At 66.8% G+C, this 49,749-nt stretch carries 54 protein-coding genes; 24 read left to right on the forward strand and 30 right to left on the reverse strand.

Features of this window, described 5'->3' with window-relative positions:
• The 7 genes from A5624_RS21155 to A5624_RS21185 form a co-directional block, all read right to left on the reverse strand.
• Positions 1-285, reverse strand: a 285-nt coding sequence (locus tag A5624_RS21155; protein ID WP_156749112.1) for an MlaD family protein, incomplete at its 3' end; no start/stop codon positions are given.
• On the reverse strand, positions 275-1,330 hold the full coding sequence (locus A5624_RS21160; protein ID WP_066870552.1) for a virulence factor Mce family protein: 1,056 nt from the start codon (positions 1,328-1,330) through the stop codon (positions 275-277). The genes A5624_RS21160 and A5624_RS21155, both read right to left, overlap by 11 nt.
• Entirely contained in the window at positions 1,330-2,532 is a 1,203-nt protein-coding gene (locus A5624_RS21165) for an MCE family protein (RefSeq protein WP_066870555.1), read from the reverse strand. Before A5624_RS21165 ends, A5624_RS21160 begins: the two co-directional genes overlap by 1 nt.
• Positions 2,533-2,551: 19 nt before the next feature.
• On the reverse strand, positions 2,552-3,394 hold the full coding sequence (locus A5624_RS21170; RefSeq protein ID WP_066870558.1) for an ABC transporter permease: 843 nt from the start codon (positions 3,392-3,394) through the stop codon (positions 2,552-2,554).
• A gap of 19 nt (positions 3,395-3,413) precedes the next feature.
• The gene (locus tag A5624_RS21175) at positions 3,414-4,178 is read right to left on the reverse strand and encodes an ABC transporter permease (RefSeq protein WP_014379050.1); all 765 of its coding nucleotides are present in this window, start codon (positions 4,176-4,178) and stop codon (positions 3,414-3,416) included.
• A gap of 234 nt (positions 4,179-4,412) precedes the next feature.
• Positions 4,413-5,327 carry a 3-oxoacyl-ACP reductase gene (locus A5624_RS21180; RefSeq protein ID WP_066870561.1) on the reverse strand — a complete coding sequence of 305 codons (915 nt, stop codon included), beginning with the start codon at positions 5,325-5,327 and terminating at the stop codon, positions 4,413-4,415.
• A 44-nt stretch (positions 5,328-5,371) separates the two neighbouring features.
• Positions 5,372-5,563 (reverse strand): ferredoxin, encoded by a 192-nt coding sequence (locus A5624_RS21185; protein ID WP_007772497.1) that lies wholly within the window; start codon positions 5,561-5,563, stop codon positions 5,372-5,374.
• Positions 5,564-5,776: 213 nt separating this feature from the next.
• Here A5624_RS21185 and A5624_RS21190 point away from each other — a divergent pair, with 213 nt between their 5' ends.
• The 5 genes from A5624_RS21190 (at position 5,777) to A5624_RS21205 (ending at position 10,684) form a co-directional block, all read left to right on the forward strand.
• A complete protein-coding gene (locus A5624_RS21190) occupies positions 5,777-6,958 on the forward strand; it encodes an acyl-CoA dehydrogenase (RefSeq protein WP_066870564.1) in 1,182 nt (393 codons plus the stop codon).
• Between the two features lie 28 nt (positions 6,959-6,986).
• Positions 6,987-8,084 (forward strand): acyl-CoA dehydrogenase family protein, encoded by a 1,098-nt coding sequence (locus tag A5624_RS21195; protein ID WP_066870567.1) that lies wholly within the window; start codon positions 6,987-6,989, stop codon positions 8,082-8,084.
• 5 nt (positions 8,085-8,089) lie between these two features.
• Entirely contained in the window at positions 8,090-9,601 is a 1,512-nt protein-coding gene (gene fadD17, locus A5624_RS21200; protein WP_066870570.1) for a long-chain-fatty-acid--CoA ligase FadD17, read from the forward strand.
• Between the two features lie 58 nt (positions 9,602-9,659).
• Positions 9,660-9,881 carry a hypothetical protein gene (locus tag A5624_RS27675; RefSeq protein ID WP_082990626.1) on the forward strand — a complete coding sequence of 74 codons (222 nt, stop codon included), beginning with the start codon at positions 9,660-9,662 and terminating at the stop codon, positions 9,879-9,881.
• 89 nt (positions 9,882-9,970) lie between these two features.
• Positions 9,971-10,684, forward strand: a complete 714-nt coding sequence (locus A5624_RS21205; protein WP_066870573.1) for a hypothetical protein — start codon at positions 9,971-9,973, stop codon at positions 10,682-10,684.
• On the opposite strand, the gene A5624_RS21210 is transcribed toward A5624_RS21205, so the two are convergent.
• The 4 genes from A5624_RS21210 to A5624_RS21225 all read right to left on the reverse strand — a co-directional run bounded on the left by A5624_RS21210 (position 10,670) and on the right by A5624_RS21225 (position 15,558).
• The gene (locus A5624_RS21210) at positions 10,670-12,220 is read right to left on the reverse strand and encodes an acetolactate synthase large subunit (RefSeq protein WP_066870576.1); all 1,551 of its coding nucleotides are present in this window, start codon (positions 12,218-12,220) and stop codon (positions 10,670-10,672) included. The genes A5624_RS21205 and A5624_RS21210 overlap by 15 nt on opposite strands.
• A complete protein-coding gene (locus A5624_RS21215; RefSeq protein WP_066870579.1) occupies positions 12,217-13,044 on the reverse strand; it encodes an amidohydrolase family protein in 828 nt (275 codons plus the stop codon). Before A5624_RS21215 ends, A5624_RS21210 begins: the two co-directional genes overlap by 4 nt.
• Positions 13,045-13,141: 97 nt before the next feature.
• A complete protein-coding gene (locus tag A5624_RS21220) occupies positions 13,142-13,909 on the reverse strand; it encodes a fructosamine kinase family protein (protein WP_066870582.1) in 768 nt (255 codons plus the stop codon).
• The gene (locus A5624_RS21225) at positions 13,906-15,558 is read right to left on the reverse strand and encodes an acyl-CoA synthetase (RefSeq protein ID WP_066870585.1); all 1,653 of its coding nucleotides are present in this window, start codon (positions 15,556-15,558) and stop codon (positions 13,906-13,908) included. Before A5624_RS21225 ends, A5624_RS21220 begins: the two co-directional genes overlap by 4 nt.
• 34 nt (positions 15,559-15,592) lie before the next feature.
• Here A5624_RS21225 and A5624_RS21230 point away from each other — a divergent pair, with 34 nt between their 5' ends.
• Positions 15,593-16,456, forward strand: a complete 864-nt coding sequence (locus A5624_RS21230) for a crotonase/enoyl-CoA hydratase family protein (protein ID WP_369827508.1) — start codon at positions 15,593-15,595, stop codon at positions 16,454-16,456.
• 132 nt (positions 16,457-16,588) lie between these two features.
• On the opposite strand, the gene A5624_RS21235 is transcribed toward A5624_RS21230, so the two are convergent.
• Positions 16,589-17,812: a cytochrome P450 gene (locus A5624_RS21235; protein ID WP_066870591.1), complete on the reverse strand. Its 1,224-nt coding sequence runs from the start codon at positions 17,810-17,812 to the stop codon at positions 16,589-16,591.
• A 44-nt stretch (positions 17,813-17,856) separates the two neighbouring features.
• Here A5624_RS21235 and A5624_RS21240 point away from each other — a divergent pair, with 44 nt between their 5' ends.
• A complete protein-coding gene (locus tag A5624_RS21240; protein ID WP_066870593.1) occupies positions 17,857-18,579 on the forward strand; it encodes an acetoacetate decarboxylase family protein in 723 nt (240 codons plus the stop codon).
• A gap of 113 nt (positions 18,580-18,692) precedes the next feature.
• Here the strand turns inward: A5624_RS21240 and A5624_RS21245 are convergent, their stop codons facing one another.
• The gene (locus A5624_RS21245) at positions 18,693-19,724 is read right to left on the reverse strand and encodes an LLM class F420-dependent oxidoreductase (protein ID WP_066870597.1); all 1,032 of its coding nucleotides are present in this window, start codon (positions 19,722-19,724) and stop codon (positions 18,693-18,695) included.
• A 77-nt stretch (positions 19,725-19,801) separates the two neighbouring features.
• On the opposite strand from A5624_RS21245, the gene A5624_RS21250 reads away from it, so the two are divergent.
• From A5624_RS21250 to A5624_RS21270, 5 genes are all read left to right on the forward strand, one after another.
• Positions 19,802-20,797, forward strand: a complete 996-nt coding sequence (locus A5624_RS21250; RefSeq protein WP_197497910.1) for a Zn-ribbon domain-containing OB-fold protein — start codon at positions 19,802-19,804, stop codon at positions 20,795-20,797.
• Positions 20,798-20,812: 15 nt separating this feature from the next.
• Complete coding sequence (locus tag A5624_RS21255) at positions 20,813-21,877, forward strand: thiolase domain-containing protein (protein WP_066870603.1); 1,065 nt, start codon at positions 20,813-20,815, stop codon at positions 21,875-21,877.
• Positions 21,877-23,073, forward strand: coding sequence for a thiolase domain-containing protein (locus A5624_RS21260; RefSeq protein WP_066870606.1), 1,197 nt, complete (start codon positions 21,877-21,879; stop codon positions 23,071-23,073). Before A5624_RS21255 ends, A5624_RS21260 begins: the two co-directional genes overlap by 1 nt.
• A gap of 96 nt (positions 23,074-23,169) precedes the next feature.
• On the forward strand, positions 23,170-23,577 hold the full coding sequence (locus tag A5624_RS21265; RefSeq protein WP_066870609.1) for a nuclear transport factor 2 family protein: 408 nt from the start codon (positions 23,170-23,172) through the stop codon (positions 23,575-23,577).
• 94 nt (positions 23,578-23,671) lie between these two features.
• Positions 23,672-24,460: an alpha/beta hydrolase gene (locus A5624_RS21270; protein WP_066870612.1), complete on the forward strand. Its 789-nt coding sequence runs from the start codon at positions 23,672-23,674 to the stop codon at positions 24,458-24,460.
• On the opposite strand, the gene A5624_RS21275 is transcribed toward A5624_RS21270, so the two are convergent.
• Positions 24,457-24,981, reverse strand: coding sequence for a gamma carbonic anhydrase family protein (locus A5624_RS21275; RefSeq protein WP_066870615.1), 525 nt, complete (start codon positions 24,979-24,981; stop codon positions 24,457-24,459). The two genes, A5624_RS21270 and A5624_RS21275, sit on opposite strands and share 4 nt — an antisense overlap.
• A 115-nt stretch (positions 24,982-25,096) precedes the next feature.
• On the opposite strand from A5624_RS21275, the gene A5624_RS21280 reads away from it, so the two are divergent.
• Complete coding sequence (locus A5624_RS21280; RefSeq protein ID WP_066870618.1) at positions 25,097-26,275, forward strand: Rieske 2Fe-2S domain-containing protein; 1,179 nt, start codon at positions 25,097-25,099, stop codon at positions 26,273-26,275.
• 5 nt (positions 26,276-26,280) lie between these two features.
• Positions 26,281-26,730 (forward strand): hypothetical protein, encoded by a 450-nt coding sequence (locus A5624_RS21285; RefSeq protein ID WP_066870621.1) that lies wholly within the window; start codon positions 26,281-26,283, stop codon positions 26,728-26,730.
• A 52-nt stretch (positions 26,731-26,782) separates the two neighbouring features.
• Here A5624_RS21285 and A5624_RS21290 read toward each other — a convergent pair whose 3' ends face one another.
• The 7 genes from A5624_RS21290 to A5624_RS21320 all read right to left on the reverse strand — a co-directional run bounded on the left by A5624_RS21290 (position 26,783) and on the right by A5624_RS21320 (position 33,167).
• Positions 26,783-27,931 (reverse strand): sulfotransferase, encoded by a 1,149-nt coding sequence (locus A5624_RS21290; protein WP_232002300.1) that lies wholly within the window; start codon positions 27,929-27,931, stop codon positions 26,783-26,785.
• A 46-nt stretch (positions 27,932-27,977) separates the two neighbouring features.
• On the reverse strand, positions 27,978-28,760 hold the full coding sequence (locus A5624_RS21295; protein WP_066870627.1) for an SDR family oxidoreductase: 783 nt from the start codon (positions 28,758-28,760) through the stop codon (positions 27,978-27,980).
• Entirely contained in the window at positions 28,757-29,884 is a 1,128-nt protein-coding gene (locus A5624_RS21300) for a hypothetical protein (RefSeq protein WP_066870629.1), read from the reverse strand. Before A5624_RS21300 ends, A5624_RS21295 begins: the two co-directional genes overlap by 4 nt.
• Before the next feature lie 88 nt (positions 29,885-29,972).
• Positions 29,973-30,284 carry a hypothetical protein gene (locus A5624_RS21305; RefSeq protein ID WP_066870632.1) on the reverse strand — a complete coding sequence of 104 codons (312 nt, stop codon included), beginning with the start codon at positions 30,282-30,284 and terminating at the stop codon, positions 29,973-29,975.
• 61 nt (positions 30,285-30,345) lie between these two features.
• Positions 30,346-31,401: a 4-hydroxy-2-oxovalerate aldolase gene (gene dmpG, locus A5624_RS21310; protein WP_066870635.1), complete on the reverse strand. Its 1,056-nt coding sequence runs from the start codon at positions 31,399-31,401 to the stop codon at positions 30,346-30,348.
• A complete protein-coding gene (locus A5624_RS21315) occupies positions 31,398-32,330 on the reverse strand; it encodes an acetaldehyde dehydrogenase (acetylating) (protein WP_066870638.1) in 933 nt (310 codons plus the stop codon). The genes dmpG and A5624_RS21315 overlap by 4 nt, the downstream gene beginning before the upstream one ends.
• Positions 32,331-32,381: 51 nt before the next feature.
• Positions 32,382-33,167 (reverse strand): 2-keto-4-pentenoate hydratase, encoded by a 786-nt coding sequence (locus tag A5624_RS21320; protein WP_066870641.1) that lies wholly within the window; start codon positions 33,165-33,167, stop codon positions 32,382-32,384.
• Positions 33,168-33,239: 72 nt separating this feature from the next.
• Between A5624_RS21320 and kstD the strand changes: the two genes are divergently transcribed.
• Together kstD and A5624_RS21330 are read left to right on the forward strand one after the other, a co-directional pair.
• Complete coding sequence (gene kstD, locus A5624_RS21325) at positions 33,240-34,922, forward strand: 3-oxosteroid 1-dehydrogenase (RefSeq protein ID WP_066870686.1); 1,683 nt, start codon at positions 33,240-33,242, stop codon at positions 34,920-34,922.
• Position 34,923: 1 nt separating this feature from the next.
• Positions 34,924-35,796, forward strand: coding sequence for a MaoC family dehydratase (locus A5624_RS21330; RefSeq protein WP_066870644.1), 873 nt, complete (start codon positions 34,924-34,926; stop codon positions 35,794-35,796).
• An 87-nt stretch (positions 35,797-35,883) separates the two neighbouring features.
• Here the strand turns inward: A5624_RS21330 and A5624_RS21335 are convergent, their stop codons facing one another.
• The 7 genes from A5624_RS21335 to A5624_RS21365 form a co-directional block, all read right to left on the reverse strand.
• Positions 35,884-36,723: a hypothetical protein gene (locus A5624_RS21335; RefSeq protein WP_066870645.1), complete on the reverse strand. Its 840-nt coding sequence runs from the start codon at positions 36,721-36,723 to the stop codon at positions 35,884-35,886.
• A 148-nt stretch (positions 36,724-36,871) separates the two neighbouring features.
• A complete protein-coding gene (locus A5624_RS21340) occupies positions 36,872-38,053 on the reverse strand; it encodes a lipid-transfer protein (RefSeq protein WP_066870648.1) in 1,182 nt (393 codons plus the stop codon).
• Positions 38,054-38,455, reverse strand: a complete 402-nt coding sequence (locus A5624_RS21345; RefSeq protein ID WP_066870650.1) for a MaoC family dehydratase — start codon at positions 38,453-38,455, stop codon at positions 38,054-38,056.
• Positions 38,452-39,414: a bifunctional MaoC family dehydratase N-terminal/OB-fold nucleic acid binding domain-containing protein gene (locus A5624_RS21350; RefSeq protein WP_066870653.1), complete on the reverse strand. Its 963-nt coding sequence runs from the start codon at positions 39,412-39,414 to the stop codon at positions 38,452-38,454. The genes A5624_RS21345 and A5624_RS21350 overlap by 4 nt, the downstream gene beginning before the upstream one ends.
• Positions 39,411-40,574: an acyl-CoA dehydrogenase FadE29 gene (gene fadE29, locus A5624_RS21355; RefSeq protein WP_066870656.1), complete on the reverse strand. Its 1,164-nt coding sequence runs from the start codon at positions 40,572-40,574 to the stop codon at positions 39,411-39,413. The genes A5624_RS21350 and fadE29 overlap by 4 nt, the downstream gene beginning before the upstream one ends.
• On the reverse strand, positions 40,565-41,578 hold the full coding sequence (locus A5624_RS21360) for an acyl-CoA dehydrogenase family protein (protein WP_066870659.1): 1,014 nt from the start codon (positions 41,576-41,578) through the stop codon (positions 40,565-40,567). The genes fadE29 and A5624_RS21360 overlap by 10 nt, the downstream gene beginning before the upstream one ends.
• Positions 41,578-42,828, reverse strand: coding sequence for a cytochrome P450 (locus tag A5624_RS21365; RefSeq protein ID WP_066870662.1), 1,251 nt, complete (start codon positions 42,826-42,828; stop codon positions 41,578-41,580). The genes A5624_RS21360 and A5624_RS21365 overlap by 1 nt, the downstream gene beginning before the upstream one ends.
• Positions 42,829-42,960: 132 nt before the next feature.
• Here A5624_RS21365 and A5624_RS21370 point away from each other — a divergent pair, with 132 nt between their 5' ends.
• From A5624_RS21370 to A5624_RS21385, 4 genes are read left to right on the forward strand one after another with little or no spacing between them, the layout of a single operon-like run.
• A complete protein-coding gene (locus A5624_RS21370; RefSeq protein ID WP_066870665.1) occupies positions 42,961-44,124 on the forward strand; it encodes a steroid 3-ketoacyl-CoA thiolase in 1,164 nt (387 codons plus the stop codon).
• Between the two features lie 21 nt (positions 44,125-44,145).
• A complete protein-coding gene (locus A5624_RS21375; protein ID WP_197498206.1) occupies positions 44,146-44,538 on the forward strand; it encodes a hypothetical protein in 393 nt (130 codons plus the stop codon).
• A gap of 8 nt (positions 44,539-44,546) precedes the next feature.
• The gene (locus A5624_RS21380; RefSeq protein ID WP_066870668.1) at positions 44,547-44,999 is read left to right on the forward strand and encodes a nitroreductase family deazaflavin-dependent oxidoreductase; all 453 of its coding nucleotides are present in this window, start codon (positions 44,547-44,549) and stop codon (positions 44,997-44,999) included.
• A gap of 40 nt (positions 45,000-45,039) precedes the next feature.
• Positions 45,040-45,492 carry a nitroreductase family deazaflavin-dependent oxidoreductase gene (locus A5624_RS21385; RefSeq protein ID WP_066870671.1) on the forward strand — a complete coding sequence of 151 codons (453 nt, stop codon included), beginning with the start codon at positions 45,040-45,042 and terminating at the stop codon, positions 45,490-45,492.
• On the opposite strand, the gene A5624_RS21390 is transcribed toward A5624_RS21385, so the two are convergent.
• Entirely contained in the window at positions 45,489-46,394 is a 906-nt protein-coding gene (locus A5624_RS21390; protein WP_066870674.1) for an SDR family oxidoreductase, read from the reverse strand. The two genes, A5624_RS21385 and A5624_RS21390, sit on opposite strands and share 4 nt — an antisense overlap.
• A gap of 15 nt (positions 46,395-46,409) precedes the next feature.
• Positions 46,410-47,204 (reverse strand): SDR family oxidoreductase, encoded by a 795-nt coding sequence (locus A5624_RS21395; protein WP_156749113.1) that lies wholly within the window; start codon positions 47,202-47,204, stop codon positions 46,410-46,412.
• 59 nt (positions 47,205-47,263) lie between these two features.
• Here A5624_RS21395 and echA20 point away from each other — a divergent pair, with 59 nt between their 5' ends.
• The 4 genes from echA20 to A5624_RS29170 form a co-directional block, all read left to right on the forward strand.
• Entirely contained in the window at positions 47,264-48,022 is a 759-nt protein-coding gene (echA20, locus tag A5624_RS21400) for a (7aS)-7a-methyl-1,5-dioxo-2,3,5,6,7,7a-hexahydro-1H-indene-carboxyl-CoA hydrolase (protein ID WP_066870677.1), read from the forward strand.
• Positions 48,019-48,903 (forward strand): cholesterol ring-cleaving hydrolase subunit IpdA, encoded by an 885-nt coding sequence (gene ipdA, locus A5624_RS21405; RefSeq protein WP_066870681.1) that lies wholly within the window; start codon positions 48,019-48,021, stop codon positions 48,901-48,903. Before echA20 ends, ipdA begins: the two co-directional genes overlap by 4 nt.
• Entirely contained in the window at positions 48,900-49,652 is a 753-nt protein-coding gene (ipdB, locus tag A5624_RS21410) for a cholesterol ring-cleaving hydrolase subunit IpdB (RefSeq protein WP_066870683.1), read from the forward strand. Before ipdA ends, ipdB begins: the two co-directional genes overlap by 4 nt.
• Before the next feature lie 2 nt (positions 49,653-49,654).
• The coding region (locus tag A5624_RS29170) for a nitronate monooxygenase (RefSeq protein WP_231998231.1) at positions 49,655-49,749 on the forward strand (95 nt) is incomplete at its 3' end.

Raw genomic sequence — 49,749 nt, forward strand, 5'->3', positions numbered from 1 at the left:
CTGGTCGCCGACGGCGACGTGGCGGTCGACGCTGAAGCTGATCTTGGCGCTGTCGCCGGCCAGACCCACCGAGGTCACCTTGCCGACCTTGAAACCCGAAACATAAACGGCGTTGCCGGGATTGATGCCGCCCGCGTCGGTGAAGTAAGCGTCATAGATCTTGCCCTGCGGCCAAAACGGCAATCCGGAGTAGCCGAACGCGATGAGCACCACGCAAACCACCAGCACCACACCGAAAATGCCGGTGCGCAGTGGATCGCGCTCATGCCTTGCGTTACTTGGCAAAAGCACACCTCCCCTTGCTGGGATCCACCTGGCCACCGAGCGGCAGCAGGATGTCGCTGCCGGCCGGGCCGTTGATCTTGATCGTCACCGAACAGAAGTAGATGTTGAAGAACGACCCGTAGGCGCCCAAGGCGGACAGCCGCAGGTAGTCCTCGCCGAGCTGTTCGACGTCGTTGTTCACCTCGGCCTTGCGGTTGTCTATCTCGGTGGCCAGCGGCCGGGTGTTCTCCAGGATGCCCTGCAGCGGCCGGCGCGAATTCTTCAGCAGGTCCGTCAAATCCGTCGTCGTGGAGGCCAGCGGCGGGATGGCGCCCGCGATGTCGTCCTTGTGCTGGGCCAGCCCGGTGATCAGCTGCTGCAACTGGTCGACGCTGGCCGAGAACTGCGCGCTGCGTTGATCGACGGTCGTCAGCACCGTGTTGAGGTTGTTGATCACGTCGCCGATGAGCTGGTCGCGCTGGCCCAGCGCCGAGGAGAACGCGCTGGTGTCGGCGAGCACGTTCGACAACGCCCCGCCCTGGCCCTGCAGCAGCTGGATGACAGCGCTGCTGATCGTGTTGACCTTGTCCGCGTCAAGCCCTTTGAGCACCGGCCGCAGACCGCCGAGCAGCGCGTCGAGGTCCAGTGCGGGCTGGGTGTGCTGGCTGTTGATCGTCGCGCCGGCCGGAAGTTTGCGCAGCTCACCGGGGCCCGACGTGATCTCCAAAAACCGGTCGCCGACCAGGTTTTCGTAGCGAATCACCGCGCGGGTCGACGAGTAGAGCGTGTAGCGCTTGTCGACGCCGAACTTGACGTCGATGGTGTTGTCGGGGTTGAGCTTGATGTCCGACACCGCCCCGACCGGTACGCCGGCGATGCGCACCTTCTGGCCCGACTTCAGCCGCGACACGTCGGTAAACGTTGCGTGATAAGTGCTTTCGGGACCGAACCGGAAGTCACCGAACACCACCACCAGACCTGCCGACACCAACAGCATGGCCACCGCGAAGATGCTGACCTTGATCATCATCTCGCGGTGCGACGGCATGCCCGAACTTTCCGGCATCAGAAGTCGTCCCGTTCCGCGAAGGCGCCGTGGAACAGGAACTGCAACGTCGAGGGCGCGTCGAACTGCAGTTCGGTGAACGGCTCGTACGGGATGTTGGCGTTGTCGGTCACCAGGAACGGCGCCCGGTACCACGACCCGCCGTGTTGCTTGTTCGGGATGTCGGGCAAGCCGCGGCAGTTCGGACCGCCGGAGGCGTTCACGACCGGCAGCGATTCCGGATACGTATAAGACGGCGCACCCAGCACGAAGCTCGACGACGTGAACAGGCCGGCTTTCTTCACACCAAGGATCGGTCCGAACTCCTTGAGGCCTCGGTCGATTCCGGCGAAAAGGCAGCCGAATTCCGGCGAGTACTCGGCGGCCACCTTGAGCGGCGCCCGCAGCCGGTTGATCGCGTCGATGAAGTCCTGTTCGGCCGGGGCCAGGGTGTCATACGCGTTGTTCGACAGGCCGATGGTGGCCAACAGCGTGTCGTTGAGGTTCTTCTGCTGGTCGACGACCGTCTTGTTGATCGTCGGCAGGTTGTCGACCACGGTCGTCAGGTCCGGCGCCGCGTCGGCGTAGGTGTTGGCCACGACCGCGGCCTTGCGGAAGTCCTCCTGCAGGGCAGGCAGCTTCGGGTTGGCCTGGCGCGTCAGGGTATTCAAGCCCGACAGGATGCCGCCCAGGTCGTCGCCGTGACCGCGCAGGCCTTCCGCGAACGCGCTGAGCGTCCCGTTGAGTTCGACGGGGTCGATCTTGTGCAGCAGGTCCATCAGCGACTGGAACAGCGTGTTGACTTCCAACTGCACCGAAGAGGCCGCGACGTGCGCATCCGGGCGCAACGACGTGGGCGAAGGCGACTGGGGCGGAATGAATTCCACCGCCTTGGCGCCGAAGATGGTGTTACCCGCGATGTGCACCGCCGCGTTGGACGGAATGAAATGCAGGTCGTCGCTGTTGATTCCCAGAGTGAGCCGCGCCTGGTCCCCGGAATAGTCGATGGTTTCGACCTTGCCGATCTGGATGCCCCGGTACTTGACCTTGGCGCCCTTCTCCATCACGAGCCCGGCCCGGGGCGCCGACACCGTGACGGTGTCGATGGACGCGAATGCCGCTGTATAGGAAAGGTAGGTCAGCACGGCGAAAGCCACCATCAGGCCGGCCAGCACTGCTGCTGCCAGCCGGACGGTTGTGCGTCGCGCGTCTGTGTTCGCCATGTCCTTTTAAGCGGTCCTCTTATCCGGAGAGGTTGAAGTTACCGGACGCTCCGTACACAGCGAGCGAGATGAACAATGTGATGACGACCACGACGATCAGCGACGTCCGCACGGCTTGGCCGACAGCGATGCCCACGCCGACCGGACCGCCGTGGGCGTTGTAGCCGTAATAGGTATGGACCAGCATGACCGCGATGGACATCACGATGGCCTGCAGGAAAGACCACAGCAGGTCCGACGGGATCAGGAACGTATTGAAGTAGTGGTCGTAGAGGCCCTTTGACTGCCCGTTGATGTAGACCGTGGTGAAGCGGGCCGCGAAGAACGCGGCCAGCACCGACAGCGAGTACAGCGGGATGATCGCGATGAGCCCGGCCATCAGGCGGGTTGATACCAGGTAGGACACCGAGTGCACCGCCATGCATTCGACGGCGTCGATCTCCTCGGAAACCCGCATGGCGCCCAGTTGCGCTGTGGCACCGGCACCGATGGTGGCGGCCAGCGCGATGCCGGCGATCACGGGCGCGACGACCCGGACGTTCAGGAATGCCGAGAGGAATCCCGTCAACGCCTCGATGCCGATGTTGCCCAGCGACGAATAGCCCTGCACGGCAATGACACCGCCGGAGGCCAGCGTCAAGAAGGCCGCCACACCGACCGTGCCGCCAATCATGACCAGGGCCCCGGCGCCCATCGTCATCTCGGCGATCAGCCGGACGGTCTCCTTGCGGTAGCGGGTCAGCGCGTTGGGGACATACCGCATGGTCTGCCCGTAGAACAACGCCTGCTCGCCGAAGTCGTCGACCGGCTCTTGCAGGCGGGTGAAGATGCGGCGGAACCGCAGCGTGGCGTCGTAACTCATCGCGTGCTCACCCGTTCCGTCACTTCGCCGAGATCCGCACGCCGATGGCGGTCATCACCACGTTGATCACGAACAGACAGATGAAGGCGTAGACCACCGTTTCGTTGACCGCGTTGCCGACGCCCTTGGGGCCACCCTTGACGGTCAGGCCGCGGTAGCAGCCCACCATGCCGGCCATCACGCCGAACAGCAGCGCCTTGACTTCGGCCAGCACCAGCTCGCGCAGCCCGGTCAGCACGGTCAATCCGTTGATGAAGGCCCCCGGGTTGACGCCCTGCAGGAAGACGGAGAACACGTAGCCGCCGGAGAGACCGATGGCGCACACCAGCCCGTTGAGCAGCAGGGCCACCACCGTGGAGGCCAACACGCGTGGCACGACCAGCCGCTGGATCGGGTCGATGCCCAGCACCCGCATCGCGTCGATCTCCTCGCGGATGGTGCGGGCCCCGAGGTCGGCACAGATCGCGGTGGCGCCGGCACCGGCCACGACGAGCACGGTCACCACCGGGCCCAGCTGGGTGATGGTGCCGAAGGCCGTCCCGGCGCCGGACAGGTCGGCGGCGCCGATCTCGCGCAGCAGGATGTTGAGGGTGAAGGCCACCAGGACGGTGAACGGGATGGACACCAACAGCGTGGGCACCAGCGACACGCGCGCGATCATCCACGTCTGATCGAGAAACTCACCGAATTGAAACGGCCGGCGGAATGCCGCCCGGCCGGTATCCATCATCATCTCGAAAAATCCGCCGACGGCGCGGGCGGGGACCGCGAGTTGTTCCCTCAACGCGGTCCCCCCCTCGGTTTGGTCTCGGCGAAGTCTATGTGTGGCCTTTGCATCGTCTACGGTCGCTCGTGGCTCGGTGTGAGCCGGATCATATTAACCCAGAACAAGTTCACCATGTCAATGAACAGCACTTCTTATCCGAACCGTTAATTCGGCTGGTCAGAAGCACTTGTCAGGTGTCAAACTGACACACGTTCTACCTGGCGATTCCCCCAATCGGCCAGCCGTCAGCGGCTATTGTTCCATCAGCGCGCTGGCGGAAAAATTGTGCTCAGGATCACGGCCAGCAAAGTAATCCTGCAGCGTCGAACTCAGCTGCGCGGGGTCCCACGCGGCACCGTCGGCGCTGAATTTCCGCTCCACGGTCGGCGCGGCGACCAATGTCACCTGTGGACCGTAGACGATGAAGACCTGTCCGTTCACCTCGGCGGCCGCCGGTGACGACAGGAACTTCACCAGATTGACGACGTGCTCGGGTGACAAGGGGTCGATGCCGCCCGCTTCCACCTCGGGTGCGTCGCCGAAGACGTCGGCCGTCATCGCGGTGCGGGCGCGGGGGCAGATGGCGTTGGCGCAGACACCGTAGCGGCCCAGAGCTCGTGCGGCCGTCAGAGTGAGCGAGATGATGCCGGCCTTGGCGGCGCCGTAGTTCGCCTGCCCGACCGGACCGACCAGTCCGGCCTCCGACGCGGTGTTGACGATCCGCCCGAAGATCTGGCCGCCCGCCCCCTTGGCCTTGGACCGCCAGTAGGTCGCCGCGTTGCGGGTCAGCAGGAAGTGACCGCGCAGGTGCACGGCGATGACGAGATCCCACTCCTCGTCGGACATGTTGAACAGCATCCGGTCGCGGGTGATGCCGGCGTTGTTCACCACGATGTCGAGGCCGCCCAGCGAGTCGGCCTGAGCAACCAGTTCGTCGGCGGTGGCGCGTTCGCTGATGTCGCCGGCCACAGCGACGGCCTTGGACCCGGCGGAGTTGATCTCGTCGATGACGTCGGAGGCGTCCAGCGCCGCCGCGATGTCGTTTACGACGACGGTCGCGCCCTGGCGGGCCAGGCCGAGCGCCTCGGCGCGGCCCAGGCCCGCGGCCGCACCGGTCACCACCGCGACCTTTCCGGAGAGATCGGTCGCGTTCGTGCTGCTAGTCAATTTATGAATACCTCTAGTTTCGGGTTACGCGCTCGGGGCTCGGATTAGTCGCCGCGCTGAAGTGCCGCGCGCGGGCATTCGGCGATCGCCTGCTCGGCCAGCTGCTCCTGATCGGCGGGAATCGGGTCGAGCTTCACCACGGCGTAATCCTCGTCGTCCAGGTCGAAGATATCCGGGGCAATTCCCAAGCACACTGCGTTACCTTCGCACCGGTCACGGTCCACGATCACCCGCACAGCACCCTCCTTGAACCTGGCCTTCACCGCAAGACTCGCCTCATCAGCATGTAGGTCCACCATAGGGCCCTGACACCGCTGGGGAAACGGTCGCTGGATTCCCAGACTAGAACGTGTTACAACCGGGAAGGCGAACGGGTAGCCGTTGGTCGAGCTGCGGCCTGTGACGAGGGTTGTCACTGAAGAACGTCGTAAATCTGAAGGACGGCTGAAATGCGCATCAGTTACACCCCGGAACAAGAGGACCTGCGTCGCGAGCTGCGGTCGTACTTCACCGCGCTGATGACCCCGGAGCGCCGCGAGGCGCTGACCTCGACGGGGGGCGGCGAGGTCGGGACGGGCACCGCGTATCGCGACACCGTCGCGCAGATGGGCAAGGACGGGTGGCTCACCCTGAACTGGCCCAAAGAGTACGGCGGCCAGGACCGCTCCCCGATGGACTCGCTGATCTTCACCGACGAGGCCGCCATCGCGGGCGTGCCGGTGCCGTTCCTGACCATCAACAGCGTCGCGCCGACCATCATGGCGTTCGGCACCGAGGAACAGAAGAAGTTCTTCCTGCCCAAGATCGCCGCCGGCGAACTGCACTTCTCCATCGGGTATTCCGAGCCGGGCGCGGGCACGGACCTGGCCAATCTGCGCACCACCGCGGTGCGCGACGGTGACGACTACGTGATCAACGGCCAGAAGATGTGGACCAGCCTGATCGCCTACGCGGACTGGGTGTGGCTGGCGGTCCGCACCAACCCGGACGCCAAGAAGCACCGCGGCATCTCGATGCTGACCGTGCCGACGACCGCCGAAGGTTTCTCCTGGACGCCGGTGCACACCATGGCCGGGGTGGACACCAGCGCCACCTATTACTCCGACGTGCGCGTGCCGGTGACCAACCTGATCGGCGAGGAGAACGGCGGTTGGAAACTGGTGACCAACCAGCTCAACCATGAGCGGGTGGCGCTGGTCTCGCCGCAACCGATCTTCCTGGCGCTGCGCGAGGTCCGCGAATGGGCGCAGAACACCAAGGACGCCGGCGGGGCGCGGTTGATCGATTCCGAGTGGGTGCAGATCAACCTCGCCCGGGTGCACGCCAAGGCCGAAGTTCTCAAGCTGATCAACTGGGAGTTGGCCTCGGCCACCAGTGAAGCCCTGTCGCCCGCCGATGCGTCGGCGGCGAAGGTGTATGGCACCGAGCTGGCCACCGAGGCGTACCGGTTGCTGATGGAGGTGCTGGGTACCGCGGCGACGGTGCGCCAGAATTCGCCCGGCGCATTGCTGCGCGGCCGGGTCGAGCGAATGCACCGGGCCTGCCTGATCCTGACGTTCGGCGGCGGCACCAACGAAGTGCAGCGCGACATCATCGGCATGGTCGCCCTCGGTCTGCCTAGAAACCGCTGAGCCGCTACGTAATAGAAGGACGGACGTCATGGATTTCACCACCACCGAAGCGGCGCACGACCTCGGCAACCTGGTCGACACCATCGTGGACTCGGTATGCACCCCCGAACACCAGCGCGAGCTCGACGGGCTCGATCAGCGCTTCGACCGCGACCTGTGGGCAAAGCTGATCGACGCCGGCATCCTGTCCAGCGCGTCGGCCACATCGCTGGGCGGTGACGGCTTCGGCGCGCTCGAGCAGATCGCGATCCTGGTGGCGCTGGGGCACCAGCTGGCCGCCGTGCCCTATCTGGAGTCGGTGGTGCTGGGCGCCGGAGCGCTGGCCCGGTTCGGTTCCGAAGAGCTGCAACAAAACTGGGGTGTGCCGGCAGTCAAAGGCGAGAAGACGCTCAGCGTTGCCCTCGACGGTGAGATGGGCGAGGGGCCGGTGCGGGCGGCCGGCGCCGGTGCGGGCTACCGGCTGACCGGGACGCGCACCCAGATCGGATTCGGCCCGGTGGCCGACGCGTTCCTGGTTCCCGCCGAAACCGATTCCGGCACAGCCGTTTTCCTGGTCGCCGCCGACGACCCGGGCGTCACGGTGACCGCGCTGGAAACCACCGGCCTGGGCAGCGTCGGGCATCTCGCCCTGGACGGAACCGAGGTGGACGAGAGCCGCAAGGTCGGGGGCGCCGAGGTCGTGACCTGGCTCGGCACGCTGGGCACCTTGGGGCGCAGCGCTTTCCAGCTCGGGGTGCTCGAGCGGGGCCTGCAGATGACGGCCGAATACGCCCGCGAGCGTGAGCAGTTCGATCGCCCGATCGGCAGCTTCCAGGCGGTGTCACAGCGGCTCGCCGACGGTTACATCGACGTGAAGGGGTTGCGGCTCACGCTCACCCAGGCGGCCTGGCGGGTCTCGGAAGACATCGCCGCCGAAATCGACGTCGCCAGTGCGGCGTTCTGGGCCGCCGAGGCCGGTCACCGGGTGGCGCACACCATCGTGCACGTGCACGGCGGCGTCGGCGTGGACACCGATCACCCGGCGCACCGCTACTTCCTGGCGGCCAAGGAGACCGAATTCGCCCTCGGCGGTGCCACCGGTCAGCTGCGGCGGATCGGCCGGGAGCTGGCGGAGACGCCCGCTTAGGCGCAATGGATCTCACCGACGACCTGACGGTCACCAAGCTGCTGGAGCCGCTGACCGAGATCGACGATCGGGGTGTGTACTTCGAGGACTCGTTCACCAGCTGGCGCGACCACCTGCAGCACGGTGCCGCGATCGCCGCGACGCTGCGGGCGCGGCTCGACCCCGCCCGGCCGCCGCATGTCGGCGTGTTGTTGGAGAACACCCCGTTCTTCTCGGCGATGCTGGTGGCGGCGGGCATATCGGGGATCGTGCCGGTGGGACTCAACCCGGTGCGCCGGGGCGAGGCCCTGCGGCGCGACATCGCCAGGGCCGACTGCCAATTGGTGCTGGCGGATTCGAAATCGTCTGAGACGCTGGGTGATATCGAGCACCTGAACGCCGACTCGCCCGAGTGGGCCGAGGAGGTCGCCGCGCACCGCGAGGCCCCGATCTCCTTCCAGGCCGCCTCGCCGGCGGACCTGTTCATGTTGATCTTCACCTCGGGCACCAGCGGCGAGCCCAAGGCGGTCAAGTGCAGCCACGGCAAGGTGGCGATCGCGGGCGTAACGATGTCACAGCGCTTCGGCCTGGGCCACGACGACGTCTGCTACGTGTCGATGCCGCTGTTTCATTCCAATGCGGTGTTGGTCGGCTGGGCGGTGGCGGCGGCCTGCGAGGGCTCGATGGCCTTACGGCGCAAGTTCTCTGCTTCGAATTTCATCGTCGATGTCCGTCGTTACGGCGCCACCTACGCCAACTACGTGGGCAAGCCCCTGTCGTATGTGCTCGCCACGCCGGAGCGACCCGACGATGCCGACAATCCGCTGCGGGCGGTCTACGGCAATGAGGGCGTACCCGAGGACATCGAGCGCTTCGGCCGCAGGTTCGGGTGCGTCGTGCAGGACGGGTTCGGTTCCACCGAGGGCGGCGTGGCCATCGCCCGCACCCCCGATACGCCGGCGGGTTCACTGGGGCCGCTTCCACAGGGCATCGACATCATCGATCCCGACACCGGGGCGTCCTGCCCGCCTGGCGTGGTCGGCGAATTGGTCAACACCGCGGGGCCGGGGCGTTTCGAGGGTTACTACAACGACGAGGCGGCCGAAGCCGAGCGGATGGCCGGCGGGGTGTATCACAGCGGTGATCTCGCCTACCGCGACGACGCCGGCTACGCGTATTTCGCTGGGCGGCTGGGCGATTGGATGCGGGTCGACGGCGAAAACCTGGGCGCCGCCCCGATCGAGCGGGTGCTGCTGCGCCACCCCGACGTCACCGAGGTCGCGGTGTACCCGGTCCCCGACCCGAGGGTCGGCGACCAGGTGATGGCGGCGTTGGTGATGGTGCCGGGCACCGAGTTCGAGGACGAGAAGTTCCGCGCGTTTCTGGCCGAGCAGCCGGACTTGGGACCCAAGCAATGGCCGTCGTACGTGCGGATCACTACCGAACTGCCGCGGACGGTGACCTTCAAGGTGTTGAAGCGCCAGTTGGCCGCTCAGGGTGTGGACTGCGACGACCCGGTGTGGCGGATCCACCGCTAGGGACCCGGGTCGTGCGTTGCCGCCGGATGTGCGGTCCACACAGTAAACTCAGCGCTTGATGAAAATCCGCGAAACGATCGCCTGCTCGATCCGGGTCGGGTCGCTGGGTGGCGCCGTGCTCGGGCTGGGCTCCGGTTTGGCCGCGGCGGATCCGCCTCCGGCGCCTCCCCTGCCTCCGCCACCGCCGCCGCTGGTGTGGTCGCCGCCGACGCCGGACCGCGAACCGTGGGAAGTCCCGCCCCCACCGGAGCAGGGGCCGCCGCTCCCGCCGGCGGGCTGATGGTTTTGCCGACAAGGAGACGCGATGGTTGATGCGCCGGTCCCCCACCTCGGCGTCGCTGTGACGCGCGCCGATAACGGAACCAGCGCATGACGGCACGCCCACTCGAGCTCGCGCTGGAAGCCAGCTTCGACCAGCTTGCCGCCGCGGTGCCGGCGAACGTCGGCGTCGCGATCGCCCGGCCGGACAGAACCTTTTCGCTGGGCAGCTGGTGGTCGGGCGTGGCATGGTCGACCATCAAGGTGCCGTTGGCGATAGCGGCGCTGCGCAACGATTGGCTGGGCGCGCGCGATTTGGTCGTCAAGGCGATCACCGAATCCGACAACCGCGCCTCCGAACAGTTGTGGTCGCAGTTGGGCGAGCCCGCGCAGGCGGCGCGACGGGTGCAGGTCGTGGTGGCCGAGGGCGGTGACACCGCGACGGTGGTCGAATCGCGTCGACTGCGCCGCGGGTTCACCGCATTCGGCCAAACGCAGTGGAGCCTGCAGCGCCAAGCGCGGTTTGCAGCGGAGCTCTCGACCATCCCCGACGCCGTCGAAGTGATCGACCTGATGCAGCGCCTGGTCACCGGCGACCAGTGGGGCCTGGCCGCCAAAGGCATTGCCGCCAAAGGTGGTTGGGGGCCCGGTGTGCACGGCGAGTACCTGGTCCGGCAATTCGGCATCGTCCCCACCCCGGCCGGCCACTGGGGCGTGGCGCTGGCAGCCGATGCGCACGACGGCGCGTTCGAGACGGGCGTCGACGTGGTCAACACGATGACGGACTGGCTGCTGAGCCGGTTGCCGACCCTAGCCCGTTATTGACGGCACCACGGCGTCGATCAGATGCGGCCCCGGTTCGGCGAAGGCGTCGCGCAGCGCATCGGCCAATTCCTCGGCCGTGGTGACGCGCCGTGCGGGTACTCCCATGCCCTCGCTGATCTTCACGAAATCCATTGTCGGGTCAGATAAGTCGAGCAGTGACAGCGCTTCAGGGCCGGGCGCCGACCCGGCGCCGACGCGTTGCAGCTCGATGCGCAGGATGTCGTAGGCGCTGTTGTTGTACAGCACGGTGGTGACGTCGAGGTTCTCCCGGGCCTGGGTCCACAATCCCGAAATCGTGTACATGGCCGAGCCATCGGATTCCAGACACAACACCGGGCGATTGGGGGCGGCCACCGCGGCGCCCACCGCGGCCGGTATGCCGTAGCCGATCGCCCCACCGGTCAGGGTCAGCCAGTCGTGCGCCGGCGCCCCGGCGGTCGCCTGGGCGAGCAGCACGCCCGAGGTGTTCGACTCGTCGACCACGATGGCATTTTCGGGCAGCAGCGCCCCGATCACATCGGCGGCCGACGCGGAGGTCAGCGGGCCCCTCGGCAGCGGAGGACGCGATGCGGCGGCCACCGGCGCCTCGGTGCCGGGTGCCACCTGGTCGGCCAAAGCGATCAAAGCCTCTGCTGCACCGCTGTATTCGGCGAGCACGTGCACCTCGCAGCCGGCCGGCACCAGATCGCTGGGCATGCCGGGGTAGGCGAAGAACGACACCGGCGACTTGGCGCCGGCCAGCACCAGATGCTTGGCGCCGTCCAGCTGGGCCGCGGCGGCCTCGGCGAAATAGGCGAGCCGGTCGACCGCGGGGACGCCGGCGCCGCGCTCCAGCCGGGTGGGGAAGGTTTCGCACAACACGCGCGCACCCGTTGCCGCCGCAATGCGGGCGGCCGCCGCCAGCCCGGCACGGCGGGTGGCGTCGCCGCCCACCATGATCACCGTGGGCTCGCCGGAGCCGAGCACCTCGAGCACCTCGGGCGCCAACAGCGGATCGGCGCTCGCCGGCTGCGCATCCAGGTTGGAGAACAGCTGGGCGCCGTCGGACCAGGACACGTCGGCGGGCAGGATCAGCGTGGAAATCTGTGAACCCCACCGGCTGGCCGCGATGCCCTCGACGGCGTCGGCCGAAACCTGGGAGGCGTCAGCGGTCCGGCGCACCCAGCCCGAGACGGTGCCGGCCAGCGCGTCGATGTCGGATTCCAGTGGGGCGTCGTATTTTTTGTGATAGGTCGCGTGGTCGCCGACGACCACCACCATCGGTACCCGCGCACGGCGCGCGTTGTGCAGGTTGGCCAGGCCGTTGCCCAGTCCGGGTCCCAAGTGCAGCAGCACCGCGGCCGGTCGATCGGCGATGCGCGCGTAACCGTCGGCCGCTCCGGTGGCGACCCCCTCGAACAGCGCCAGCACGCCGCGCATCCGCGGCACGGCGTCCAGCGCCGCGACGAAGTGCATCTCCGACGTGCCCGGGTTGGCGAAACACACGTCGACGCCGCCGTCCACCAGGGTGTTGATCAGGGCCTGGGCACCGTTCACTTGACTGCCTCCAGTCGGAAAACTCGTTCGGCGTTGCCGCGCAGGAAATCTCGGCGGGCCTCGTCGGACAGCCCGAGGTCGTCCAGTCCCGCCAGCGCGTGCTCGTGGGTGATCATCGGATAGTTGGTGCCGAACAACACCTTTCGTTGCCCGGTACCGGTCTTCATGAACCTGACCAGTTCATCCGGCAACCGCTTGATGGTGTACGCCGAGGTGTCGATGTAGACGTTTTCGTGCTTGCGGGCCACCGCGACCATCTCCTCGGTCCACGGATAGCCGACGTGACCGCAGACGATCACCAGCTCCGGGAAATCGAGCGCCACCTGGTCGATGTAGGGAATCGGCCGGCCGGTCTCCGACGGGCGCAACGGACCGGTGTGACCGACCTGGGTGCAGAACGGCACCCCGGATTCCACGCACTGGGCAAACAGCGGATAGTAGCGACGATCGGTGGGCGGGGCATCCCACAACCACGGCACCACCCGCAGGCCGACGAACCCTCCGTCGGCTATCCGGCGCCGCAACTCCCGGACGGCTTCCATCGGGCGGTCCAGGTCGACGGTGGCCAGCCCGGCGAGCCGATTCGGGTGCGCGGCAATCCATTGCGCCACCTCGTCGTTGGAGACCAGGTCGGCTCCCCCCGGCCCCCGCCAGGCGCTGAGCACACCCACTTCGACGCCGGCGACGTCCATCGACGCCAGGGTCGCCTCGATCGGGATATCGGTGTCGGGGATCGACCCGCCCGTCCACCGCCGCAGGGATGCCAGCATGTCGCTGCGCAGGAACCGCGCAGTCGGATGCTGCATCCAGACATCGATCGTCATGCGATTGGACTTTAGCCCGCCGACGATGCGCGCCGCGGAGCGGCGGGAGGAGGAGACGGGCAATCAACACCAGACCGGGCCCGGCCGCCCTCCGATCTCAGAGGGTCAGCGCGGCGCGGGCGCAGGCGTGCGTCTGCTGCGCGTACCCGCCGCCGAACAGCGCCACGTGCGCCAGTAGCGGGAAGAGCTGGTGCAGGCCGGTGCGGTCGCGCCAGCCGGACCGCAGCGGTCGCACCCGCTGATAGCCGTCGATGACCGCGTCGAAGTGGGGGCAGCCGAACAGCGCGAGCATCGCCAGGTCGGTCTCGCGGTGACCGGCGTGTGCGGCCGGGTCGATGAGCACCACACCGTCGGGCGTCCACATCACGTTGCCGCTCCACAGATCGCCGTGCAGCCGCGCCGGGGCGTCGTCGTCGTCGAAATCGCCCGCGCGGCAACGGGCCGCGACGGAGTTCACGGCGTCGCGGGTGGCGGCGTCCAGGCCCGGGGCGGCGAGTTCGGCCATCGGGGCCAGCCGCTCCTCGGCATAGAACTCACCCCAGCGCCGGTGCGGGCGCAGCGAGAGCGGCAGGGGCTGCGACAGCGGCCCGAAAAAGCCCGTCCCGGCCCAGCCGTCCGGCCCGGCGCCGAACGCCGCGGCGCCCGCGTCGTGCGTGACGGCCAGCCGGTTGCCGAATGCGCGCGCGGCCTCGGGGGTGGGGCGCACGGAGTCAAGGCGCCGCAGGGTCAGGCTCGTGTCATCGACGGCGACGACCTGCGCGCACGGCACGCCGCCGTCGACATCGGAAAGCCATTGCAGCCCTGCGGCTTCCCAAGCGAAGAAGCCGGTCGGTGCGGCCGGATTACGTTTGACGAAGTCGGTCACGCAGTGGCGTGAGCGGCGTGCACGTCGTCGGCCGGGCGGGCCTCGGTCTGCTCCTTGGCCCAGCGGTAGTCGGGCTTGCCCGCGGGCGACCGCTTGACCTCGTCGACCAGCCACAGGCTGCGCGGCACCTTGTAACCCGCGATCTCGGAGCGCACGAAGCTGTCCAGCTCCGACAGCGTCGGTCGCGATCCCGGCCGCGGCTGCACGACGGCGGCGACGTGCTGGCCGTACCGCGCGTCCGGCACGCCGACCACCAGGGCGTCGAAGACGTCGGGGTGGCCCTTGAGCGCGGCCTCGACCTCCTCGGGGTAGATCTTCTCGCCGCCGCTGTTGATCGACACCGAGCCGCGGCCCAGCATCGTGACGGTGCCGTCCTCCTCGACGGTCGCGAAGTCGCCGGGGATGGCGTAACGCACGCCGTTGAAGGTCTTGAACGTCTCGGCGGTCTTCTTCTCGTCCTTGTAGTAACCGACCGGGATGTTGCCCTTCTTGGCAATGAACCCGCGTACTCCGGAGCCGGGCTTGACCTCGTTGCCCTGTTCGTCGAGGACGACGGTGCGGTGGTCGATCGTCACGCGCGGGCCGCCGGCATGCGGCGCGTCCTTGGCGACGATGCTGGTGCCGCCGAATCCGGTCTCCGATGAACCGATCGAGTCGGTGATGACGCGGTTGGGCAGCAGCTCGAGGAACTTCTCCTTGATGCTCGGCGAGAACAGCGCCGCGGTGGAGGCGAGCAGGAACAGCGACGACAGGTCGTACTCGTTTCCCTTGTCCTGGTGCGCAAGTAGCGCGTCGAGCAGCGGTCGCGCCATCGCGTCGCCGGTGAAGAACAGCAGGTTTACCTTGTGTTCGTGGATCGTGCGCCAGACCTCGTCGGCGTTGAATTCCGGTGCCAGCACGGTGGTTTGGCCCGAGAAGATCGACATCCAGGTGGCCGACTGGGTGGCGCCGTGGATCATCGGCGGAATCGGGTGGCGGACCATCGGTGGGTTGGCCGCGGCGGCCTTGGCCAGGTCGTACTCGTCCTTGACGAATTCGCCTGTGGCGAAGTCGGTTCCGCCGAACAGCACCCGGTAGATGTCCTCGTGGCGCCACATCACGCCCTTCGGGAAGCCGGTGGTGCCGCCGGTGTAGAGCAGGTAGATGTCGTCGGCGCTGCGCGGGCCGAAGTCGCGCTCGGGCGAGCTGCCCGCGATCGCTGAATAGAACTCGACGCCGCCGTAACGGCTGAAGTCGTTGTCGCTGCCGTCCTCCACGACCAGGATCGTCTTGACGTCGGGGGTGTCGGGCAGCACGTTGGCCACCCGGTCGGAGTACTGACGCTCGTGCACCAGCGCGACCATGTCGGAGTTCTCGAACAGGTAGCGCAGCTCGCCCTCGACGTAGCGGTAGTTGATGTTCACCAGGATGGCGCCCGCTTTGACGATGCCGAGCATCGCGATGACGATTTCGATGCGGTTGCGGCAGTACAGGCCGACCTTGTCGTCCTTTTTCACCCCTTGCTCGAGCAGGTAGTGAGCCAGGCGGTTGGCCTTCTCCTCCAGCTGGGCATAGGTCAACTTCTCGTCGCCGCAGATCAGGGCGACACGGTCGGGCACAGCGTCGATGGCGTGCTCTGCGAGATCGGCAATATTCAAGGCCACGGCCACCAAATTAGAACGTGTTACATTTCGAGGCAAGCTCGTGCCCATTGTCGAGGGAAAGGCGGTAGCCGTGACCGTGGAGAATGCCGGAACCCCAGCAAACACCGAAAACGGGGAGACCGGACCGGACGCGCTGGTGGAACAGCGTGGTCACACCCTCATCGTGACCATGAACCGGCCGCACCGCCGCAACGCCTTGAGCACGGAAATGATGGAAATCATGGTCCAGGCCTGGGACCGCGTGGACAACGATGACGACATCCGGTGTTGCATCCTGACCGGGGCCGGTGGCTACTTCTGCGCGGGCATGGACCTCAAGGCAGCAACGCAGAAGCCGCCGGGCGAGTCGTTCAAGGACGGCAGCTACGACCCGTCGCGAATCGATGCCCTGCTCAAGGGCCGCAGGCTCAAGAAGCCGCTCATCGCGGCCGTCGAGGGCCCGGCCATCGCCGGGGGCACCGAGATCTTGCAGGGCACCGACATCCGGGTGGCCGGTGAGAGCGCCAAGTTCGGCATCTCCGAGGCCAAGTGGAGCCTGTACCCGATGGGTGGCTCGGCCGTGCGGCTGGTGCGCCAGATCCCCTACACCGTGGCCTGCGACCTGCTGCTCACCGGCCGGCACATCACCGCCGCCGAAGCCAAGGACATCGGCTTGATCGGCCACGTCGTTCCCGACGGGCAGGCGCTGGCCAAGGCGCTCGAGATCGCCGAGGTGATCGAAAACAACGGACCGCTGGCCGTGCAGGCGATCCTCAAGACGATCCGCGAGACCGAGGGCATGCACGAGGAAGAGGCCTTCAAGCCCGACACCGCCAACGGGATACCGGTGTTCCTCTCCGAGGACTCCAAGGAGGGCCCCCGCGCGTTCGCCGAGAAGCGCAAGCCCAACTTCAAAAACCGCTAGGCCGGGCGGCCCCACCTCGCCGAGCGTGCCCCACCTCGCCGAGTGCCCCCCTCGCCGAGCGTAAGCGCACTGCGAAATCGCGCCTGTTTTTCCGCAGTGCGCTTACGCTCGGCGCAAACGGGATGCAGAGAGTCAGCTCAGCAGCGGCGCGCTCGGGGTGAACACCACCGGCATCGCTTCCAGGCCGCTGACGAAGTTCGCCGGCCGCAGGGGCAGCGTCGAGTCGTCATCGGCCAGCCGCAGATCCGGTAGCCGCTTGAGCACCCGCTCGGTCATCATCGACAGCTCGAGCCGGGCCAGCTGGTTGCCCAGGCAGAAATGCGTGCCGAAGCCGAAGGCCATGTGGCTATTCGGGTTTCGACGAATGTCGAAGTTGTCCGGGTCTTCGAACACGGACTCGTCGAAGTTGCCCGACTCGAAGAGCAGCATGATCTTCTCGCCCTCGCGCAACGAGGTGCCGTGAAAGTCCGTATCAGCCGTCAAAGTTCTGCACATGTTCTTCACCGGCGATGTCCAGCGCAGCATCTCCTCGATGGCACCGGGAAGCAACGACGGGTCGCGCACCAGGGCCTCCCACTGGTCGCGGTGGCGCACCACCTGCTCGGTTCCGCCGCTCAGGGTGTGCCTGGTGGTCTCGTCGCCGCCGATGAGGATGAGCAGCGTCTCCATGACGATCTCGTCGTCGGACATCCGCTGCCCCTCCACCTCGGCGTTGACCAGGATGGAGAACAGGTCGTCGGTGGGCTCGGCGCGCCGCTTGGCGATGATGTCCATGGTGAACGCGGTGTAGGCGGCGAAAGCCTCCATGACGGTTTGGAATTCGGCCGACGCCGGGTCGATGTGGGAGCTCAGCCCGCACACCAGGTCGTCGGACCACTTCAACAGCATGCTGCGTTCGGAGGGCAGCACGCCCAGCATGTCGCCGATCACCGCCATCGGCAGCGGGGCGGCGATGTCGCGGACGAAGTCACACTCGCCGCGCTCACACACCGCGTCGATCAGCGTGTCGCACAGCTTGGCGATGGACGGCTCCTTCTCCTTCACCCGCTTGCGGGTGAAGCCGGCGTTGACCAGCTTGCGCCGCAACAGATGCGCGGGATCGTCCATGTCGATCATGTAGGGCATGCCGGGCTGGTCGGGACGGATGCCGCCCGTGCTGGAGAACAGTTCCGGATTGCGTTCGGCGTCCAGGATGGCTTGGTAGGTGGTGGCACCGGCCAGGCCGTTGCGATCCCGAAACACCGGATGGTTGGCGCGCATCCAGCGGTAGGCCTCGCGCGAGGTGTGACGGTCCGCGTAGAAATTACCGTCTGCCAGATCGATGTTCGAGATTGCTTCCGGGATGGTCGAAGTCATCTACAGCCTCCAAATGTGTTGACGAGCGGATTACAGTAACCGGCATGCCTGAGTCACAACACGTAGTTGCGGGGACGGTCCTCACCATGCCGGTGCGGATACGAAAAGCGGATGTGCATACCGCGATGTTTTCGGTGGATGCGCAAGCGGCGCAACGCCTTATCGACTACAGCGGCCTGCAAGTCTGCCAGCACCGCCGCGGCCGGGCGGTGGTGAACCTGATGCTGGCCCGCTATATCGACGGCGATCTGGGGCAGTACCACGAATTCGGCACCGCGGTCATGGTCAACCCGCCCGGCTCGACGGCGCGCGGCTGGCGAGCACTGGGCGATGCGGCCGCGTTCATCCACCACCTGCCCGTCGACCAGAGCTTCACGTTGGAAGCGGGCCGCTCGATCTGGGGATTCCCAAAGATCATGGCGGAGTTCACCGTTCGCGAGCAGGGCCGGTTCGGATTCGACGTCAGCGCCGATGGCGCGCACATCGCGGGCATCGACTTCGCCCGGGGAGTGCCGGTGCCCTCGATGTTCACCTCGCGCCCGCAGGTGCTCAAGACCTACACCTTCGCCGAGGGCACCACCCGGGAGGTGCCCTGGGAGATGCGGGTGCGCGGGCTGCGCGGCCAGCCCGGCGGGGCGACGCTGCGTCTGGGCGATCACGCCTACGCCAAGGAGCTGGCGTCGCTGGGCCTGCCGAAGCGGGCGATGATCTCTGGATCCGTCGGCCACGTCGAGATGACGTTCGGCGACGCCCACCCGCTCGGCTGACCGGCCGGGCGCGCGCTGCGTCGTCGTCGGGCGTGCCATCCGGACAATCTAGAACGCGTTCTAAGCCCCTGGCAAGAAAGTTAGAACGTGTTCTAGTTTGGCGCGCGCGACCGTCAGATCAGGGTCGCCAACTCGCGGACCTGCTCCGTATTGCGCCCCGACACCACCATCATGGTGACGCCGGCGGCCTCCCAGGCCTTGATCTGCTTACGCACGTAGTCGATGTCGCCGACGATCGCGGCGTCGTCGATCACCTCGTCGGGGATGATCTCGGCGGCCTTGTCCTTCTGGTTGCTGCGGAACAGCTTCGTCACGTCGTCGACCACTTGCGCGTAGCCCATCCGCCGGTAGACGTCGGCGTGGAAGTTGGTGTCCTCGGCGCCCATGCCGCCCATGTAGAGCGCGATGTAGGGCTTCATCGCCGCGAACGCCGCGCTGCGGTCCTCGGTGATCACGATGTTGGCCGTCGCGCAGATCTCGAAGTCCTCGCGGCTGCGGCGGGCGCCCGGCCGGGCGAATCCCTCGTCCAGCCACTCGTTGTAGGTGTCAGCCATGCGCGGCGTGTAGAAGATCGGCAGCCAGCCGTCGCAGATCTCGGCGGCCAGCGCGACGTTCTTCGGCCCCTCGGCGCCCAACATGATCGGGATGTCGGCCCGCAGCGGATGGGTGATGGGCTTGAGCGGTTTGCCCAAACCCGTTGCGCGCTCACCGGTCAGCGGCAGCGGGTAATGCGGCCCGGCGCTGGTCACCGGCGCCTCGCGCGCCCACACCTGCCGGATGATGTCGATGTACTCGCGGGTGCGGGCCAGCGGCTTGGGGAAGGACTGGCCGTACCAGCCCTCGACCACCTGCGGGCCGGAGACACCCAGGCCGAGGACGTGCCGGCCCCCGGACAGGTGGTCGAGCGTCAACGCCGCCATCGCGCAGGCCGTCGGGGTGCGTGCGGACAGCTGAACCACCGACGTGCCCAGCCGCACCCGCGACGTCGACGAACCCAACCAGGCCAGCGGGGTGTAGGCGTCGGACCCCCAGGCCTCGGCGGTGAAGACGGCGTCGTAGCCGGCCTCCTCGGCCGCGGCGACGAGCTCACCGTGGTTGTGCGGCGGCTGAGCGCCCCAATATCCGAGCTGCAATCCCAGCTTCATCGTCGTCACCCTTCCGGTGGTCGTCCCGATCCAAGAAAGATTTGAATCCGTTCTTAGAACCTGTTCTACTCGATGGCGTGACAGCCAGCTCGAGTAGCCCGCCCCTGATGGATCACCCTGAGCCACCGCTCGCCGCGCCACTGACGTTGTCCTTCGACTACACCCGTTCAGTCGGCCCCACGCTGAGCAAGTTCTTCACCGCCCTGCGCGACCGCCACATCCTGGGCGTGCGCGGATCGGATGGCCGGGTGCACGTGCCGCCGGCCGAATATGACCCGGTCACCTATGAGCCGCTGGGCGAGATGGTACCGGTGTCCAGCGTCGGCACCGTGGTCTCCTGGACCTGGCAGCCCGACCCCATCGAGGGACAGCCGCTGGACCGGCCGTTCGCCTGGGCGCTGATCAAGCTCGACGGGGCAGACACGCCGTTGATCCACGCCGTTGATGCGGGTGAGCCCAAGGCCATCAAGACCGGCTCCCGGGTGCACGCGCACTGGGTCGACGAGCCGGTGGGCGCCATCACCGACATCGCGTATTTCGCGCTCGGGGAGGAACCCGAGGCCGTGGCCGAGCAGTCCGACGGCGACAAGGACCCGGTGACCATGATCGTCACGCCGGTGTCGCTGACCATCCAGCACAGCGCCTCGCACGAAGAGAGCGCCTACCTGCGGGCCATCGCGCAGGGCAAGCTGCTGGGCGCGAAGACGGGCGAGAACGGCAAGGTTTACTTCCCGCCGCACGGCGCCGACCCGGCCACCGGCCAGCCGACGACCGAGTTCGTCGAGCTGCCCGACAAGGGCACGGTGACGACGTTCGCGATCATCAACATCCCGTTCCAGGGTCAGCGCATCAAGCCGCCGTATGTGGCGGCCTACGTGTTGCTCGACGGAGCCGACATCCCGTTTTTGCATCTGGTCGCCGACATCGACGCCCACGAGGTACGGATGGGCATGCGCGTCGAGGCGGTGTGGAAACCCCGCGAGGAGTGGGGATTTGGCATCGACAACATCGAGTACTTCCGGCCGACCGGGGAACCCGACGCCGACTACGACACCTACAAGCACCACCTGTAAAGGGCTTACCTGCACATGAGCGCTCGCAACGTTGCGGTCGTCGGCTTTGCCCACGCCCCACACGTCCGCCGCACCGACGGCACCACCAACGGTGTCGAGATGTTGATCCCGTGCTTCGCGCAGCTGTACGAGGAGCTGGGCATCGAACGGACCGACATCGGCTTCTGGTGTTCCGGATCATCTGATTACCTTGCCGGACGGGCATTTTCGTTCATCTCGGCGATCGACTCGATCGGTGCCGTTCCGCCGATCAACGAGTCGCACGTCGAAATGGACGCCGCCTGGGCGCTTTACGAGGCCTACATCAAAATCCTCACCGGCGAGGTCGACACCGCGCTGGTGTACGGCTTCGGCAAGTCCTCGGCCGGCATCCTGCGCCAAATCCTGACGCGGCAGACCGACCCCTACACCGTCGCGCCGTTGTGGCCCGATTCGATCTCGCTGGCCGGGCTGCAGGCACGCATCGGGCTCGACACCGGTAAGTGGACCCAGGAGCAGATGGCGCGGGTGGCCTTCGACTCCTTTGCCAATGCGCGCCGCGTGGACAACGTCGAGGGGTCGATCAGCGTGGCGGAACTGCTCGAACGGCCGTTCTTCGCCGACCCGCTGCGTCGCCACGACATCGCGCCGATCACCGACGGCGCCGCGGCGATCGTGCTCGCGGCCGGTGACCGGGCGCGTGAGCTGCGCGAAAACCCGGCCTGGATAACGGGAATCGAGCACCGCATCGAAACGCCGGTGCTGGGCGCGCGCGATCTCACCGAGTCGCCGTCGACAAAGGCCGCGGCCCACGTGGCCACCGGCGGCCGGACCGACAACCTCGACGTGGCCGAGATCTGTGCGCCGTTCACCCACCAGCACCTGATCATCGCGGAAGCCATCCGGATCCCGGGTCCCACCAAGGTGAACCCGTCCGGTGGCGCGTTGGCGGCCAACCCCATGTTCGTCGCCGGCCTCGAACGCATCGGCTTTGCAGCACAACACATCTGGAACGGTTCGGCCGAGCGGGTGCTGGCGCACGCCACCAGCGGCCCTGCGCTTCAACAAAACCTGGTCGCGGTCATGGAAGGAAAGAACTGATGGCCGGTGCAGGGCCAAACGTCGCTGCGGTACTAGGTACCGGACAGACGAAGTACGTCGCCAAACGCCAAGACGTTTCGATGAACGGTCTGGTGCGCGAGGCGATCGACCGGGCGCTGGCCGACTCCGGCAGCACCTTCGACGACATCGACGCCGTCGTGGTCGGCAAGGCGCCGGACTTCTTCGAGGGCGTGATGATGCCCGAGCTGTTCATGGCCGACGCCATGGGCGCCACGGGCAAGCCGCTGATCCGGGTGCACACCGCGGGTTCGGTCGGTGGGTCCACCGGTGTGGTGGCCGCCAGCCTGGTGCAGTCCGGCAAGTACCGCCGCGTCCTGGCGATGGCGTGGGAGAAGCAGTCGGAGTCAAACGCCATGTGGGCGTTGTCGATTCCCATTCCGTTCATCAAGCCGGTCGGTGCCGGCGCGGGTGGGTACTTCGCCCCGCACGTGCGCTCCTACATTCGTCGATCCGGTGCGCCGACGAACATCGGAGCCATGGTCGCGGTCAAGGACCGGCTCAACGGCGCCAAGAATCCGCTGGCGCACCTGCACCAGCCCGACATCACGCTGGAGAAGGTGATGTCCTCGCCCATGCTGTGGGACCCGATCCGTTACGACGAGACCTGCCCGTCTTCCGACGGTGCGGCCGCCGTGGTGATCGGCAACGAGGAGGCCGCCGAAGCCCGCCTTACGCAAGGACATCCGGTGGCGTGGATCCACGCCACCGCGTTGCGCACCGAGCCGCTGCAGTTCTCCGGGCGCGACCAGGTGAGCCCGCAGGCCGGGCGTGACGCCGCCGCGGCGCTGTGGAGGGCCGCCGGCATCGAGAGCCCCATCGACGAGATCGACGCCGCGGAAATCTACGTGCCGTTCTCCTGGTTCGAACCGATGTGGTTGGAAAACCTCGGATTTGCCGCCGAGGGTGAAGGCTGGAAGCTCACCGAAGCCGGCGAGACGAAGATCGGCGGCCGGTTGCCGGTCAACCCGTCGGGCGGCGTGCTGTCGTCGAACCCGATCGGTGCCTCGGGCCTGATTCGCTTCGCCGAAGCGGCGATCCAGGTGATGGGCAAGGGTGGCGACCACCAGGTACCCAACGCGCGAAAGGCCTTGGGACACGCCTACGGTGGCGGCTCGCAGTACTACTCGATGTGGGTGGTGGGCGCCGACAAGCCCGCGGCCCAGAAGGTCTCGTGAGCGCGCCGACGACGATGCAGCGGGGGCACCTCCCGCTTGCGGGGGACGCAGCGATGAGGCGGGGGCACCTCCCGCTTGCGGGGGAGAGCGGCGCCGTTGACTGAGCATCCCGCGCACGAGGCCGGCCGCCGCTCCCGCGAGGCGGTGGCGGCCCGGGACAAGGATGCCTGGCTGGCGGTGTTCGCCGACGACGCCATCGTCGAGGACCCGATCGGGCCGTCGGTGTTCGACCCCGAGGGCCTCGGCCACCGTGGCCGGGACGCGATCTCGGCCTTCTGGGACAAGGCGATCGCCCCCACCACGAAGATCGAGTTCTTCTTCCGCGACACCTACCAGTGCGGCAACGAGGAAGCCAACGTCGGGCACATCCTCATCACGACCGGCGAATATCAGACGACCGCCGAGGGCGTCTTCACCTACCGGGTCAACGCCGAGGGCCAGATGGTGGCCCTGCGCGCCTACTGGGAGATGGATCGGGCGGCGGCCAACACCCGCAAAATCTAGAGCGGTTCGCCGGCGGTGAAACCTACGGCGCGACACGCCGGTTGAGGATCGCTGATTTCACATTCGGCGGCATGTCGATGTCAGGCTTATGCCCATGTCCGACAAGCACGTCGTACTCGTCCACGGCTCATGGAGCCGCGGGCAGCAGTGGGCCCCCGCCCAGGCCGCCTTTGCGGAACGCGGCTTCACGGTGCATACCCCGACCTTGCGGCACCACGAACTGCCGCTGCACGAAGGTGCGGCGAAGATTGCGTCGTTGAGTATCCGTGACTACTTAGATGATCTCGTCGCCCTGGTCGCATCGCTGGACTCCCCGCCGCTGTTGGTCGGACATTCGCTGGGCGGTCTGCTAGTCCAACTGGTCGCTGCCCGCACGCCACACGCTGGCCTGATCGCCGCCTGTCCGTCGTCGGTGGGTCCATCCGGCCTTAACCGCACGACTCTGGGTATCGCCCTACCGCACGCGTTGAAGACGCGGCCGTGGACCAAACCGGTCTATCCCCCGACGTGGCAACAGTTTTGGCGGGGCGTCGCGGCCACACAAACCCAGGAGGCTGCGCGCGCGGCGTTCAACGACCTGGTCTGCGAATCCGGACGGGTGCTGTTCTTCGAGCTCGCTATGCCGTGGCTGGACCGAGCCAAGGCCGCGAAAGTGGACCGCAGCGCCATCGCGGGACCTGTGCTCGTGATCGGGGGCGGCCGAGACCGTATCGTGCCGCCGGGGTTGGCACGCCGGACCGCCGCCCGATTTGCACGCGCGAGCTACGCCGAAATTCCCGATTCCGATCACATGGTGTTCTATGGAGCCGCGTTACCGGTCACGATGAGCTACATCGATGACTGGCTCACGCGAAATTGCGGCATAACCGGCGATTCGGCCTAGAGCGGTTCCAGCCCGGCCAGATGCCGCTGGGCCAGGTCGCGGTAGGCCTGCGGGTTCACCTTGACCCACATCTCGGCGCCGGTCCCGGCGACCGGGCCCTTGATCTGCGCCGGCGCCCCGACCGCCAGCATCCCGGCCGGGATCTGGCTGCCGGCCGTCACTAGCGAATGCGCGGCGACCAGGCTGCGTGATCCGATCACCGCGCCGTCCAGCACGGTGGCGTGGTTCGCGATCAGCGCCTCCTGCCCCACGTGCACGCCATGAATGACACACAGATGCGCGACCGTCGCGCCCGGACCGATGTCGACCGGTATTCCGGGCGGCGCGTGCAGCACCGAGCCGTCCTGGACGTTGGCGCCCTCGCGCACCACGATGGGCCCGTAGTCGCCGCGCAGCACGGCGTTGAACCAGACCGAGGCGCCCGCCTCCACCACGACGTCGCCGATCAGGGTGGCCGTCGGGGCCACGAAAGCTGTGGGATCGACCCGTGGCGCGCGGCCCTCGAACGCAAACAGCGGCATCGTTTAGATATACCGCAGTGCGCATATGCCGTGGCCAGGCTCGCCGTCGTTGCGCGCCCCCGCTGAAAAACTGTAACGTGTTCTAGTTAGAGGCCCAGCGAGTTGGAGGTGACAGGTGAGTACCGACACCAAGGCGGTCGGCATCCGGGAGATCGATCCCGGCGCCTTGCCGACGAGATACGCCCGCGGCTGGCACTGCCTGGGCGTTGCAAAGGACTTCCAGGACGGCAAGCCGCACTCGATCGAGGCGTTCGGCACCAAGCTGGTCGTTTTCGCCGACTCGCAGGGCGACATCAAGGTTCTGGACGGCTACTGCCGCCACATGGGCGGGGACCTGTCTGAGGGCACCATCAAGGGCGACGAGGTCGCCTGCCCGTTCCACGACTGGCGCTGGGGCGGCGACGGCCGCTGCAAGCTGGTGCCCTACGCCAAGCGCACGCCCAAGACGGCGCGCACCCGCTCGTGGACCACCGACGTGCGCGGCGGCCTGCTGTTCGTCTGGCACGACCACGAGCAGAATCCGCCGGACCCCGCGGTGCGCATTCCCGACATCCCCGAAGCGGCCAGCGATGAATGGACCGACTGGCGGTGGAACAGCATCCTCATCGAGGGGTCCAACTGCCGCGACATCATCGACAACGTCACCGACATGGCGCACTTCTTCTATATCCATTTCGGGTTGCCGACCTACTTCAAAAACGTCTTCGAGGGCCACATCGCCTCGCAGTACCTGCACAACGTGGGCCGGCCCGACGTCAACGACCTCGGCACCACTTACGGGGAGGCGCATCTTGATTCGGAGGCCTCCTACTTCGGGCCGTCGTTCATGATCAACTGGCTGCACAACAGCTACGGCGGTTACAAGGCCGAGTCGATCCTGATCAACTGCCACTACCCGGTGACTCAGAACTCGTTCGTGCTGCAGTGGGGCGTCATCGTCGAAAAGCCCAAGGGCATGGACGAAAAGATGACCGACAAGTTGTCGAAGGTGTTCACCGAGGGCGTCAGCAAGGGCTTCCTGCAGGACGTCGAGATCTGGAAGCACAAGACCCGCATCGACAATCCGCTGCTGGTCGAGGAGGACGGCGCCGTTTATCAGTTGCGCCGTTGGTATCAGCAGTTCTACGTCGACGTCGCCGACATCGAGCCGGAGATGGTGGAGCGCTTCGAGATCGAGGTGGACACCACCCGCGCCAACGAGTACTGGAACGCCGAGGTCGAGCAGAACCTCAAGGCCAAGGACTCCGAGGCGGACGAGTCGGTCACCGACGACGTCCCGGCCCAGCAACGCTAGGAATCATGGGCGACGATCAGCCGGCGGTACCTGACGTCGATCAGCTCGCGCGATCGATGTTGTTGCTGCACGGCGATGAGCACGACCACGACGAGAAGCCCGCGGGCAACGGCGGCTCCCGATCCTGGTCGAAGTCAAGGGATTTCACCAACGACCCGCAGCGCGCCGCGGCCGTCGCCGAAGCCAGTCGCGCCGACCGCGAGCGCTACCTTAACTCCGGGTTGCTGCCGGTCGACTGCCGGTTCTGCCACGTGCGGGTCACCGTCCGCCGGCTCGGGCCGGGACACACCGCCGTGCAGTGGAACACCGAAGCGTGGCAACGCTGCGCGCACTTCACCGAGGTGCGCGAGTCGGGGGGCGACACCGCGCGCACCCGGTCGTGCCCCAAACTCGCCGACAGCATCGAGCATGCGGTCGCCGAGGGCTACCTCGACGACGACCCGGACCAAGACTAGGCGGGCACAAGGCGTGCCAGCCGGGCGCGGAAGCCGTTGTGCGGCCTAGGTTTTACAGACCCGCGAAGCGCTCCTTGACGGTCTCGGTGGTGAGGCCGTAGTCGGCCAGCGAGTAGGTGTGCTTGGGCGCCCGCGGGCCGGACTGGCTGTCGGCGTGGGTCTTTTCCATGGCGGCCCTGGCCTCGTCGGTCAGCGTCAGGCCGAAGTGGCGATAGATGTCGGCCACGGTGCCCAGCGGGTCGGCGATCAATTCCTTGTAGTCGACGTCGTAGAACTGCGACGGGCTGTATTTGGCCCGCGCGGTGTTGAACCGCTCCAGCCCCCGCGACCAGGTTTCCATTGCGTCGGCACCGATTTGGGCGCCGGTGAACGACGTCGACCATCCCTCGGCGGTGTGCTGCGCCAGCGAGCACATCGAGGCCATGATCGTTTCGACCGGACGATGGGTCTGGATCACCAACGCGTCGGGATAGGTCGCCATCAACGCGTCCAACGCGAACAGGTGGCTGGGATTCTTGAGCACCCACCGCTTGTCGGCGTCGTTGAGCCCGATCAGCTGCAGGTTGCGGCGGTGCCGCTGATACGACGGCGTCCAGTCCTGCTCCGAGAGCCACTGCGAGTAAGTGGGCAGGTGCGCCAAGGTCTCGTAGGACGCCGAATGCAGCGACTGCCGCAGCAGCTGCCAGCACTCCTCCAGCTCGTATGCCGCCATGAAATGCAGACCCGTGTAGTCCGGGTTTTCGGCATGGTGCTTGTTGAACTGCGCGTTCAGTTGGCTGTAAAACGGGTTGGAATCCCAGGTTTCACGAGGCGGACGCGGCTGTGGAAATTCGGCCAACCACAGATGTAGGCCCTGGTGCGCGGGATCGGCACCAAGCAGTCGATGCAGGGCCGTGGTGCCGGTGCGCACCAGGCCGGTGACGAAGATCGGCCGCTCGATGGCCACGTCGGCGTGCTGCGGGTACTGCTTCCAGGCGGCTTCGGACAGCAGCCTGGCCACCAGCGCACCGCGCAGGAAGAACCGATTCATCTTGCTGCCCAGGGGCGTCAGGTCGGCGTCGCGGCGGTAGGAGTCCAGCAGCACTTCCAGCGCTTCGAGGTAGTTGTCGTCGTTGCTGCCGAAATCGTCCAGCCCGATCATCTTGCTGGCCGACGCCTTCAGGTCGTCAACGGTGCCGACATCGGTACGTGCAACCGTCATCGCCATCTCCTCCTCATCGCTTCGCTTTGCATCGTCGATGGCGGCATTAGGTGTGGTACTCCCCGCAATTGACATCCAGTGTCTGCCCGGTGATGCCGCTGGACAGGTCGCTGGCCATGAACAGGATCGCCGAGGCAACCTCGTCCTCGGTCGGTAGCCGCTTCAGGTCGGAGCCTGCGGCGGTGGCCTCATAGATCTGCTCGGCCGTCGTGCCGTACTTGCCGGCTTGGTGGTTGAAGTAGCCCTGCAGTGTCTCGCCCCAGATATAGCCGGGCGCAACGGAATTGACTCTGATTCCCTGCTCGCCCAGCTCGGTGGCCAGCGAATGTGACATGGACAGCAGCGCGGATTTCGCCATCTTATAAGCGCCGTACTTGGCCTGCGAGTGCCGCAGCACCATGGAGTTGACGTTGACGATCGAGCCCTTCGACTCGGCCAGCGCCGGCGTGAACCCCTGGATGAGTCGCAGGGCGCCGAGCGCGCTGAGTTCGATCGCGTCGCGGATATGCTGAAAGCTCGTGCCGGAGAACGGTTTCAGCGACGGCACCCGGAACGCGTTGTTGATCAGCACGTCGACCTTGCCGTAGGCCTCCAAGGTGGCCTCGACCAGGTTGTTGACCTGGTCGTCCTCGGTGATGTCGGTGCGCACCGTCGTCGCACGGCCTCCGAGGTCGGCGATCTGCTTGGCGACGTCGTCCAGGCGTTCCGGCGTGCGGGCCGCCAGCACCAGGTCGGCGCCTTCTCTCGTGCATCGGTGCGCCAGCGTCGTGCCCAGACCCGGGCCGACGCCGCTGATCACCACCACCTTGCCGTCGAGCAACTTCGTCATCCCAGCATCCTCGCCTGAATCTGTTGGTGGCGCAGCGCAATTCGCGCCCGCCAGTCGTCCTCTGAGATCTTGTTGTGGTCGTAGTACGGCAACGCGGCCGGCACCTTGTCGATGTCGACCACCTCGACGGTCGGACCGTCGGCGTCGGTGAGCTCACGCGACACCCGCTGCCAGCGGAACTGCAGGAAGCCACGCCGGTGCCCGATCGTCTCGACCCAGTTAGTCACGCCCGGATTCTGTTCGGCAACCACGATGCGGACCTTGCCGTCCGGATCCGCCTGCGCCTGAGTGTTGTTCAGCGAGGTCTGGTGGTTGATGTAGTCCAGCGAGATGTACCACAGGCTGCCCAGCTGGAAGCCGAGGTAGGGCGCGTCGGAGACCGGGATGGTGATGACCATCGCCTGATCCGGTCGCAGGTCGAAGTGCCCGACCGACGAGTACTGCGTGGCCAGTCCGCCCGGAGTCAGCCGCGGCGGCACCATGGTGTTGACCGGCAGGTCGAGATAAAACCACTGCGGGAATTGCAACCAGGTCTTCACTCGCTGGACGAGCTGCTTTCCTGCTGTCGCGTAACGCTTTTCGATCAGATCACGGGTCAAGGGCGGCGGCGCGGTGCCCGCCGTGTCGAGGCGGGAGATCGCCAGCGTGCCGCGCTGGGCCGCCCAGTCCCCGTACACCTCGCGGATCACCAATTGTCCGGCGCTGGTCGGTCGCACCCGCCACTCGAAGCTGCCGTCGGGCGCGATCTCGAGCTCGCGGTCGTCGAATGCGGCCTGGCTGACGGGCACGAAGTCGTCGGTGTACTCGCCGCCGAGGAGCTGGAAACTCAGGTCGGTGGTGGTTCCGCGCCTGCCGGTGACCACGTAGTCGTGGTTGGCGTGCACCCGGGTACCGAAGTACAGGGTGTCGGGATTGTCCAGGCCCATCTTGGTGAAGGGTCCGGTACCCGACTGCAGGAAGGGATGGTCACGGTCGTAGTCCACGGCCAGATGGATGCAGCCCGAGATACACCCGGCCAGATACTGCAACCCTTCGAGCAGGTCGGCTTCGGTCTCGATGAACGGTGCGTCGGCCACCAACTGCTCGGCCTCTGCGATCGCAGCGGTGAGGGAATCAGAGAACACGCCTAGACGCTAGAACGTGTTCTACTTTTTCGTCAATGGCGAACGTTCCCGCGCGTCGGCCCCAGCGTTCAAGGACGACGCCGACTCACTACGGAGGGCAGGAGTGCGAAAGGTCGATCAGGTGCTGGCGGACGTCGGGATGCCGGTTGAGGTAGTCGATGACGTTGCCGTTACCGCCCTCCGCCTGCGACCTTTGCTGCAGCTGCTGGTGCAGGTCCGGATGCTTCTGCAGGTACGAGTCGATCGATGCACCCACGTCCTGATTGCATTGCGGAGCCGCGTTGGCGATGCCCGCCACGGGCAGCGCGATCACCGTTGCGGCGGCAGCGGTCATCAGCCCCCCGGCGAGCAGGCCGTACAGCCCGCGGCGACGGGCGCCGACTGTGTTGGATGTGCTCATAGCGCCAGGTTACTCGCGATACCTATGCGGCGCCTATGCGTGCCGTGGCCGAAGCGGCAGGTCAACGCTGGGCCGTGGCGCCGCTTTCCTGCTCGCGCTTGATCTCCAGCGCGATGTCGATCAGCTGGTCCTCCTGGCCGCCGATGAGCTTGCGCTGGCCCGCGCGGTGCAGCAGCTGGTGGGCCGGCACACCGTAGCGCTCGGACTGGCGGATGGCGTGCTTCAGGAAGCTCGAGTACACCCCGGAATAGCCCATGATCAGGGCGTTGCGGTCAAGCAGGCACTCGGCGGGCATCGCCGGGGCGACTACCTCTTCGGCGGCGTCGGCGATGTCGAAGAAATCGATCCCGGTCTTCACGCCGATCTTGTCGAACACCCCGATCAGCGCCTCGACCGGGGCGTTCCCGGCACCGGCCCCGAACCGGCGGCACGAGCCGTCGATCTGCTTGGCACCCGCCCGCACCGCCTCGACGGAGTTAGCGACACCCAGGCCGAGGTTCTCGTGGCCGTGGAAGCCCACCTGGGCGTCGTCGCCGAGCTCGGCGACCAGCGCCGCAACCCGATCCCGCACGCCCTCGAGGACCAGCGCCCCGGCCGAATCGACCACGTAGACGCACTGGCAGCCCGCGTCGGCCATGATGCGGGCCTGTGCGGCCAGCTTCTCGGGCGAGATGGTGTGGCTCATCATCAAGAACCCGACGGTTTCCAGGCCGAGTTCGCGGGCCAGGCCGAAGTGCTGAATGGATACGTCGGCCTCGGTGCAGTGCGTGGCAATCCGGCAGATCGAGCCGCCATTGTTCTGGGCCTCTTTGATGTCTTCCTTGGTGCCAACGCCGGGCAGCATCAAAAAGGCGATCTTGGCCTCTTTGGCGGTCTCGGCGGCGAGCTTGATCAGCTCCTGCTCGGGCGTCTTGGAAAACCCGTAGTTGAAGCTCGAGCCGCCCAGCCCGTCGCCGTGGGTGACCTCGATGACGGGCACTCCCGCGGCGTCCAGGGCGGCCACGATGGCGCCGACCTCGTCCTTGGTGAACTGGTGACGCTTGTGATGTGAGCCGTCCCGCAACGACGTGTCGGTCATCCGGACGTCCCAGACCGGGTTGAAAAATATGTCGGTCATGATTGCGCTCCTCCGGCCGTCGCGCTCAAGGACTCCTTGGCGATCTCCTCGCCGACTTTCGTGGCCGCGGCGGTCATGATGTCCAGATTTCCAGCGTAAGGCGGCAGGTAGTCGCCCGCACCCTCCACTTCGACGAAGGTGGTGACCAGCGCCTGGCCGCCGGAGTTTATCGACGGGTCGTCGAACTGCGGCTCGTTGAGCAGCCGGTATCCCGGCACGTAGGTCTGCACCTCGGCGACCACATCGTGGATGGACTTGGCGATCGCGTCCCGGTCGGCGTCCTCGGGAATGGCGCAGAAGATGGTGTCGCGCATGATCATCGGCGGGTCGGCCGGGTTCAAGATGATGATCGCCTTGCCGCGCTTGGCGCCACCGATCGTCTCCACGCCCCTGCTGGTCGTCTTGGTGAACTCGTCGATGTTGGCCCGGGTGCCGGGGCCGGCCGACAGCGAGGCGACCGAGGCGACGATCTCGGCGTACGGCACGCCGCCGAGGTCGGCGACGGCACGCGAGACCGCGTAGACGATCGGGATGGTGGCCTGCCCGCCGCAGGTGATCATGTTGACGTTCGGCGCGTCCAGGTGCTGGCGCAGGTTGGCCGGGGGGATCACCGCCGGGCCCACCGCGGCCGGCGTCAGGTCGATGGCCCGGATGCCGGCGGCCTCGTACTTGGGGGCGGCGTCACGGTGCACGTAGGCGCTGGTCGCCTCGAACACCAGGTCGGGCTTCTCCGGCTGGGCCAACAGCCAGTCCACACCCTCGTGGGTCGTCTCCAGACCCAACTTGCGGGCGCGGGCCAGGCCCTCGCTCTCCGGGTCGATGCCGACCATCCAGCGCGGTTCCAGCCAGTCCGATCGCAGCAGCTTGTAGAGCAGGTCAGTGCTGATGTTCCCCGACCCGACAATGGCCACAGTCGCCTTAGTCGGCATGATGCCCCTTTTCGAAGCTTTGAAATTTAAGTTAGACGATTTAAATCGAGCCTATTCGAACGATAGGCGGACCGAGCCGAGGCCCGCGAAGTCGGCGACGAAGTCGTCGCCCGGGTGCGCGTCGATCGCCTTCGTGCACGATCCGGGCAACACCACGTCACCCTTGCGCAGGCGGACGCCGAAGCCGTCCACCTTGCGGGCCAGCCAGGCCACCGCGGTGACCGGATTGCCCAGCACCGCGTCGGTGCGGCCTTCGGCGACGACCTCACCGTTGCACCGCAACACGGCGTCGATCCCCTTGACGTCGATGTCGCGGGGCGAAACGCGCGCCTCGCCGAGCACGAAACCCGCCGACGAGGCGTTGTCGGCGATGGTGTCGCACAGTTCGATCTTCCAGTCGGTGATCCGGGTATCGATCAGCTCGATGGACGGGACCAACGCTTCGGTGGCGGCCAGCACGTCGTCCTCGGTGCAGCCGGCTCCGGGCAGGTCGGCGTTCAGGATGAAACCGACCTCGACCTCGACCCGGGGGTAGAGGTAGCGGTTCGCCTTGACCGGGGTGTCCTCGAACAGCTGCATCTCGTCGAGCAGGTGCCCGTAGTCCGGCTCGTCGACGCCCATCATTTGCTGGATCGCCTTCGACGAGAGCCCCACCTTGTGGCCGAGCACCCGGGCCCCCTCCGCGACCCGCTGGCGGATGTTGATGAGCTGAATCTCGTAGGCGTCGACGACGTCGATCTCCGGATAGGCGGCGGTCAACGGGGCGATCGGCTCGCCGCTCCGCTCGGCTTGTGCCAAGTCGGCAGCTAGCTCGTCGCGCGTGGCAACACTGAGCATTTTTCCAAGTCTCCTCGTACGGTCGACCGGGCCAGTAGCGGCCGCCCCGGGCAATTCTATAACGTGTTCTACATGTCAGCGCAGGAGTACGACGTCGTCGTGGTCGGGAGCGGCGGGGCCGGCATGGTGGCCGCCCTTACCGCCGCTCACCGGGGTCTTTCCACCATAGTCATCGAAAAGGCCCCGCACTTCGGCGGTTCGACCGCACGCTCGGGCGGTGGTGTTTGGATCCCAAATAACGAAGTCCTCAAGCGTGACGGGGTCCGCGATACCGCCGAGGCCGCCCGCACCTACCTACACGGGATCGTCGGCAACGTCGTGGAGCCCGAACGCATCGACACCTACCTCGAGCGCGGCCCGGAGATGCTCTCGTTTGTGCTCAAGCACACACCGCTGAAGATGTGCTGGGTGCCGAAGTACTCCGACTACTACCCCGAGTCGCCGGGCGGCCGTGCCGAGGGCCGATCGATCGAGCCGAAGCCGTTCAACGCCCGCAAGCTCGGCGCCGACGAAGCCGGCCTGGAGCCGGCGTACGGCAAGGTCCCGCTGAACGTGGTCGTGATGCAACAGGATTACGTGCGGCTGAACCAGCTCAAGCGCCACCCGCGCGGCGTGCTGCGCAGCTTGAAGGTCGGGGCCCGCACCATGTGGGCCAAGGCGACCGGCAAGAACCTCGTCGGCATGGGCCGGGCGTTGATCGGGCCGCTGCGGATCGGGTTGCAGCGGGCCGGGGTTCCGGTCGTGCTCAACACCGCGCTCACCGACCTCTACGTCGAGGACGGCGTGGTACGCGGCGTCTACGTCCGTGAAGCCGGCGAGGCCGAATCGGGTGAGCCCCGGCTGATCCGGGCCCGGCGCGGGGTGATCCTGGCGTCGGGCGGGTTCGAGCACAACGAACAGATGCGGGTGAAATACCAGCGTGCGCCGATCACCACCGAGTGGACCGTCGGCGCGGCGGCCAACACCGGTGACGGCATCCTGGCCGGCGAAAAGCTCGGTGCCGCATTGGATCTTATGGAGGACGCCTGGTGGGGCCCGACGGTCCCGTTGGTGGGCGCGCCCTGGTTCGCGTTGTCCGAGCGCAATTCGCCGGGCTCGATCATCGTCAACATGTCGGGCAAGCGGTTCATGAACGAGTCGATGCCCTACGTCGAAGCCTGCCATCACATGTACGGCGGTGAATACGGTCAGGGGCCCGGGCCGGGCGAGAACATTCCCGCGTGGCTGGTGTTCGACCAGCAGTACCGGGACCGCTACATCTTCGCGGGATTGCAGCCCGGACAACGTATTCCGCGCAAGTGGCTGGAGTCCGGCGTCATCATCCAGGCCGATACGCTGGCGGAGCTAGCGCAGAAGGCCGGTCTTCCGGTGAACGAATTCACCGCGACCGTGGAGCGTTTCAACGGGTTCGCGCGCTCCGGCGTCGACGAGGACTATCAGCGCGGCGAGAGCGCCTACGACCGGTACTACGGCGACCCGACCAACAAGCCCAACCCCAACCTCGGGGAGATCACGCACGCGCCGTACTACGCGGCCAAGATGGTGCCCGGTGACCTGGGCACCAAGGGCGGCATCCGCACCGACGTCCACGGGCGGGCGCTGCGCGACGACGGCAGTATCATCGAAGGCCTTTACGCCGCAGGCAATGTCAGCGCCCCGGTGATGGGCCACACGTACCCCGGTCCGGGTGGCACCATCGGTCCGGCCATGACGTTCGGCTACCTGGCGGCGTTGCACATAGCTGGAGAGAACTGACATGCCCATCGACGTAGACGTTGCGCTGAACGCCGAGCTGGACCCCATCGAATTCTCTTGGGCCAGTAGCGATGTGCAGCTGTATCACCTCGGGTTGGGCGCGGGCGCCGATCCGATGGACCCGCGTGAGCTGCGCTACCTGGTCGACGACACCCCGCAGGTGCTGCCGACGTTCGGCAACGTGGCCGCCACCTTCCATGTCACGAAGCCGCCGACCGTCAAATTCCCCGGCATCGACATCGAGCTGAGCAAGGTGCTGCACGCCAGCGAACGGGTCGAGGCGCCCGCTCCGCTGCCGCCGTCGGGCTCGGCGAAGGCCGTCACCCGGTTCACCGACATCTGGGACAAGGGCAAGGCCGCGGTGATCTGGAGCGAGACGACGGTGACCGCGCCGGACGGCACGGTGTTGTGGACGCAGCGCCGGTCGATCTTCGCCCGCGGTGAGGGCGGATTCGGCGGCGAGCGCGGTCCTTCAACGTCGGACGGTGCGCCAGACCGGGCCCCCGATCTCGAGCTCGACGTGCCGATCCTGCCGCAGCAGGCGCTGCTCTACCGGCTGTGCGGCGACCGCAACCCGCTGCACTCGGATCCCGAATTCGCCGCTGCCGCAGGCTTTTCCCAGCCCATCCTGCATGGGTTGTGCACCTACGGCATGACCTGCAAGGCGATCACCGATGCGCTGCTCGACGGCGACGCCGGGGCGGTCGCGGCCTACGGCGCGCGTTTCGCCGGGGTGGCCTTCCCCGGCGAAACGCTCAAGGTCGGCATCTGGAAGGACTCGACGTCTTCCGAAGGCCGCTTCCTGGCCAGCGTGGTCGCGCCCGCGCGCGACAACGCCGTCGTGCTGTCGGGCGTCGAACTGGTTCCTGCGTAGGGGCTTTCTTGGCTTTGCACCGAGTGTGAAGGCTTTGCACCGAGTGTGAAGTTAGTTTCACGTTCGGCCGCGAGCGTGAAGGTAGTTTCACGCTCGCCGGGCGCGAGCCGCACGCACCCGGCGAATGATGTCGGCCGGCCTGTCGCTCGCGAGCACCCTCACTACGATCCAGCCGAGACGCTCGATGGTCTCCAATCGCCGGACGTCCCAGGTGTACTGCCGGCGATCGATGCGGTGCTGCTCGCCGTCGTACTCAACCGCCACTTTGAGCTGCTCCCAGCCCATGTCCAGATAGGCGAATGGACAGCCGAACTCGTCGAGCACCTCGATCTGGGTCTGCGGCCGCGGCAGGCCGGCCTCGATCAGCACGAGGCGAAGCCACGACTCCTTCGGCGACTGCGCGCCGTTGTCGAATAGCGCTATGGCCTTCCGCGCCTGCACGATGCCTCGACGGCGCGAGTACCTTTCCGCGAGCAGCTCGACGTCGGCCGCCTTGATCCCCGTCGCGCGAGCCAATGCGTCGATGCCGGCAACCGCCGCCGTCGTCGAGTACCAGCAACCGATATCGAGAGCTGTCCTAGCCGCCGAGGTCAGCGGGATCTCTCCAATGACGATGATTTCATCGTCCTCGATACGGTCTGCATGCGCTCTGATTCCAGCCTGGAAGTGGCGGTTGTCGTGGATGAGGTCCACCACCGTCAAGCTGTCGACCCAGTTGCTCCCGTGTAGCGCCGCGGCGGCGAACCCGGCGACCACGCCCCTGCGCCCGGACCACAACCAGCCAGCCCTCGCTCGTAGCGCGGCAGTGACATCCGCATCCCGATTGACGTAAACGTCTCGGAACAGCCGGAGATAACCAGTGCAGAGTTGTCCTCTGGTCAATACGCCTCGAGCAAGGGCCTCACTGCCCAGGAACGGCTCACCCACGACGGCAGCGTGGCACGTGTCATTGCCGGCGTCACTTCACTCATCGACTGTGAAGTTAGTTTCACGGTCGGCAGTGAGCGTGAAACTAACTTCACGCTCGGCGAGAAAGACGCCGGGCACTCGGCGAGAAGAAGCGCGCCGAAGCCCCCTAGCCCAGGATCAGGCCCGACGTGGGGACGCCGGTTCCGGCGGTGACGAGGACATGCTCGACGTCGGGCACCGGGTTCACCGAGGTGCCCCGCAGCTGACGCACACCCTCGGCGATGCCGTTCATGCCGTGAATGTAGGCCTCGCCCAGTTGACCGCCATGGGTGTTGAGCGGAAGCCGCCCCCCGATCTCGATGGCCCCGTCGGCGATGAAGTCCTTGGCCTCGCCCTTGCCGCAGAATCCCAACTCTTCCAACTGAATCAGCGTGAACGGCGTGAAGTGGTCGTAGAGCACGGCGGTCTGGATATCGGTCGGCTTCAGGCCCGACTGCTCCCAGAGCTGCTGACCCACCACCCCCATCTCGGGCAGGCCGAGCTCGGGCCGGTAGTAACTGACCATCGTGTACTGGTCGGGGCTCGAGCCTTGCGCCGCCGCCTCGATGATCGCCGGCCGTTGCTTGAGATCCTTCGCGCGCTCCGGCGACGTCACCACGATCGCCACCGCCCCGTCGGTCTCCTGGCAGCAGTCCAGCAGTCGCAGCGGCTCGGCGATCCACCGCGAATTCTGGTGGTCCTCAATGGTTATCGGCTTCTCGAAGAAGTACGCCTTTGGGTTCTTGGCGGCATGCTTGCGGTCAGCCACCGAGATCGCACCGAAGTCACGGCTGCTGGCACCCGACAGATGCATGTAGCGCTGGGCGATCATCGCGACCTGCGCGGCCGGCGTCGACAGGCCGTGCGGGTAGGAGAACGAATTGTCCGCGGCGGTCGAATCAGCCTGCACCCCGGCGTTTCCCACCAGCCGGGTCTGTACCTGACCGAATCGCATGCCCGAACGCTCGTTGAACGCCCGGTACGCGACGACGACGTCAGCCACGCCGGTGGCCACCGCGAGAGCCGCCTGCTGAACGGTCGCGCAAGCGGCACCGCCGCCATATCCGATCTGCGAGAAGAACTTCAGGTCACCGATGCCGACCGCGCGCGCGACGGCCGTCTCGTTGTTGGTGTCCATCGTGAAGGTGGTCAGCCCGTCGACGTCGGACGGGCTCAGCCCGGCGTCGTCCAACGCATCCAGCACCGCCTCGGCGGCCAGCCGCAGCTCACTGCGGCCGGAGTCCTTGGAGAAGTCCGTGGCGCCGATGCCGACGATCGCGGCTCGGCCGTTCAATAAACCCGCTGACATCTAAGCGCCCCCGATCGTCAGCGTCACATTCGCGATGACGTGATCGCCAAGGCTGTTGCGGCCGAACACCTTCAGCGTGATCAGGCCGTCGTCGATGGCAGTCACCTCGCCGGAGAAGGTTACGGTGTCGTAGGCGTACCACGGCACACCGAGCCGCAGCCCGATCGACTTGATCACCGCCGTCGGGCCCGCCCAGTCGGTGACGTAGCGCTGCACCAGGCCGGTGTCGGTGAGGATGTTGACGAAGATGTCCTTGGAACCCTTGGCCTGCGCCAGGTCCCGGTCGTGGTGCACGTCCTGAAAGTCCCTGGTGGCCAGGGCCGTCGAAATGATGAACGTCGGCGTGCCCTCCAGCTTGAGCTCGGGCAGGGTGGTGCCCACTTCAACAACGGGTGCGCTCATGCTTCGTCTCCCACCGGCTCCCAGGCGTAGAGGCTCCACTCCGGGCCGGATTCACCGGCCGGGAAGTCGATATAGGTTGCGCGAACGGGCATTCCGATCTTGATCTCGGCATGGTCGACGTTGCGCAACTCGCCGAGCATCCGAACGCCCTCCTCCAGTTCGACCAGGGCGATCACGAACGGCAGCGTGCGACCGGGCACCTTCGGGGCGTGGTGCACCACGTAGCTGAACACCGTGCCGCGGCCGCTGGCGACCGCGAAGTCGATTGGCTCGGCCTTGTCCTGCCACACCGCCGGCACCGGTGGGTGCTGCAGGGTGCCATCGGCGAGGCGCTGGATACGCAGCTCGTGCGCCCGGACGCCCTCCCAGAAGAAGGCGGTGTCGCGTGACACCGCCGGACGCATCATCGCGTCGGCGTCGAGGTCCTCAGGCACCGACGCGGTCGCGCCGGAATCCTCGCGGGGCCTGAATTTCAGTATCCGCCAGGCCATCTCGGCGACGTCCTCGTCACCCACCCGCCAGGTGATGTGCTGGTTGATGAACCAGCCCTCGCCGAGCCCGGTCTGCTTGGGGCCCACCACGTCGCGCATCTCGGAGACGACGGTGACCTGCTCGCCCGGACGCAGATACCGGTGGTAGGTCTGCTCACAGTTCGTGGCCACCACCCCGATGTAGCCGGCCTCGTCGAACAGCTGCATGATCGGGCCCATGGGGTCGTCGGTCGGGCGCTCCCCGCCCAGGCCGAACATCGTCCACACCTGAATCATGGCCGGCGGGGCGACGATTCCGGGATGACCGGCGGCCTTGGCGGCGGCCTCGTCGACGTAGATCGGGTTGCGGTCCCCGAGCGCCTCGACCCAGTTGTTGATCGTCGGCTGGTTCACCGGATCCCGGGCCTCGCGCGGGGCAGCGACGACGGTGGCGGTGATCTCCGCGACCGCTTCCTTGATGTCGGTCATCGAGGCACCCTCGGCACTTTGAGTCCGGCCGCGGCGATCATCTCGCGCATCACTTCGTTCACGCCGCCGCCGAAGGTGATGACGAGGTTGCGCTTGGTCTGGGAGTCCAGCCACTTCAGCAGGTCGGCGGTGTCCGAGTCGGCGGGGTTGCCGTACTTGCCTACGATCTCCTCGGCGAGCCGGCCGATGTATTGAATCTTCTCGGTGCCAAAGACTTTCGTCGACGCGGCGTCGGCCACGTTGATGTCCTCACCGGCGGCGGCCACCTGCCAGTTCAGCAGCTCGTTGATCCGCCACATCGCGTGGATCTCACCCAGCGCCCGCTTGACGTCCTGATGATCGATCGGCGTGACGCCGTCGCTGCCCGGCTTGGACGCCCAGGCGTGCACCCGGTCGTAGATGCCGGCGGTGCGGCCCGCCGGGCCCAGCATGACGCGCTCGTTGTTGAGCTGGGTGGTGATCAGCCGCCATCCGCCGTTCTCCTCGCCGACCAGCATGTCGGCGGGCACCCGCACGTCGTTGTAGTAGGTGGCGTTGGTGTGGTGGGCGCCGTCGGACAGGATGATCGGCGTCCAGGAATAGCCGGGATCCTTGGTGTCGACGATCAGGATCGAAATCCCCTTGTGCTTCACGGCTTCCGGGTCGGTGCGGCAGGCCAGCCAGATGTAGTCGGCGTCGTGCGCGCCGGTGGTGAAAACCTTCTGCCCGTTGACGATGTACTCGTCGCCCTGGCGAACCGCGGTGGTGCGCAGCGAGGCCAGGTCGGTGCCGGCCTCGGGCTCGGTGTAGCCGATCGCGAAGTGAACCTCGCCGGCCAGGATGGCAGGCAGGAACTTCTTCTTCTGCTCCTCGCTGCCGAACTGCTGCAGCACCGGGCCGACCGTCTGCAGCGTCAGCGCGGGCAGCGGCACGTCGGCGCGGTGCGCCTCGTTGACGAAGATCGACTGCTCGATCGGGCCGAAGCCCAAGCCGCCGAACTCCTTTGGCCAGCCGACACCGAGCTTGCCGTCGCGGCCCATCCGGCGGATCACCGCGCGATAAGCCTCGTTGTGCCGGTCCTGCTCCATCGCCTTCATCTCGTCGGAGGAGATCAGGTTGGAAAAGTATTCCCGCAGTTCCGCTTGCAGCTGACGCTGCTCCGGAGTCAGGTCTATGAACATTGCGCTCCCACCAGATCGAGACGATGAGAAGAACCGCCCAGCAGCCGGGACAGGTCCTTGATCGTGGAGTAGTACCGGTGCATGGGATAGGTGATGTCCATTCCCATCCCGCCGTGCAGGTGATGGCAGAGCTGCATCACCGGCGGCGCCTGCGAGGTGATCCAGTACCCGAGAACGTCCAGGTCGTTGTCGGCGTCGCGGCCCTCGGACAGCCGCCAGGCGACCGACTTCGCCACCAAATCGATGGTGCGCGAGGCGATGTAGACCTCGGCGAGCTGGGCGGCCACGGTCTGGAACGTCGAGAGCGGCTTGCCGAACTGCTTGCGGTTGGCCACATAGTCGGCGGTCAGGCGCAGCGCCCCGGCCACCAGCCCGTCGGCATAGGCGCCGATGGCGGCAAGCGCCAACTGGTTGACCCGGGAAGCCGTCGCGCCTGCCAACACGTCGGAGTCTTGGACCGCGACGTCGGCGAGTGTGACCGTGTACTCCTCGGAGCCGTTGGAGGTGGGGGTCTGGACCACCTCGACGCCGTCGGCCGTCGGCGACACCACGACCACCGCACTGTCGGCGGTCACGATGATCCAATCCGCTTGTCCCGCATAGCCGACGCCGACCTTGGTGCCTGACAGGCGGCCGCCCGCGAACGTGGTGGACGGCCGGTCCGGCAGCGCGGTACCCGGCTCGTTGAGCGCGGCGGTCAACACCCCACCCTTGGCGACTCCGGCCAGAAACCGGTCCTGTTGTTCGTCGGTGGCCAGATCGAGCAGCGGCAGCACGCCGAATCCCAGTGTGGCCAGGGCCGGCGTGATGGCGCCGTGGCGACCGATCTCGGTGAGCACGGTGGTGACCTCGGGCAGACCCACCCCATCGCCGCCGAGGCGCTCGGGCACCGCGAGGGCCGTCACACCGCCGTTGACCAAAGCGTCCCAGCTCAATTCGCGCTCGAACACTGACGTGACGACATCGGCGACGGCCTGTTGCGTCGCGGTGAGGTCGAAGTCCATCAGGACGTCACCGCGGGCTTGCCGGCGTAGTCGACCTGCCAGTGCTTGATGCCGTTGAGCCAGCCCGACCGCAACCGCTCGGGCTCGCCGATCGGCTTGAGGTCCGGCATGTGATCGGCGACCGCGTTGAAGATCAGGTTGATCGTCATGCGGGCCAGGTTCGCCCCGATGCAGTAGTGGGCGCCGGTGCCACCGAAGCCAACGTGCGGGTTCGGGTCGCGCAGGATGTTGAAGGTGTGCGGGTCTTCGAAGACCTCTTCGTCGAAATTGGCGGACCGGTAGGACATCACCACCCGCTGACCCTTCTTGATCCGCACACCGGACAGCTCGGTGTCCTCGTTGGCGGTGCGCTGGAACGCCGACACCGGGGTCGCCCACCGGATGATCTCGTCGGCCGTGGTCGACGGACGCTCCTTCTTAAACAGCTCCCACTGATTGGGGTTGTCCGCCATCGCGATCATGCCGTGGGTGATCGAGTTACGCGTGGTCTCGTTGCCCGCCACCGCCAGCATGACCACGAAGAAACCGAACTCGTCGTCGGAGAGCTTCTCGCCGTCGATGTCGGCCTGGATCAGCGTGGTGACGATGTCGTCGGTGGGGTTCTGGTTGCGCTCCGCGGCCATCGCCATCGCGTAGGTGATCAGCTCCATCGATGACTGCGCGGGGTCGACGTGGGCGTACTCGGGGTCGGTGCCACCGGTCATCTCGTTGGACCAGCGGAACAGCTTGTCGCGATCCTCCTGGGGAACGCCGAGCAGACCCGCGATGGCCTGCAGGGGCAGCTCGCACGAGACCTGTTCGACGAAGTCGCCGCTGCCCTCTTTGGCGGCGGTCGCGGCGATGTTCTGGGCGCGCTCGGCCAGTTCGGCTTCCAGCCGCCCGATGGCCCGCGGGGTGAACCCGCGGGAGATGATCTTGCGCAGCCGGGTGTGGTGCGGCGCGTCCATGTTGAGCATGACGCTGCGCTGCAGCTCGACCTGCTCGCGCTTCATCTCCGGCGGCCAGGTCGGGATGGCGCCGTTCATCCAGCTAGAGAAGATGTCGCTGCGCTTCGACACCTCCTTGACGTCGGCATGCTTGGTCACGAGCCAGTAGCCGTGGTCCTCGAACCCGCCCGCGCCATTCGGGATGTCGACCCAGTGGATCGGCTCGGCCTTGCGAAGCTGGGCGAGTTCCTCGACGGGCAGCCCGGCGAGGTTGACGTCGGGGTCGAGAAAGTCGAAGTCGGCGGGAATGTTGGGGGGTGCCATGTAGAGTGCGCTCCTTTTACAACACTAATTGCAACGTGTTCTAGTGCCAGTAAAACACGCCTCCTGCGCAGATAAAAGGCAGGTCACCATCCTCGCTTGTCAGAGTAATGAAACGTGTTCTAGCCTGACGGAATGGGTAACCCTGTCATCGTTGAAGCCACTCGTAGCCCCATCGGCAAGCGGAACGGCTGGCTGTCCGGCTTGCACGCCACCGAGTTGCTGGGTGCGGTGCAGAAGGCTCTCGTCGAGAAGGCCGGCATCGACGCCGGCGACGTCGAACAGATCGTCGGCGGCTGCGTCACACAGTACGGCGAGCAGTCCAACAACATCACACGGGTCAGCTGGCTCGTCGCCGGGTTGCCCGAACACGTCGGCGCCATGACCGTGGACTGTCAGTGCGGCAGCGGTCAGCAGGCCAACGGCCTGGTCGCCGGCCTCATCGCGGCGGGCGCCATCGACATCGGCATCGCGTGTGGGATCGAGGCCATGAGCCGCGTCGGGCTCGGCGCGAACGCCGGTCCGGACCGGACCATCCTGCGTCCCTCGTCGTGGGACATCGATCTGCCCGACCAGTTCACCGCCGCCGAGCGGATCGCCAAGCGGCGCGGCATCACCCGTGAAGAGATCGACGAGTTCGGGTTGGCCTCCCAGACGAAGGCCAAGCAGGCCTGGGAGGAAGGCCGCTTCGACCGCGAGATCTCCCCGATCGAGGCCCCGGCACTCGACGAGAACAAGCAACCGACATCCGAGCGCGTCACCATCAGCCGCGACCAGGGCCTGCGCGACACCACGCTGTCAGGTCTCTCCGCGCTGAAGCCGGTGCTCAAGGGCGGAATCCACACGGCAGGAACGTCGTCACAGATCTCCGACGGCGCGGCGGCCGTGTTGTGGATGGACGAGGACAAGGCCAAGGCGCTGGGCCTGCGGCCGCGGGCCCGCATCGTCAGCCAGGCCCTGGTCGGCGCCGAGCCGTACTACCACCTGGACGGGCCGGTGCAGTCGACGGCGAAGGTGCTGGAGAAGGCCGGGATGAAGATGGGCGACATCGACATCACGGAAATCAACGAGGCTTTCGCGTCGGTGGTGCTGTCGTGGGCGCGGGTGCACGACCCGGACATGGCGAAGGTCAACGTCAACGGCGGCGCCATCGCGCTGGGCCACCCGGTCGGCAGCACCGGCAGCCGGTTGATCACCACCGCGCTGCACGAGCTGGAGCGCACCGACCAGACCACCGCGCTGATCACCATGTGCGCCGGTGGTGCCCTGTCGACCGGCACCATCATCGAGCGCATCTAGCGCTCGGTGAGTTTTCCGCACCTGGTGAGCATCCCCGACGACCGCCGCATCGCCGCGGCGCAGTCCTACATCGACGCGCTGGTCAATCATGACGGTGACGCCGTTCCGTTCGCGCCCGGGTGCACCCGCGTCGAGCAGGGCATCAAGAACGGTTTCTCCGGAAATCATCTGCGGCGCAGCCTCAATCGCGGCCTGCAGTACCGGTTGCTCGCGCAGACGACGCCACCGGATTACCGCGTCGACGGCGACCGGGTGCACGCGTCCTACCAGGTGCTGACCAAGGCGGGCATCGGTGGCCGGCGCCTCGCCGCACACGTCGACGAGACCTTCGTGATTCCGGCCGAAAGCGCAAGCGGCAAAGCCGAAATCCACCACATCAAGGTTCGCTTCCACCCCTTTATCCAAAGTCGTTAAGGACCGTCATGCCGAAACCGAAGCCGCGCGCACTGAACTCGCCGTGGGTCAGCTTCATCATCAAGTGGATGGCCAAGAGCAACGCGTGGATCTACACGCGCAGCAACGGAAAATACGGCAACACCTTCCAGAAGGCTCCGGTCGCGCTGCTCACCACCACGGGCCGCAAGAGCGGCGAACCCCGGGTGAGCCCGCTGCTCTACCTGCGGGAGGGCGACCGGGTGATACTGGTCGCCTCCAAGGGCGGCAGCGACAAACACCCGCAGTGGTATCTCAACCTCAAGGCCAATCCCAAGGTCTCCGTGCAGATCAAGGACGAGGTGCTGCAGCTGCAGGCCCGTGACGCCACCGAGGCGGAACGCGCCGAGTACTGGCCCAAGCTGGACGCCATGTATCCGTCGTTCGACGACTACCGGGCGTGGACCGATCGGGTCATCCCGATCGTCATCTGCGACCCCTGACGTTTCCCGTGCGTCCCGGTGGGGAATCATCCCGGGCAACATGTCCGACCGCCGCTGGATCCGCAACTCGCGCCCGATTGCGCTGCTGCTCAAGTATTTTGCGCGCGCCCACATCTGGGTGTACCGACGCACCGACGGCAAGATCGGCGCGAAGCTGTTGCGGTTTCCGGCGGCGCTGCTGACCACGACCGGACGCAGGTCCGACCAGCCGCGGACCACCGCGACGCTCTACCTGCGCGACGGCGACCGGGTGATCCTGCCCGCGACCTTCGGCGGGCGCGACGAAGACCCCTTGTGGTACCTCAACCTCAAGGAGAATCCCGACGTGCGGGTCCAGATCCGCGCCCAGCGCCTGGACCTGGTCGCCCGCGACGCCACGGACGCTGAGCGGGAACGGTATTGGCCACGCCTGACGCGGATGTACCCGCCCTACCGCAAGTACCGCGAGGCCGCCGACCGGGTCATCCCGCTCGTGGTGTGCGAACCCCGCTAGGCGCCGTAGACGGGGACGGGACGGCGCGCCTTGGCGAGCAGGTCGGCCACGACGCGCCCCAGCTCCGCGGGATCCCACCGCGCGCCTTTGTCGATCTCCGGTCCGTGGGCCCAGCCCTCCGCGACGCGGATCTTGCCGCCCTCGACCTCGAAGACCTTGCCGCTGACGTCGCGGGCTTCGGCGCTGCCCAACCAGACCACCAGCGGTGCGATGTTTTCCGGCGCCATCGCATCGAAATCTTGGTCCTGCGTTGCCATCATCTCGGCGAACACGGTCTCGGTCATCCGGGTGCGCGCCGAGGGCGCGATGGCGTTGACGGTGACGCCGTAACGTCCCATCTCGGCGGCGCCGACCAACGTCAACGCCGCGATGCCCGCCTTGGCGGCGCTGTAGTTGGCCTGCCCGACGCTGCCCTGCAGGCCGGCACCCGAACTGGTGTTGATGATCCGGGCGTCAACGGTTTTGCCCTCTTTGGACAGCCCACGCCAGTACGCCCCGGCGTGCCGCATCGTGGCGAAGTGCCCCTTGAGATGCACGGCGATGACGGCGTCGAACTCCTCTTCGCTGGTGTTGGCCAGCATCCGGTCGCGAACGATGCCGGCGTTGTTCACCAAAACGTCCAGACCACCGAAGGTTTCGACCGCGGTCTGGATCAGGCCGGCCGCCTGGTCCCAATCGGCGATGTTGGATCCGTCGGCGACGGCTTCACCGCCGGCCGCGGTGATCTCGTCCACAACACTCTGGGCGGCGCTGCCGCCACCGGCCGGCGAACCGTCCAGGCCCACCCCGATGTCGTTGACCACCACACGCGCGCCTTCCTCGGCGAACGCCAGCGCATGCGCGCGACCGATGCCGCCGCCCGCTCCAGTGACGATGACGACGCGGCCGTCAACCACTCCCATATTTCCGTCTCTCCTTTACTTGATCGCGCTGGCGTTCGTGGTGGCCAGATAGTGCGGTGGCTCGCCGCCGCCATGCACCTCCAACGAGGCACCGCTGATGTAGGACGCCGCATCGGATGCCAGAAACGCTGCGGCCCAACCGATGTCGGCAGGTTTGGCCAGCCGGCCGAGCGGCACATTCTTCGAGATCGCGGCGATGGACTCGGCGTCGCCGTAGAACAGTTCGGACTGCTCGGTCTCCACCATGCCGACCACACAGGCATTCACCCGGACCTTCGGCCCCCACTCCACGGCCAGCGTCTGCGTGAGGCTTTCCAGGCCCGCCTTGGCCGCGCCGTAGGCCCCGGTCCCCGGGGACGGCCGGCGCCCGGACAGACTGCAGATGTTGATGATCGACCCGCCCTGCCGCTGGCCCTGCATGTGCGCGTTCGCGTGCTGCGAAACCGACAGCCCACCAATGAGATTGAGTTCGATGATCTTGCGGTTGAACTTGGCGCTGGACTCCGCGGTCAACACGAAGGGCGATCCCCCGGCGTTGTTGACGACCACGTCGAGCCGGCCGTGCCGGTCCACGATGGCGTCGATCAACCCCTTGACGGCGTCGTCGTCGCGGATGTCGCAGGAGTGGAACTCGTAGGGCAGCCCCTCGACCGCGCGGCGCGCGCAGGTGACGACGGTGGCACCCTGCCCGGCGAACACCGAACTGATCCCGGCCCCCACCCCGCGCACGCCGCCGGTGACGAGAACCACCCGCCCGGCCAGCCCCAAGTTGATGGCGTCAAAAGGGGGGCATGCTTCGGCGCGAGTCACTGTGCTAGCGTACCAAGCAAGTGCTTGCTTAGGTAGTTACCCCACAAGGAAGTGGCACCTTGCCCATCACATCCACCACCACCGAACCGGGCATCGTCGCGGTTACCGTCGACTTCCCGCCCGTCAACGCCATCCCGTCGCGCGGCTGGTTCGAACTGGCCGACACCATCACCGCGGCCGGCCAGAACCCCGAGACCCATGTGGTGATCCTGCGCGCCGAGGGCCGCGGCTTCAACGCCGGGGTCGACATCAAGGAGATGCAGCGCACCGAGGGATTCACCGCGCTCATCGACGCCAACCGCGGCTGCTTCGCCGCGTTCCGCGCGGTGTACGAGTGCGCGGTGCCCGTCGTCGCGGCCGTCAACGGGTTCTGCGTCGGCGGCGGCATCGGACTGGTCGGCAATGCCGACGTCATCGTCGCCTCCGACGACGCCACCTTCGGTCTGCCGGAGGTGGAACGCGGCGCGCTCGGCGCGGCCACCCACCTGTCCCGGCTGGTGCCCCAGCACATGATGCGGCGGCTGTTCTTCACCGCGGCCACCGTCGACGCCGCCACCCTGCACCACTTCGGTTCGGTGCACGAGGTGGTGCCGCGCGACGAGCTCGACGAGGCGGCCCTGCGGGTCGCGCGCGACATCGCCGCCAAGGACACCCGCGTCATCCGGGCCGCCAAGGAGGCGCTGAACCTCATCGACGTGCAACGGGTCAACTCGAGTTATCGCATGGAGCAAGGCTTTACGTTCGAGCTCAATCTCGCCGGGGTGTCCGACGAGCACCGTGACGCGTTCGCCGGTACGACGAAGGGTGAGAAGTCGTGAGCGACAAGAGAACCACCCTCGACGACGTCGTCGCGCAGTTGCGCAGCGGCATGACGATCGGCATCGGCGGCTGGGGATCGCGGCGCAAACCCATGGCGTTCGTCCGCGCCCTGCTGCGCACCGACATCACCGACCTGACCGTGGTGACCTACGGCGGGCCGGACGTCGGCCTGCTGTGCTCGGCCGGCAAGGTCAAGCGGGTCTACTACGGATTCGTCTCGCTGGACTCCCCACCCTTCTACGACCCCTGGTTCGCCAAGGCCCGAACCGGCGGCACGATCGAGGCCAGGGAGATGGACGAAGGCATGCTGCGATGCGGTCTGCAGGCGGCCGCGCAACGCCTGCCGTTCCTGCCGATTCGGGCCGGGCTGGGCAGTTCGGTCCCGGACTTCTGGGAGGGCGAGCTGGCGACCGTGACCAGCCCGTATCCGGCACCCGGCGGCGGACACGAAACCCTGATCGCGATGCCGGCGCTGCGCCTGGACGCCGCGTTCGCCCATCTCAATCTTGGTGACGCGCAAGGCAATGCGGCCTACACCGGCATCGACCCGTACTTCGACGACCTCTTCCTGATGGCCGCCGAGAAGCGCTTCCTGTCGGTGGAGCGCGTCGTTTCCACCCAGGAGCTGGTCAAGGAGGTCCCCCCACAGGCGCTGCTGGTGAACCGGATGATGGTCGACGGCGTGGTCGAGGCACCCGGCGGGGCCCACTTCACCACCGCCGCACCCGATTACGGGCGCGACGAGAAGTTCCAGCGGCATTACGCCGAGGCGGCCTCGACCGACGAGGGTTGGCAGCAGTTCGTGCAGACCTTCCTGTCGGGCAGCGAAGAGGACTATCAGGCGGCCGTGCGCGCTTTCAAAGAGGAGGCCTCGTCATGAGCGGCGACGCGATCACCCGACCCGAGATCTGCGCGGTCGCCTGTGCCGAATTGTTCCGGGACGCAGGCGAAATCATGGTCAGTCCGATGACGAACATGGCCTCGGTCGGTGCCCGGCTGGCCCGGCTGACCTTTTCGCCGGACATCCTGCTGACCGACGGTGAGGCGCAGCTGCTGGCCGAGACCCCGGCGCTAGGCGCGTCGGCACCCGTCGAGGGCTGGATGCCGTTCGGCCGCGTCTTCGAAACCCTGGCCTGGGGCCGGCGCCACGTCGTGATGGGCGCCAATCAGGTTGACCGCTTTGGCAATCAGAACATCTCGGCGTTCGGCCCGCTGCAGCAGCCCAAGCGCCAGATGTTCGGCGTGCGCGGGGCGCCCGGCAACGCCATCAACCACGCGACCAGCTACTGGGTGGGCAACCATTCCAAGCGGGTGTTCTGCGAGAAGGTCGACATCGTCTGCGGAATCGGCTGGGACAACGTGGACGACGACAATCCGGCGTTCCGCTTCGCCAACACCTACCGGGTGGTGTCCAACCTCGGTGTGTTCGACTTCGGCGGGCCCGGGCGCAGCATGCGGGCGGTCTCGCTGCACCCCGGCGTTTCGGCCGACGAGGTCGCCGAGAACACCTCGTTCGAGGTGCACGGCCTGGACGGCGCCGAGGAGACCCGGCTGCCGACCGACGACGAGCTGCGCCTGATCCGCGAGGTCATCGACCCGAAGTCGCTGCGCGACAGAGAGATCCGCTGACGGTGGTTACGAAGCTGCGCACGCCGCTGACCGAGCTGGTCGGTGTCGAGCACCCGGTGGTCCAGACCGGGATGGGCTGGGTGGCCGGTGCGCGGCT

The organism is Mycobacterium sp. 1482292.6, from assembly GCF_001672995.1.
GTDB lineage: Bacteria > Actinomycetota > Actinomycetes > Mycobacteriales > Mycobacteriaceae > Mycobacterium > Mycobacterium europaeum_A.

What these genes read in the sequence shown, in the direction of transcription:
- A5624_RS21390 (WP_066870674.1), bottom strand. Translation starts at nt 46,394, where the DNA reads ATGGGAGTGGTTGACGGCCGCGTCGTCATCGTCACTGGAGCGGGCGGC.
- fadE29 (WP_066870656.1), bottom strand. Translation starts at nt 40,574, where the DNA reads ATGTTCATAGACCTGACTCCGGAGCAGCGTCAGCTGCAAGCGGAACTG.
- A5624_RS21165 (WP_066870555.1), bottom strand. Translation starts at nt 2,532, where the DNA reads ATGGCGAACACAGACGCGCGACGCACAACCGTCCGGCTGGCAGCAGCA.
- A5624_RS21340 (WP_066870648.1), bottom strand. Translation starts at nt 38,053, where the DNA reads ATGTCAGCGGGTTTATTGAACGGCCGAGCCGCGATCGTCGGCATCGGC.
- A5624_RS21240 (WP_066870593.1), top strand. Translation starts at nt 17,857, where the DNA reads ATGCCTGAGTCACAACACGTAGTTGCGGGGACGGTCCTCACCATGCCG.
- A5624_RS21315 (WP_066870638.1), bottom strand. Translation starts at nt 32,330, where the DNA reads ATGCCGACTAAGGCGACTGTGGCCATTGTCGGGTCGGGGAACATCAGC.
- A5624_RS21295 (WP_066870627.1), bottom strand. Translation starts at nt 28,760, where the DNA reads ATGACGAAGTTGCTCGACGGCAAGGTGGTGGTGATCAGCGGCGTCGGC.
- A5624_RS21385 (WP_066870671.1), top strand. Translation starts at nt 45,040, where the DNA reads ATGTCCGACCGCCGCTGGATCCGCAACTCGCGCCCGATTGCGCTGCTG.
- A5624_RS21160 (WP_066870552.1), bottom strand. Translation starts at nt 1,330, where the DNA reads ATGCCGGAAAGTTCGGGCATGCCGTCGCACCGCGAGATGATGATCAAG.
- A5624_RS21255 (WP_066870603.1), top strand. Translation starts at nt 20,813, where the DNA reads ATGAGCGCTCGCAACGTTGCGGTCGTCGGCTTTGCCCACGCCCCACAC.
- A5624_RS21320 (WP_066870641.1), bottom strand. Translation starts at nt 33,167, where the DNA reads ATGCTCAGTGTTGCCACGCGCGACGAGCTAGCTGCCGACTTGGCACAA.
- A5624_RS21360 (WP_066870659.1), bottom strand. Translation starts at nt 41,578, where the DNA reads ATGGACTTCGACCTCACCGCGACGCAACAGGCCGTCGCCGATGTCGTC.
- A5624_RS21215 (WP_066870579.1), bottom strand. Translation starts at nt 13,044, where the DNA reads ATGACGATCGATGTCTGGATGCAGCATCCGACTGCGCGGTTCCTGCGC.
- A5624_RS21365 (WP_066870662.1), bottom strand. Translation starts at nt 42,828, where the DNA reads ATGGCACCCCCCAACATTCCCGCCGACTTCGACTTTCTCGACCCCGAC.
- A5624_RS21170 (WP_066870558.1), bottom strand. Translation starts at nt 3,394, where the DNA reads ATGAGTTACGACGCCACGCTGCGGTTCCGCCGCATCTTCACCCGCCTG.
- A5624_RS27675 (WP_082990626.1), top strand. Translation starts at nt 9,660, where the DNA reads ATGAAAATCCGCGAAACGATCGCCTGCTCGATCCGGGTCGGGTCGCTG.
- A5624_RS21290 (WP_232002300.1), bottom strand. Translation starts at nt 27,931, where the DNA reads ATGACGGTTGCACGTACCGATGTCGGCACCGTTGACGACCTGAAGGCG.
- A5624_RS21260 (WP_066870606.1), top strand. Translation starts at nt 21,877, where the DNA reads ATGGCCGGTGCAGGGCCAAACGTCGCTGCGGTACTAGGTACCGGACAG.
- A5624_RS21195 (WP_066870567.1), top strand. Translation starts at nt 6,987, where the DNA reads ATGGATTTCACCACCACCGAAGCGGCGCACGACCTCGGCAACCTGGTC.
- A5624_RS21345 (WP_066870650.1), bottom strand. Translation starts at nt 38,455, where the DNA reads ATGAGCGCACCCGTTGTTGAAGTGGGCACCACCCTGCCCGAGCTCAAG.
- A5624_RS21305 (WP_066870632.1), bottom strand. Translation starts at nt 30,284, where the DNA reads ATGAGCACATCCAACACAGTCGGCGCCCGTCGCCGCGGGCTGTACGGC.
- ipdB (WP_066870683.1), top strand. Translation starts at nt 48,900, where the DNA reads ATGAGCGGCGACGCGATCACCCGACCCGAGATCTGCGCGGTCGCCTGT.
- A5624_RS21380 (WP_066870668.1), top strand. Translation starts at nt 44,547, where the DNA reads ATGCCGAAACCGAAGCCGCGCGCACTGAACTCGCCGTGGGTCAGCTTC.
- A5624_RS21245 (WP_066870597.1), bottom strand. Translation starts at nt 19,724, where the DNA reads ATGAAGCTGGGATTGCAGCTCGGATATTGGGGCGCTCAGCCGCCGCAC.
- A5624_RS21350 (WP_066870653.1), bottom strand. Translation starts at nt 39,414, where the DNA reads ATGACCGACATCAAGGAAGCGGTCGCGGAGATCACCGCCACCGTCGTC.
- fadD17 (WP_066870570.1), top strand. Translation starts at nt 8,090, where the DNA reads ATGGATCTCACCGACGACCTGACGGTCACCAAGCTGCTGGAGCCGCTG.
- A5624_RS21270 (WP_066870612.1), top strand. Translation starts at nt 23,672, where the DNA reads ATGTCCGACAAGCACGTCGTACTCGTCCACGGCTCATGGAGCCGCGGG.
- A5624_RS21285 (WP_066870621.1), top strand. Translation starts at nt 26,281, where the DNA reads ATGGGCGACGATCAGCCGGCGGTACCTGACGTCGATCAGCTCGCGCGA.
- A5624_RS21235 (WP_066870591.1), bottom strand. Translation starts at nt 17,812, where the DNA reads ATGACTTCGACCATCCCGGAAGCAATCTCGAACATCGATCTGGCAGAC.
- A5624_RS21190 (WP_066870564.1), top strand. Translation starts at nt 5,777, where the DNA reads ATGCGCATCAGTTACACCCCGGAACAAGAGGACCTGCGTCGCGAGCTG.
- A5624_RS21205 (WP_066870573.1), top strand. Translation starts at nt 9,971, where the DNA reads ATGACGGCACGCCCACTCGAGCTCGCGCTGGAAGCCAGCTTCGACCAG.
- A5624_RS21330 (WP_066870644.1), top strand. Translation starts at nt 34,924, where the DNA reads ATGCCCATCGACGTAGACGTTGCGCTGAACGCCGAGCTGGACCCCATC.
- dmpG (WP_066870635.1), bottom strand. Translation starts at nt 31,401, where the DNA reads ATGACCGACATATTTTTCAACCCGGTCTGGGACGTCCGGATGACCGAC.
- A5624_RS21275 (WP_066870615.1), bottom strand. Translation starts at nt 24,981, where the DNA reads ATGCCGCTGTTTGCGTTCGAGGGCCGCGCGCCACGGGTCGATCCCACA.
- A5624_RS21370 (WP_066870665.1), top strand. Translation starts at nt 42,961, where the DNA reads ATGGGTAACCCTGTCATCGTTGAAGCCACTCGTAGCCCCATCGGCAAG.
- kstD (WP_066870686.1), top strand. Translation starts at nt 33,240, where the DNA reads ATGTCAGCGCAGGAGTACGACGTCGTCGTGGTCGGGAGCGGCGGGGCC.